This window comes from Flagellimonas alvinocaridis, assembly GCF_004916895.1.
GTDB classification, from domain to species: domain Bacteria; phylum Bacteroidota; class Bacteroidia; order Flavobacteriales; family Flavobacteriaceae; genus Flagellimonas; species Flagellimonas alvinocaridis.
In genome coordinates this window covers 1-57671 of the sequence record NZ_SNTZ01000012.1, presented here as the reverse complement: position 1 = coordinate 57671, position 57671 = coordinate 1, and the positions used below count along the sequence as shown (strand labels likewise).

General features: G+C 41.1%; 52 protein-coding genes (1 of these 52 running past the window's edge). 17 read left to right on the top strand and 35 right to left on the bottom strand.

The genetic code is table 11. The features are described 5' to 3' along the window. Together EZV76_RS14825 and EZV76_RS14820 are read left to right on the top strand one after the other, a co-directional pair. On the top strand, nucleotides 1-505 hold the 3' portion of the coding sequence (locus EZV76_RS14825) for an FMN-dependent NADH-azoreductase (protein WP_136567350.1). It extends 122 nt beyond the left edge of the window; only the last 505 of its 627 coding nucleotides appear in the window; the start codon falls outside the window, past its left edge; the stop codon is at nucleotides 503-505. A gap of 121 nt (nucleotides 506-626) precedes the next feature. Further along, the gene (locus tag EZV76_RS14820) at nucleotides 627-1010 is read left to right on the top strand and encodes a hypothetical protein (RefSeq protein WP_136567349.1); all 384 of its coding nucleotides are present in this window, start codon (nucleotides 627-629) and stop codon (nucleotides 1008-1010) included. Nucleotides 1011-1035: 25 nt separating this feature from the next. Here EZV76_RS14820 and EZV76_RS17215 read toward each other — a convergent pair whose 3' ends face one another. Beyond that, a complete protein-coding gene (locus EZV76_RS17215) occupies nucleotides 1036-1194 on the bottom strand; it encodes a hypothetical protein (RefSeq protein WP_201741875.1) in 159 nt (52 codons plus the stop codon). Between the two features lie 147 nt (nucleotides 1195-1341). Between EZV76_RS17215 and EZV76_RS14815 the strand changes: the two genes are divergently transcribed. Both EZV76_RS14815 and EZV76_RS14810 read left to right on the top strand, forming a co-directional pair. Beyond that, complete coding sequence (locus EZV76_RS14815; protein ID WP_129654367.1) at nucleotides 1342-1560, top strand: helix-turn-helix domain-containing protein; 219 nt, start codon at nucleotides 1342-1344, stop codon at nucleotides 1558-1560. Between the two features lie 35 nt (nucleotides 1561-1595). Continuing rightward, a complete protein-coding gene (locus tag EZV76_RS14810) occupies nucleotides 1596-2366 on the top strand; it encodes a hypothetical protein (RefSeq protein ID WP_136567348.1) in 771 nt (256 codons plus the stop codon). Nucleotides 2367-2369: 3 nt separating this feature from the next. Here the strand turns inward: EZV76_RS14810 and capB are convergent, their stop codons facing one another. The 3 genes from capB to EZV76_RS14795 all read right to left on the bottom strand — a co-directional run bounded on the left by capB (nucleotide 2370) and on the right by EZV76_RS14795 (nucleotide 7006). Next, nucleotides 2370-3629 (bottom strand): cysteate-C-fatty acyltransferase, encoded by a 1260-nt coding sequence (gene capB / locus EZV76_RS14805; RefSeq protein ID WP_116218891.1) that lies wholly within the window; start codon nucleotides 3627-3629, stop codon nucleotides 2370-2372. 125 nt (nucleotides 3630-3754) lie between these two features. Beyond that, nucleotides 3755-4795: a cysteate synthase gene (capA, locus tag EZV76_RS14800; RefSeq protein ID WP_136567347.1), complete on the bottom strand. Its 1041-nt coding sequence runs from the start codon at nucleotides 4793-4795 to the stop codon at nucleotides 3755-3757. A gap of 72 nt (nucleotides 4796-4867) precedes the next feature. Beyond that, nucleotides 4868-7006 carry a S9 family peptidase gene (locus EZV76_RS14795; protein WP_136567346.1) on the bottom strand — a complete coding sequence of 713 codons (2139 nt, stop codon included), beginning with the start codon at nucleotides 7004-7006 and terminating at the stop codon, nucleotides 4868-4870. A gap of 61 nt (nucleotides 7007-7067) precedes the next feature. Here EZV76_RS14795 and EZV76_RS14790 point away from each other — a divergent pair, with 61 nt between their 5' ends. Next, complete coding sequence (locus EZV76_RS14790) at nucleotides 7068-7394, top strand: YbaB/EbfC family nucleoid-associated protein (protein ID WP_136567345.1); 327 nt, start codon at nucleotides 7068-7070, stop codon at nucleotides 7392-7394. 1 nt (nucleotide 7395) lies between these two features. Here EZV76_RS14790 and EZV76_RS14785 read toward each other — a convergent pair whose 3' ends face one another. Further along, on the bottom strand, nucleotides 7396-8421 hold the full coding sequence (locus tag EZV76_RS14785) for a threonine aldolase family protein (RefSeq protein WP_136567344.1): 1026 nt from the start codon (nucleotides 8419-8421) through the stop codon (nucleotides 7396-7398). Nucleotides 8422-8433: 12 nt separating this feature from the next. Next, nucleotides 8434-10836: a zinc-dependent metalloprotease gene (locus EZV76_RS14780; RefSeq protein ID WP_136567343.1), complete on the bottom strand. Its 2403-nt coding sequence runs from the start codon at nucleotides 10834-10836 to the stop codon at nucleotides 8434-8436. A 179-nt stretch (nucleotides 10837-11015) separates the two neighbouring features. Between EZV76_RS14780 and prfB the strand changes: the two genes are divergently transcribed. The 4 genes from prfB to EZV76_RS14760 all read left to right on the top strand — a co-directional run bounded on the left by prfB (nucleotide 11016) and on the right by EZV76_RS14760 (nucleotide 15691). Beyond that, a protein-coding gene (prfB, locus tag EZV76_RS14775; protein ID WP_136567342.1) for a peptide chain release factor 2 occupies nucleotides 11016-12111 on the top strand; the annotation gives its coding sequence in 2 pieces (ribosomal slippage) (nucleotides 11016-11078 and nucleotides 11080-12111; 1095 coding nt in all). Nucleotides 12112-12201: 90 nt separating this feature from the next. Beyond that, nucleotides 12202-12543 (top strand): arsenate reductase (glutaredoxin), encoded by a 342-nt coding sequence (gene arsC / locus EZV76_RS14770; RefSeq protein WP_136567341.1) that lies wholly within the window; start codon nucleotides 12202-12204, stop codon nucleotides 12541-12543. 83 nt (nucleotides 12544-12626) lie between these two features. Continuing rightward, nucleotides 12627-13091, top strand: coding sequence for a hypothetical protein (locus EZV76_RS14765; RefSeq protein ID WP_136567340.1), 465 nt, complete (start codon nucleotides 12627-12629; stop codon nucleotides 13089-13091). A gap of 101 nt (nucleotides 13092-13192) precedes the next feature. Further along, nucleotides 13193-15691: a TonB-dependent receptor gene (locus EZV76_RS14760; RefSeq protein WP_136567339.1), complete on the top strand. Its 2499-nt coding sequence runs from the start codon at nucleotides 13193-13195 to the stop codon at nucleotides 15689-15691. A 54-nt stretch (nucleotides 15692-15745) separates the two neighbouring features. Here EZV76_RS14760 and EZV76_RS17210 read toward each other — a convergent pair whose 3' ends face one another. After that, on the bottom strand, nucleotides 15746-15919 hold the full coding sequence (locus EZV76_RS17210; RefSeq protein ID WP_201741874.1) for a hypothetical protein: 174 nt from the start codon (nucleotides 15917-15919) through the stop codon (nucleotides 15746-15748). Nucleotides 15920-16058: 139 nt separating this feature from the next. Here EZV76_RS17210 and fumC point away from each other — a divergent pair, with 139 nt between their 5' ends. Next, nucleotides 16059-17456 carry a class II fumarate hydratase gene (gene fumC / locus EZV76_RS14755; protein ID WP_136567338.1) on the top strand — a complete coding sequence of 466 codons (1398 nt, stop codon included), beginning with the start codon at nucleotides 16059-16061 and terminating at the stop codon, nucleotides 17454-17456. 78 nt (nucleotides 17457-17534) lie between these two features. Here fumC and EZV76_RS14750 read toward each other — a convergent pair whose 3' ends face one another. Beyond that, entirely contained in the window at nucleotides 17535-18422 is an 888-nt protein-coding gene (locus tag EZV76_RS14750; protein WP_136567337.1) for a DUF8428 domain-containing protein, read from the bottom strand. A gap of 164 nt (nucleotides 18423-18586) precedes the next feature. Between EZV76_RS14750 and EZV76_RS14745 the strand changes: the two genes are divergently transcribed. Next, complete coding sequence (locus EZV76_RS14745; RefSeq protein ID WP_439108201.1) at nucleotides 18587-19378, top strand: MBL fold metallo-hydrolase; 792 nt, start codon at nucleotides 18587-18589, stop codon at nucleotides 19376-19378. 69 nt (nucleotides 19379-19447) lie between these two features. Further along, nucleotides 19448-20128 (top strand): hypothetical protein, encoded by a 681-nt coding sequence (locus EZV76_RS14740; RefSeq protein WP_136567336.1) that lies wholly within the window; start codon nucleotides 19448-19450, stop codon nucleotides 20126-20128. Between the two features lie 9 nt (nucleotides 20129-20137). Here EZV76_RS14740 and ettA read toward each other — a convergent pair whose 3' ends face one another. The 3 genes from ettA to EZV76_RS14725 all read right to left on the bottom strand — a co-directional run bounded on the left by ettA (nucleotide 20138) and on the right by EZV76_RS14725 (nucleotide 23095). Beyond that, nucleotides 20138-21829, bottom strand: coding sequence for an energy-dependent translational throttle protein EttA (ettA, locus tag EZV76_RS14735; protein ID WP_136567335.1), 1692 nt, complete (start codon nucleotides 21827-21829; stop codon nucleotides 20138-20140). Nucleotides 21830-21862: 33 nt separating this feature from the next. Further along, complete coding sequence (locus EZV76_RS14730; protein WP_236640936.1) at nucleotides 21863-22039, bottom strand: CAL67264 family membrane protein; 177 nt, start codon at nucleotides 22037-22039, stop codon at nucleotides 21863-21865. A gap of 72 nt (nucleotides 22040-22111) precedes the next feature. Further along, the gene (locus EZV76_RS14725) at nucleotides 22112-23095 is read right to left on the bottom strand and encodes a Gfo/Idh/MocA family protein (protein WP_136567334.1); all 984 of its coding nucleotides are present in this window, start codon (nucleotides 23093-23095) and stop codon (nucleotides 22112-22114) included. 63 nt (nucleotides 23096-23158) lie between these two features. Here EZV76_RS14725 and EZV76_RS14720 point away from each other — a divergent pair, with 63 nt between their 5' ends. After that, complete coding sequence (locus EZV76_RS14720; RefSeq protein WP_136567333.1) at nucleotides 23159-24787, top strand: acyl-CoA carboxylase subunit beta; 1629 nt, start codon at nucleotides 23159-23161, stop codon at nucleotides 24785-24787. 283 nt (nucleotides 24788-25070) lie between these two features. Beyond that, nucleotides 25071-26312 (top strand): tetratricopeptide repeat protein, encoded by a 1242-nt coding sequence (locus EZV76_RS14715; RefSeq protein WP_161594428.1) that lies wholly within the window; start codon nucleotides 25071-25073, stop codon nucleotides 26310-26312. Between the two features lie 66 nt (nucleotides 26313-26378). Here the strand turns inward: EZV76_RS14715 and EZV76_RS14710 are convergent, their stop codons facing one another. From EZV76_RS14710 to EZV76_RS14680, 8 genes are all read right to left on the bottom strand, one after another. Continuing rightward, nucleotides 26379-28133, bottom strand: a complete 1755-nt coding sequence (locus EZV76_RS14710; protein WP_136567331.1) for a DUF2135 domain-containing protein — start codon at nucleotides 28131-28133, stop codon at nucleotides 26379-26381. Nucleotides 28134-28290: 157 nt separating this feature from the next. Beyond that, nucleotides 28291-28635 (bottom strand): hypothetical protein, encoded by a 345-nt coding sequence (locus EZV76_RS14705; protein ID WP_136567330.1) that lies wholly within the window; start codon nucleotides 28633-28635, stop codon nucleotides 28291-28293. Nucleotides 28636-28723: 88 nt separating this feature from the next. Beyond that, nucleotides 28724-29284: a DUF6705 family protein gene (locus tag EZV76_RS14700; RefSeq protein WP_136567329.1), complete on the bottom strand. Its 561-nt coding sequence runs from the start codon at nucleotides 29282-29284 to the stop codon at nucleotides 28724-28726. A gap of 14 nt (nucleotides 29285-29298) precedes the next feature. Then, entirely contained in the window at nucleotides 29299-30042 is a 744-nt protein-coding gene (locus tag EZV76_RS14695; protein WP_136567328.1) for a hypothetical protein, read from the bottom strand. A 122-nt stretch (nucleotides 30043-30164) separates the two neighbouring features. After that, nucleotides 30165-30674, bottom strand: coding sequence for a hypothetical protein (locus EZV76_RS14690; RefSeq protein ID WP_136567327.1), 510 nt, complete (start codon nucleotides 30672-30674; stop codon nucleotides 30165-30167). Nucleotides 30675-30689: 15 nt separating this feature from the next. After that, nucleotides 30690-31238, bottom strand: coding sequence for a hypothetical protein (locus EZV76_RS17330; protein WP_236640935.1), 549 nt, complete (start codon nucleotides 31236-31238; stop codon nucleotides 30690-30692). Nucleotides 31239-31779: 541 nt separating this feature from the next. Further along, on the bottom strand, nucleotides 31780-32472 hold the full coding sequence (locus EZV76_RS17325; protein ID WP_236640934.1) for a hypothetical protein: 693 nt from the start codon (nucleotides 32470-32472) through the stop codon (nucleotides 31780-31782). Between the two features lie 124 nt (nucleotides 32473-32596). After that, on the bottom strand, nucleotides 32597-33940 hold the full coding sequence (locus EZV76_RS14680; protein ID WP_136567325.1) for a M24 family metallopeptidase: 1344 nt from the start codon (nucleotides 33938-33940) through the stop codon (nucleotides 32597-32599). Between the two features lie 195 nt (nucleotides 33941-34135). Here EZV76_RS14680 and EZV76_RS14675 point away from each other — a divergent pair, with 195 nt between their 5' ends. Further along, nucleotides 34136-35866, top strand: coding sequence for a carboxypeptidase-like regulatory domain-containing protein (locus EZV76_RS14675; protein WP_161594427.1), 1731 nt, complete (start codon nucleotides 34136-34138; stop codon nucleotides 35864-35866). A gap of 47 nt (nucleotides 35867-35913) precedes the next feature. On the opposite strand, the gene EZV76_RS14670 is transcribed toward EZV76_RS14675, so the two are convergent. The 14 genes from EZV76_RS14670 to EZV76_RS14605 all read right to left on the bottom strand — a co-directional run bounded on the left by EZV76_RS14670 (nucleotide 35914) and on the right by EZV76_RS14605 (nucleotide 52628). Continuing rightward, complete coding sequence (locus EZV76_RS14670) at nucleotides 35914-37665, bottom strand: bacterial transcriptional activator domain-containing protein (RefSeq protein ID WP_136567323.1); 1752 nt, start codon at nucleotides 37663-37665, stop codon at nucleotides 35914-35916. 137 nt (nucleotides 37666-37802) lie between these two features. After that, nucleotides 37803-39920, bottom strand: coding sequence for a VWA domain-containing protein (locus tag EZV76_RS14665; protein ID WP_136567322.1), 2118 nt, complete (start codon nucleotides 39918-39920; stop codon nucleotides 37803-37805). Between the two features lie 111 nt (nucleotides 39921-40031). Continuing rightward, nucleotides 40032-41111 (bottom strand): AMP-binding protein, encoded by a 1080-nt coding sequence (locus tag EZV76_RS14660; RefSeq protein WP_136567321.1) that lies wholly within the window; start codon nucleotides 41109-41111, stop codon nucleotides 40032-40034. Beyond that, nucleotides 41089-42027 (bottom strand): CPBP family intramembrane glutamic endopeptidase, encoded by a 939-nt coding sequence (locus EZV76_RS14655; RefSeq protein WP_136567320.1) that lies wholly within the window; start codon nucleotides 42025-42027, stop codon nucleotides 41089-41091. The genes EZV76_RS14660 and EZV76_RS14655 overlap by 23 nt, the downstream gene beginning before the upstream one ends. Next, nucleotides 42018-43070: an o-succinylbenzoate synthase gene (gene menC, locus EZV76_RS14650; protein ID WP_136567319.1), complete on the bottom strand. Its 1053-nt coding sequence runs from the start codon at nucleotides 43068-43070 to the stop codon at nucleotides 42018-42020. Before menC ends, EZV76_RS14655 begins: the two co-directional genes overlap by 10 nt. 49 nt (nucleotides 43071-43119) lie before the next feature. Next, entirely contained in the window at nucleotides 43120-45081 is a 1962-nt protein-coding gene (locus EZV76_RS14645) for a sensor histidine kinase (protein ID WP_136567318.1), read from the bottom strand. Between the two features lie 548 nt (nucleotides 45082-45629). Beyond that, the gene (locus EZV76_RS14640) at nucleotides 45630-46385 is read right to left on the bottom strand and encodes a LytR/AlgR family response regulator transcription factor (RefSeq protein ID WP_136567317.1); all 756 of its coding nucleotides are present in this window, start codon (nucleotides 46383-46385) and stop codon (nucleotides 45630-45632) included. A 33-nt stretch (nucleotides 46386-46418) separates the two neighbouring features. After that, nucleotides 46419-47327 carry a 1,4-dihydroxy-2-naphthoate octaprenyltransferase gene (menA, locus tag EZV76_RS14635; RefSeq protein WP_136567316.1) on the bottom strand — a complete coding sequence of 303 codons (909 nt, stop codon included), beginning with the start codon at nucleotides 47325-47327 and terminating at the stop codon, nucleotides 46419-46421. A gap of 2 nt (nucleotides 47328-47329) precedes the next feature. After that, nucleotides 47330-47929 carry an SPOR domain-containing protein gene (locus tag EZV76_RS14630; protein ID WP_136567315.1) on the bottom strand — a complete coding sequence of 200 codons (600 nt, stop codon included), beginning with the start codon at nucleotides 47927-47929 and terminating at the stop codon, nucleotides 47330-47332. Nucleotides 47930-48091: 162 nt separating this feature from the next. Further along, complete coding sequence (locus EZV76_RS14625) at nucleotides 48092-48922, bottom strand: CvfB family protein (protein ID WP_136567314.1); 831 nt, start codon at nucleotides 48920-48922, stop codon at nucleotides 48092-48094. Nucleotides 48923-48997: 75 nt separating this feature from the next. Beyond that, complete coding sequence (locus tag EZV76_RS14620) at nucleotides 48998-49339, bottom strand: DUF2853 family protein (protein WP_136567313.1); 342 nt, start codon at nucleotides 49337-49339, stop codon at nucleotides 48998-49000. 36 nt (nucleotides 49340-49375) lie between these two features. Then, complete coding sequence (gene menD, locus EZV76_RS14615) at nucleotides 49376-51109, bottom strand: 2-succinyl-5-enolpyruvyl-6-hydroxy-3-cyclohexene-1-carboxylic-acid synthase (RefSeq protein ID WP_136567312.1); 1734 nt, start codon at nucleotides 51107-51109, stop codon at nucleotides 49376-49378. 54 nt (nucleotides 51110-51163) lie between these two features. Continuing rightward, the gene (locus EZV76_RS14610; protein ID WP_236640933.1) at nucleotides 51164-52225 is read right to left on the bottom strand and encodes a chorismate-binding protein; all 1062 of its coding nucleotides are present in this window, start codon (nucleotides 52223-52225) and stop codon (nucleotides 51164-51166) included. Continuing rightward, nucleotides 52206-52628, bottom strand: coding sequence for a PaaI family thioesterase (locus EZV76_RS14605; protein ID WP_136567311.1), 423 nt, complete (start codon nucleotides 52626-52628; stop codon nucleotides 52206-52208). Before EZV76_RS14605 ends, EZV76_RS14610 begins: the two co-directional genes overlap by 20 nt. 60 nt (nucleotides 52629-52688) lie before the next feature. Between EZV76_RS14605 and EZV76_RS14600 the strand changes: the two genes are divergently transcribed. Continuing rightward, nucleotides 52689-53333, top strand: a complete 645-nt coding sequence (locus tag EZV76_RS14600; RefSeq protein WP_136567310.1) for an alpha/beta hydrolase — start codon at nucleotides 52689-52691, stop codon at nucleotides 53331-53333. A 2-nt stretch (nucleotides 53334-53335) separates the two neighbouring features. Here EZV76_RS14600 and EZV76_RS14595 read toward each other — a convergent pair whose 3' ends face one another. Both EZV76_RS14595 and EZV76_RS14590 read right to left on the bottom strand, forming a co-directional pair. Next, a complete protein-coding gene (locus EZV76_RS14595; RefSeq protein ID WP_136567309.1) occupies nucleotides 53336-54271 on the bottom strand; it encodes a hypothetical protein in 936 nt (311 codons plus the stop codon). Nucleotides 54272-54353: 82 nt separating this feature from the next. Then, nucleotides 54354-55610 (bottom strand): NAD(P)/FAD-dependent oxidoreductase, encoded by a 1257-nt coding sequence (locus EZV76_RS14590; protein ID WP_136567308.1) that lies wholly within the window; start codon nucleotides 55608-55610, stop codon nucleotides 54354-54356. A gap of 169 nt (nucleotides 55611-55779) precedes the next feature. Here EZV76_RS14590 and EZV76_RS14585 point away from each other — a divergent pair, with 169 nt between their 5' ends. Next, nucleotides 55780-57339 (top strand): M28 family peptidase, encoded by a 1560-nt coding sequence (locus EZV76_RS14585; RefSeq protein ID WP_136567307.1) that lies wholly within the window; start codon nucleotides 55780-55782, stop codon nucleotides 57337-57339. Nucleotides 57340-57671: the final 332 nt, after the last annotated feature.

The window sequence follows — 57671 nt, the reverse complement described above, 5'->3', positions numbered from 1 at the left end:
GGAAGTGGGACTGGACGAAATCCCGCCCATTGACGAAAGTTGGATTGCCAGTGCCTTTGTAAGGCCCGAAAACAGGGAGGAACAAAACCAAACCGGAGTTGCTTTGAGCAACATCCTCGTCAAGGAACTTCAAGAACATGATGTTTATGTGCTGGGCACCCCCATGTACAATTGGTCCATTCCCAGTGGTCTCAAGGCGTATATAGACCAGATTATGCGGATCAACGAGACTTGGAAATTCCGTTCGGGAAAACCCGATGGGGATTATGTGGGACTATTGGAAAACAAAAAACTGTTCATCCTGTCCACCCGGGGCGATACCGGATATGGGGAAAACGAGAAGAACGGACACATGAACTTTCAGACCACGTATCTCAAATTTATTTTTGGGATGATGGGTGTTACCGATACCACCATCATTTCATTGGACAATGAGGAGTTTGGTGGGGAGATTTTTGAAAAATCAAAGCAAAGAATATATGATCAAATCAACGCCATTCCTTAAAGTCATTTCAAAAATTTTAAACATAAAGTGGGCCATGGGGTTCACTTTTTTTGTTTTTGAAGGATTTTTATGATCTTAGAATACCCCAAATCACATCAAAAACCATTAACCGAAATGCATTATGGACCATACTTCCGTAAAAATCATTGAATGTTATACGATTACCGGCAGAGGGTTGTTGACTGAAATTCAGCATAGCCTTGATGGGCTGCCACCCAATACGATACTAATGGACCCAAGTTCCAAACAGGCATGGGTAGTAAAGAAAAGGGTCTTTTCCGGACTGCTTATGATGGCCGATTCTGAAATTTTCTTTGATTGCGAAACTGAGTTTGAGCACTTAAGTTTTGCCTTTAAGACAGAGGCCGAGCGCGATAAAGCCTTCAATAATGAGCTGGAGAAAAGAAAACGCAACATTTATGGGTACCTTTTAATCCCGACCATGGGCCATTCAAACGCCAAACCAGAAACGGGAAGCACATTATTAGTCCAGATAGAACCCTAAGACCCTTGGAATCTTGTCGCATCCACTACTCCATCTTTGCAATCTGGTCCCGCAACCTTTGGTTGGCTTGGTGCAACAGCTCGTTCTGGTGTTTAATAATGCCCAAAAAGTCCTGTATCACGGTCAGGTTTTCTTGTTGGGTGCCAATAATAACCTCTAGGTCAGATTTGGTGTATTTTTTCATTTGTCAAAAAGTTTAGAAATTCTATATTATAGTTCGAAAATCAAAACCAAGGTAATTACTTTCGGGAATAAATCAAAATTTTAGTACAGATTTTCTAAACTCTAATATCAATCTGTTAAATTAGAGTATCGAAAATCAAAAATTATCATGACAGAATTAGGATTGTTTTTATCCAAAAAGTCAGCTAGCAAGGCAGAAATCTCCAGAAAAACTGGCATCAGTAAATCAAGGATAAGTGAATTGACCCTTAACCCTTCTACCCAACTTCGGGCTTGGGAACTTTATTTGATTGCATTGGCCTTGGATGTAGACCCGGGAGAAATGTTTAAAGAAATGTATAAGGATCTCTCCTTAAAAAATGATTGAAAATTTAGTTCGCATACAGTTTTGAATTTGAATTAATGCACAAAATCATTCTTCTAATAAGCCTATTCATTCTCCAAAATTTGTTTGGGCAAGATGATTTTGAAAAAATCAAACTACACCTTCAATCGTTTGATTATGTACAAGAATTAAAATCTTTGCGAGGTAAAAAGTTTGGTTCCTTTGAAACTTTAGTCATTACTGATTTACTGAAAAGAAAGCTGGATTTCGGATATGAACACCATAGATATATTTTGTTGCCCGTCAGTGGAAATGAATTAAGATTAAATATTTTGGTCAAAAATGATTCAATCATTCATGGGTGGCTATCTTATTTTAATAGTGTAAAAAAACGGCATTCCCATATTAGCGAATTTAAAAGTGACCCAATTGTTGTTGAGGATTATGTTCATCGGCACAATAAATTTTATAAATCAAAGCTAGGTGTTATTGATTTCCAAGAACAACTTATAGAAGAGTACCTAGTAGGTTTTGGGTGTGGTTATACCGGAAGAGACACCTCTCCAAAAACCAAAGAATCAATGGGGTGGGTCAAACAAAGGAAAAAGCACAAATTGAATGGGAATTTGATTTCATTTTCCCCCGAACTGCAAACTCTTGGAGCAATGGGGCTTATGTCACTGAACAAACTCAATGACGAACAAAATCGAATAATTCAACATTTGCTACAACGAAATTCAGTAATCAATAGCTGTTTGGCCGATATTTACGGGATGGGCGAAACGTTTTCGGAAAGAATAAACCGAAACAATAATAAAACCCTCAAAACTTTATTTAATATTAAATAAAGCTTACTCCCCCATCGCAGCCGCTACGGCAGCAGAAAGTCTTTTGTAGGTACCGTTTTCCAATCGTTCCCTAATGGATGAAAAGGCATCCAAGGTCTCTGCAATATCCTGTAGGGTATGGGTGGCCGTTGGGATCAATCGCAACAATATCAATCCTTTTGGGATAACCGGATATACCACAATGGAACAGAAGATACCGTGGTTTTCACGCAGATCCTTTACCAAGGCCATGGCCTCTGGGATACTTCCGTTCAAATAGACCGGGGTAACACAGCTACTGGTGGTTCCCAAATCAAAACCACGCTCGCGAAGTCCGTTTTGTAGGGCATTTACATTCTCCCACAGTTTGGCCTTGAGCTCTGGTCTGGAACGAAGCATGTCCAATCGCTTCAATGCCCCTTTCACGTAGACCATGGGCAGCGATTTGGCGAACATTTGCGATCTTAGATTGTATTTAAGGTATTCTATGATTTCTTTGTCGGCCGCCACAAAAGCCCCGATACCTGCCATGGATTTGGCAAAAGTGGCCAAATATACGTCTATCTGGTCCTGCACACCTTGCTCCTCTCCTGCTCCGGCCCCTGTTTTACCAAGGGTTCCAAAGCCGTGGGCATCGTCCACCAACAAACGGAACTGGAATTTTTTCTTCAGCTCCACGATTTCTTTAAGGATTCCCTGCTCTCCGCGCATTCCAAACACCCCTTCGGAAATTACAAGGATACCACCACCGGTCTCGTTGGCCAATTTGGTGGCACGTTCCAGGTTTTTCTCCAAACTCTCTGGGTCGTTGTGCTTAAATGTGAAGCGTTTGCCCATGTGCAAGCGCACCCCATCAATAATACAGGCGTGGCAATCCACATCATAGACAATAATATCGTCTTTGGCCACCAAGGCGTCTATCACTGACATAAATCCTTGGTACCCGAAGTTCAACAAATAAGAGGCTTCCTTATGAACGAATTCGGCAAGCTCCTTTTCCAATTGCTCATGGTAATCGGTATGGCCACTCATCATACGGGCGCCCATGGGATAGGCGGCACCGTGCTCGTAGGCGGCGTCCCCATCAACTTTTTTGATCTCTGGTAGATTGGCAAGCCCCAAGTAGTCATTGATACTCCACGTTATCACATCCTTTCCTTGGAATTTCATTCGATTTGAGATGGGTCCTTCCAGCTTCGGGAATACAAAATACCCTTCTGCCTGCGATGCCCATTTCCCTAGAGGTCCTTTGTTTTCAATGATCCTATCAAATAAATCTTTCATCTACCTTAAAATTGATTGAACTGCAAAAGTATAGATTTTTACGAAGTACGCACAACGAAATTTTTATACAAAAAAACGACAATGAAATCATTGCCGTCTTTATTTAGGTTATGCGGTACATCTTACTACTTAATGTATTCTATTTTTTCTGGTACCTCGGCATTTTGGATATCAAAAAAGCCTTGGTTTTCCATCCATTCATTACTGTAAACCTTGCTCATATAACGTGAGCCGTGGTCTGGGAAGATAACCACCACATTGCTGTCCTCGGTAAATTCACCTTCGGTGTTCAACTGGAACAGTGCCTGCATGGCGGCCCCACTGGTATAGCCTACGAACATCCCTTCGGTATGGGCTATTTTTCGGGCCATATGGGCACTTTCACCATCGGTAACCTTTACATAACGGTCTATACTGTTAAAATCCGTGGCTGTAGGAATAAGGTTTTTTCCCAAACCTTCAATACGATAGGGATATACCTCATTATGATCGAACTCTCCGGTTTCGTGGTATTTTTTAAGTACGGAACCATAGGCATCCACACCCAAAATCCTCACATTGGGGTTCTGTTCCTTCAAATACCGTGCAATCCCGGAAATGGTTCCCCCTGTACCGCTACAAGCCACCAAATGGGTGATGTTCCCGTTGGTCTGCTCCCAAATCTCCGGCCCAGTGGTCTGATAATGGGCCTCGATATTGAGTTCGTTGAAATACTGGTTGATATAAATGGAGTTCTCGGTTTCTTGGTGAAGACGTTTGGCCACTTCGTAATATGAACGTGGATCGTCTGCGCTAACGTGGGCAGGGCATACATATACCTTGGCACCCATGGAACGCAACATATCTATCTTATCGGGCGATGATTTTGAACTCACGGCCAAAATACAATCATACCCTTTTACTATACTGACCATGGCCAAGCTAAAGCCTGTGTTGCCCGATGTGGTTTCAATAATAGTACTTCCTGGCTTAAGGATTCCCTTGCGTTCAGCCTCCTCAATGATATGGACGGCTATACGGTCCTTGGAGGAATGTCCTGGATTAAAGGACTCCAACTTGGCATAAAAGTTTCCGGTTAGGGGAGCTGCAATGGTGTTAAGCTTAACTAAGGGGGTATTTCCAATTAGGTCAAGGATACTGCTGTGCGCATTTATCTGTTTCTTCATAACTGGTATTAGGTAAGGGACAAATTAGCGATATTTCACCAAAAGTCCGGCACAAAAGTAACATTTTTATTTTTAAAAGGCTTTTCCTTCAAGATCTAAAATAAACACATAATCCTTCACCGTCTCACGTAAAGCCTCGAACCTACCGGATGCCCCACCGTGCCCGGCATCCATGTTGGTATCCAAAAACAATAGGTTATCATCTGTTTTATAGTCCCTTAGCTTGGCCACCCATTTAGCTGGTTCCCAATACTGTACTTGTGAGTCGTGCAGTCCTGTGGTAACATAAAGATTGGGATAATCTTTGGCCTCCACATTGTCGTAAGGTGAATAGGATTTTATGTAATCGTAGTATTCTTTGTCATTTGGATTTCCCCATTCGTCATATTCTCCTGTGGTCAAAGGAATGGTATCGTCCAACATGGTAGTGACCACATCCACAAAAGGCACTGAGGCAATGACTCCGTTGTAAAGTTCCGGGGCCATATTTACGATAGCGCCCATCAACAAACCTCCTGCGGAGCCACCACTGGCATACAAATGTTCTGGACTGGTATATTTTTTCTCAATCAGAAATTGGGAACAGGCTATAAAATCGGTGAAAGTGTTCTTTTTGTGAAGCATTTTACCATCATCGTACCAAGGTCTTCCCAAATACTCCCCTCCCCTTACATGGGCAATGGCAAAAATGAAACCCCTATCCAACAAACTCAACCGTACGGATGAAAAATAAGGGTCAATGGTACTCCCATAAGAACCGTAAGCGTATTGCAACAACGGACTGGTGCCATCCAGGGGAGTATCTTTTCTATACACCAAGGAAATGGGTACTTTTTTTCCATCCGATGCTGTAGCCCATAAGCGTTCCGTGGTGTAATTGGCCTTATCGAACTTACCGCCAAGGACTTCTTGTTCTTTCAAAACCTTTTTGGTCCTGGTCTGCATGTTGAAATCGATGACAGCATAGGGTGCCCCCATCTCATTGTAGTAATATCGGAGTTCGTTGGTATCAAAATCCAAGTTTACCGAAGGTCCAGCTACATAGGTTTCGCTGTCAAAAGGCAAATAATAGCTGTCCGTACCGTCCCAACGGGAGATTTTGAGCTGGTTGAGTCCATTCTCCCGCTCGGAAAGCACATAATAATCCCTAAAAATTTCAGCATCTTCCAACAACACATCCTCACGATGTGGGATAAACTCTTCCCAATGTTCCGATGAAGTCTGGCCTTCACTGACTTTCATCAGTTTAAAATTGGTGGCCTTGTCCTTATTGGTAAGGACATAAAAATTGCCTTCGTAGTGCGAAATGGAATACTCCACACCCAAATTACGGGGCGAAAATATCTTGAAATCCCCATTGGGGTCATCGGCATTCAAAATTTGATATTCCGAAGTGAGCGTACTCACCGAACCGATTACAATGAATTTTCTGGACTTGGTCTTATAAACAAAGGTATTGTAGGTGTCATCCTCTTCATGGAACACCAACACATCATCCGCTGAAGAAGTACCCAATACATGCTTGAAAATTTTGTCCGAACGCAAGGTTACAGGGTCCTTTTTGGTATAGAACAAGGTTTTTCCATCATTGGCCCAAACCGAGCTCCCCGTGGTGTTTTCTATTTTGTCAGGAAAAATTTCACCGGTATTGAGGTTCTTTATATGGATATTGTACTGCCTTCTGGATACCGTATCCGTGGCAAAAGCGGCCAATGTGTTGTCCGGGCTAATGGTAACCCCTTTTAAGTTGAAGTATTCGTGGCCTTCGGCCATCTGGTTGCCATCGAACATGAGTTCCTCCTCGGCCTCCAAACTTTCTTTTCTGCGTGAGAAAATAGGATACTCCTTTCCTTCTTCGTAGCGGGTAATGTACCAGTAGCCGTTCAATTTGTAAGGTACGGAGGAGTCGTCCTCCTTGATTCGGGATTTGATTTCCTGAAAAAGCGTCTCTTGGAACTCCTTCGTATGGGCCGTCATCTGTTGGTAATACTCATTTTCGGCATTCAGGTAATCGATCACGTCCTGATCTTCCCTATTGTTCATCCAGTAATAATCATCGGTCCGCACATCACCGTGTTTCTCCAGTTTTGTCGGTTTCTTTTGGGCCACCGGGGGTTGTATACTCATGGATTCTTGTTTGTTATTTTGGCAAGAGCCTGCAAAAATAAGGCATAAAATCAGAATAATAACTTGTGTTTTGATGGGTGCCATAAGTTTTGATTTCTTACAATGTATTACTTTTGAAGTCATTTACAACTAAAAAATTGCGACTATGTTTGGAGATTTAATGGGTATGATGGGCAAACTCAAAGAAGCCCAGAAAAAGGTTGCCGCCACCAAAGAGCGTTTGAATACCGTACTTATTGATGAAGCATCCGCCGATGGCCTGTTGAAAGTGACCCTTACCGCCAATAGGGAAATTAAATCCATTAGTGTGGACGATTCTTTGTTGGAAGACAAGGAGCAACTGGAAGATTATTTGGTACTCACACTAAATAAGGCCATTGCCAAAGCCACTGAAGTCAATGAAACCGAGTTGGCTGCCGTGGCCAAAGAAGGGATGCCCAACATCCCAGGAATGGATTCTTTTATGAAATAAGCTATCCTATTTTTTTCAAAATAGTAAGGAAGTGGTCGTGCATGGCATCCGTATAGTCCAAATGGGTGACAATACGCAGCTTTCCCTGCCCCATTCCTATGATGGTTATCTGGTTTTCTTCCAGCTTTTTCAAGAAATCCGGGGATGACATTTGGGATTCATCCAACTCAAAGATGATGATGTTGGTCTCTATGGGCTCCACTTTTTTGATAAAGTCCAGCTTAGAGAGAACTTTTCCGATTTCGGCTGCTTTTTTGTGGTCGTCCGCCAATCGGTCAATATGGTGGTCCATGGCATAGATTCCTGCTGCGGCCAAAAAGCCGGCTTGACGCATCCCCCCACCCAGGACTTTACGGACACGAAGAGCCTTTGCAATAGTCTCGGAATCGCCTACCAATACAGAACCCACAGGGCAACCCATTCCCTTGCTGAAACACACACTTATGGTATCAAAAAGAGCTCCGTAGCTTTTTGGGTCCTCTTTCTTGGCCACCAAGGCATTCCACAATCGGGCCCCATCCAAATGGTATTTGAGATGATATTCATCACAAATTTTCCTAATTTTTTGAAGTTCGGTAAAATCCCAACAGGCTCCTCCTCCCTTGTTGGTGGTATTCTCGATACAAACCAAAGAAGTCAAGGGACTGTGGTAGAAATCTGGAGGATTTATGGAGGCTTCCACCTGTTCGGCTGTCATCATCCCTCGATGCCCATCCACCAATCTACAACTTACCCCACTGTTAAAGCTGACTCCTCCTCCTTCATAATTAAAGACATGGGCGTATTTGTCGCAAATCAATTGCTCACCGGGTTGGGTATGGAGTTTTATGGCGGTTTGATTGGCCATGGTACCACTAGGGAAGAACAAAGCCGCTTCCATCCCAAAGTATTTGGCCACTTTTTCCTCCAAAGCATTTACCGTGGGGTCGTTTTTAAATACATCATCGCCTACTTTGGCAGCCATCATGGTCGCCAACATTCCCGCTGTAGGCCGGGTAACCGTATCACTGATCAGATTGATTTCCATTAAAATCGAGGTCTAGTTCATACAATCCATTCCAATGGGAGATCCATCTGGAATTTTCGGAGTAGGTATCAATTTAAAATTTTCGGGCTTGTCCAAAAAGGCATCAATTCGTCGAACCATTTCTATCGCAATGGCTGTTTTTTCACCTCCAAGCAAGGACGCCTTGAGGTTTTTAAGGGATTCATGGGCAAGAGCATTCACCTGAGGATGCACCGCATCATGGGCCGCCAAATTCATAATATGGTACAACACCCGAAAATTAATGGTCTGCTGTACTTCATCCAAATAGGCATCTCGGTTAGACGCTCCCATGGTATTCTTTATGGTTTCTTCCAAAACTTCCGAAAGCCCCAATTGGTTTTTATCCAAACTCTTTTGCTGAATCAATCTAGAGGCACGTTCCGGGTGCAACAAAAGTCCCAAGGTCATATCCGCAGCCGTTTCCGCAGCGGAAAGGGCATCAAAGCTCACTCCTGTTCTACCATTGAACGATTCCCGGGTTCTCGAGTATCCAATGGCCCTGGGTGGAAAGAGATCCAATTTATCCTGTGGAATGGCAATTACTTTGGCATCCAAGGTTTCCAGTATGGATTCCAAAGCCTGTTCCTGTACCGCTTCGTTTATCATATGTACTGTACGTTGTCCATCACCTTTGGTGGCGTAATTGTAATCCAATCCGCCTACAAGCTTGGAAACTGCTTCCGTTTGATAACGGTGGAAGAAATACAAGGGAGCAAACACATCTTCCAAAACTGAATTGGGTTCGCCGGTCCGGATGTTATCCATGGAAAAATTGTTGATGGCAGTTTTCCTGACCTGCAACACATTTTCCAACTCTTGACTGGCACTCTTGCCATTGTCCCACAAATGGGCCAAGGCATGGGCTCCTCCGGTTGGTCTGGCATCCTGATCGGAAATATACCGTAACCCTTCATCTTGGGCTTTCTTTAGGATGGCATTCAAGGCTGTTTTTTCATTAGTACCTTTTGGAAAATCGGAATAGGAATAGGCTACGGTCACTTTGTCCCACTCCCCTATCCCCGTGTCATAGGCGTTGGAGAAATCTATGTTGCTTCCTTTCAGTTCAAATTGGGGATGGGGATAGTCCATCACCGATGCCCGATCGTTGGTACTTGCCGCAAAATTATGGGCAAAGCCAAGGGTATGGCCTATTTCATGGGCAGAAAGCTGTCTAATTCGAGCCAAGGCCATATTCAACATGGGCTGGTAATTGTCGTCCCGCTCGGCAAACGGTTGGTTCATCAAGGCTTGGGCGATTAAAAAGTCCTGACGAATGCGTAGACTTCCCAAACTGACGTGCCCTTTTATGATTTCCCCTGTACGTGGATCGGTAACACTGCTACCATAACTCCAACCCCTTGTTGAACGGTGTACCCATTGGATCACATTATAACGAACATCCAAAGGATCGGCATCATCTGGCAATACTTTTAACTGAAATGCGTCTTTGTAGCCAATCGCCTCAAAGGCTTGGTTCCACCACTTTCCGCCTTCCAAAAGAGCGGAACGAACGGGTTCCGGGGTACCATTGTCCAAATAATACACAATGGGCTCCACAGCTTCACTCACCGGGGCACTTGGGTTTTTCTTTTCCAATCGGTGGCGGGTCACAAATCGTTTTAAAATGGACTCTTGGACCGGGGTGGCATAATCATAATATGAAAAGGGGTATGAACCGCTACGTGGGTCGAACTCCCGTTTTTGGTATTTATCATCTGGCAATTCAATCAGTGAGTGGTGTTGTGCTACAGTGACCAAACTTGGGTTGGGGGTCACGGCTTGAATCCAGCTCCCCGAAGGGGTTCCTTCAAAGGTGAGAATGGCATCAAACTCCACATTTTTTGGAAAAGCCTTGGTGCGTTCAAAATCCAATGCGCTTTTGGATTTGTCCAAGCCATAGGAACCCTGCTTTGTATTCTTAAGCCTGTTGGCTACACCATGAGCATCTCGCATCAAAAATTCAGTGAAATCTATTAAATAACTTCCTTTGGACTCTTCTTCTATCTTAAATCCATGCAATACGGATTTGGCAAAAGCCTGCTCCACAGATTTCCGTTCCAGATTGTTTTGCGTAATGGCCCTGTATTCCAAATTGGGCTGTACCAATAACAATTTATTACCTGCTTTTTTAAAAAAGACCACCTGTTCGTTCCCGAGCTGTCCGCGATCCAGACCAATATCGTTGCTTCCTATCCCACTGCTCAGGGCATACACATAAAGGAATTCCTTGTCCAAATCATTGACTTCCAAATATATTTTATCCGATTTATCATCATAATAGAAGTTGAAATATCCATTGAATTTTTGAAAGTCTTTTGTCTTATCAAATGTTTGTGCGTGCAACATTGTACAGAAAGAGTACAATATTGCGAATAGGGTAATGCTTTTCTTCATAATGGCATGGAATTGGACCTAAAAGTATGTATTTCATTTTTAAAAAACATATGAAAAGTCTTTTTAAAATATTGGATGTGAGATGGGTTCGTTGGTTGAAAAATGGGTGCCGGCTTACCAATCAAGTTTGATTCAATTATATTCCAAAAGAAGTTTATTTTTGTGCGAAAGTTAAGTATATGACCACTACAGATCAGCAAAAAGATCTTATTGAGCGCCTTGGTGCGTTAAGGAGGTATCTTTGACATTGATGCCAAACTTATAGAAATAGAGAACGAGGAAGAAAAAACCTTGGCTCCTAGTTTTTGGGACAATCCACAAGAAGCCCAAAAACAAATGCAAGTCCTAAAATCCAAAAAGAAATGGGTAGAAGATTTTGATTCTGCCAAGACTTTGATTGGTGATTTGGAGGTTTTGATGGAGTTTCAACAAGCTGGTGAGGTTTCCGAGGATGAAGTGGCGCAACAATACAGTAAAGCAGTATTGGCCATCGAAAATTTAGAGTTCAAGAACATGCTTTCCGATGAAGGCGATGAGCTTACTGCTGTGCTCCAGATAACCGCAGGAGCGGGTGGTACAGAGAGTTGTGACTGGGCCTCCATGCTTATGCGGATGTATCTCATGTGGGCCGAAAAGAACGGCTACAAAGTCAAGGAACTCAACTATCAAGAGGGTGATGTTGCCGGGATAAAGACCGTGACTTTGGAGATTGATGGCGAATATGCCTTTGGTTGGCTCAAAGGTGAAAATGGGGTGCATCGTTTGGTGCGCATCTCCCCTTTTGACAGTAATGCCAAACGCCACACCTCGTTTGCTTCGGTATACGTGTATCCTTTGGTAGATGATACCATTGAAATTGAGATCAACCCTTCGGATATTGAAATCACAACCGCTCGTTCAAGCGGCGCAGGTGGACAGAATGTAAACAAGGTAGAGACCAAGGTCCAATTGGTACACAAACCCACGGGGATACAGATTTCCTGTTCCGATTCACGCTCGCAACACGATAACAGGGCCACGGCATTAAAAATGTTGAAATCGCAGTTGTATGAAATAGAGCTTCGGAAGAAACAAGAGGCCCGGGCCGAGATAGAATCCTCCAAAATGAAAATTGAGTGGGGGTCGCAAATCCGAAATTATGTGATGCACCCCTATAAACTGGTAAAAGACGTACGTACTGGAGAGGAAACCGGAAACGTGGATGCCGTTATGGATGGGGACATTAGTGCTTTCTTGAAAGCCTATCTAATGATGATGGGGCAAAAAGAGGAATAGTTTTTGAAGCTGTTTTTTAAATACATTATATAATTTTCAGACATCAGTCATCAGAAATCCGAGAACCAAGAACCGAGAACCAATAATACGATGATCAAAATATATCACAATCCAAGATGTAGAAAATCCAGAGAAGGATTGGAACTTTTGGAGAACGCAGGAAAAGATTTTGAAATAGTAAAGTATTTGGAAGACATCCCTTCCGAAGATGAGCTAAGGGAAATTTTAGGATTTCTTGGGATGTCCCCATTGGAGCTTGTCCGTAAAAGTGAAGCCATTTGGAAGGAAAATTATAAAGGGAAAGAACTTTCCGATGATGAAATTATTGCTGCCATGGTGGAGCATCCAAAGCTTATTGAGCGACCTATTATAATCAATGGAAAGAAAGCCGTTGTTGGTAGACCAGCTGAAAAAATCAATACCTTGCTATAGAATTGATGCTCAGAGGTATTTATATCAACATTAGCATAGAAAAGGCATAACATTTGCTATTTTTGAAAATTGAATCGACTGTCATGAAAAAAGTGCATACTCTAAGTATTCTCACCCTATTGATAGGATTACTTTTTACAAGTGAGACTTTTGCCCAATATGGATATGGGTCGCCCTATGGAAACCGATATGGTAGAAGGCAAAGTACACTTCCCCAAGTACATGATACCCCAAAAAAGGAGGATCCTCCAACTGCAGAGGAAATCGTAGACGGACAAATGCCTTCCATTACCGAAGCTTTAGGTCTCAACCCTTTTGAAGAAGCCGTTGTAAGAACCACTTTGCTGCAATCTGTTCAGCAAAGGATTGAGCTACAAATCTTGGGATTGGAGCCGCTAAAAGCCAAAGAAGAATACGAGAAGATCGAAAAAAGACAGAACGAGGAACTAAAGTCGGGCCTTCCCGAAGACAAGTACAACGCTTTTATGGAACTACAGGAAAACAGCTTCAAGTCCAAAAAGAAAAAGAAGAAAAAGAAAAAGGATTAACAAAATCTTAAGGTCATTGACGGGCCCATTTCTGCTGTTGGCAGATATTAATTTTAGTTCTTCTGAATTTCCTACCAAATTTGATGATCTAAAACCAAGCTATGCACAGGATCATTGTCCCGTTGTTATTATTGACCATTTTTACCACTAGTGCCCAAACAAGGCCAAACGAAAATTCCATTACCATTTCTGGGAAAGTAGTTGATCAAGACTCAGGCCAACCATTGGAATATGCAACTTTTGTATTACAAGATGCGAACAGTCCAGATAAGGTAACTGGAGGAATCACCGATTTGGATGGAAAATTTGAGGTGCAGACCTCACCAGGTCAATATAATATTCGGGTGGAGTATATCTCCTATAAAACTTTTTCGCGCACCAACCAAAGTTACAACAGCTCCATTAATTTGGGGTCCATTGTATTGGCACCCGATGTTGCACAACTCCAAGAAGTTGAAGTAGTGGGTGAAAAAACCACTGTGGAGGTAAGACTGGATAAAAAGGTCTATAACATTGGAAAGGATATCACCACAAGCGGAGGTAACGTAAGTGATGCATTGGGCAATATTCCTTCTGTTTCTGTGGATGTTGAAGGAGCTATCAGTTTACGGGGTAACGAAAATGTACGGATATTAATCAATGGAAAACCTTCTGCACTGGCAGGATTTGGTTCAACTGACGCCCTACGCCAACTACCGGCAGATGCCATTGAAAAAGTAGAGGTAATTACCAGTCCGTCTGCCCGTTATGATGCAGAAGGAACAGCGGGAATCCTAAATATTATACTCAAAAAGGAAAAGACATTGGGTATCAATGGGTCCGTTAATACCACCGTGGGCATCCCTTTCAATGCAAGGGCAACGACCAATTTTAATCTTCGTACTGAAAAGTTCAACATTTTCAACACATTGGGATATTTCCATAGGGAATCTCCAGGGGAAGGAAGAAATGACAACACTTACCTTTCCGATGCAAGTCAGTTTGATAGAATCATCGAAGAAAGAGACATCAGCCGCAATGATGATGGGTTTAACATAAATCTTGGGATGGAATATTTCCTAACGGATAAATCTTCCATTACCGGTAGCGTTTTTTATAGATGGTCCGATGAAAATGATTTAACGGAAAACGACAACCAGCGTTTTATAGAAAACAATTTGGACAGTCGAACCTTTAGAACGGAGGATCAAGGTGAGGATGACCGTAGCAGCCAGTATTCCTTAAACTATACCAATAACATAAATGATAGCGGCCACAAGCTTACAGCAGATTTTCAGTATTCAACGGATGATGAAGATCTTTTGACGGTGATACAGGAAAACAACACTTTTCCAAATGACAATTTGTTGGCCCTTGAGAACATTTATGAAAAGCAAACCCAAGATGATATTTTGGCCCAGATAGATTATGTTCTACCCATGGGAGATGCGCAATTTGAAGCAGGTTACCGAGGTAATTTTGAAAAGGAAGTCAATGATTATCAATTGGATACCTTGAATCAAGGTACGGGTAATTTTGAAACCAACACCGACTTGACCAATATCTTCACATACCACGAAAACGTAAACGCAATCTACACCCAATATGGTAACAAATATGGCAAGTTCTCTGTTTTGCTAGGCTTGCGTTTGGAAAATACCCAAATGAAAGGGAGTGTGGATTCTGACATTGATGGCGCTGTGTTGGATGAGCTCATTGGGGAAGATGTTGATCTTAATTTTGATAAAAATTATTTGGGCCTATTCCCTACGGTAAACCTAGTTTTTGAAATTTCAGAGACCCAGAACATCTCTCTTGGATACAATAGAAGGATTAACAGACCAAGAGGTTGGTTCATCAATCCATTTCCATCAAGATCCAGTAGGACCAATGTTTTTCAAGGGAACCCGGACCTTGACCCTGCATTTGCCAATGCGTTTGACTTGGGATATATGAAAAGATGGAAAACTTTGACCTTCACTTCTTCCATTTACTATCAAAAAGAAACAAGGTCTTTTGAGTTCATTACAGAAGAAACAGGCCAGGTAACTTCAGACGGCATCCAAATCATCCGATCTCTGCCCATAAACCTATCCACCAATGAACGTGTTGGTGCAGAAGCTGGCGTAATGTACAGTCCTACAAAATGGTGGAGATTGAATGGAAGCGTCAATTTCTTTATGTTCAGTACAGATGGAGAGTTCAACAATGTGGATTACGGTGCCTCCAACTCAAGCTTTTTTACTAGGTTGAGTTCCAAGTTCACACTGCCAGCGAAAATTGAGCTTCAGGCAAATTCATTTTATATGGGTCCACGGCAAAATGCCCAAACCGAGACCGAAGGAATGTTTTCTTTGGACATGGCTCTGAGCAAGGACTTGTTCAAGGACAAGGCTACACTTTCATTAAATGTAAGTGATATGTTCAACTCAAGAAAGCGCCAATCCTATACACAAACTACTTCATTTATCAGGGATAGTGAATTTCAATGGAGAAAAAGACAGTTAAACCTATCATTTATATACAGATTTAACCAGCCCAAGGAGAAAAGACAGGGCAACCGACCCAATGGTGATGGTGGTGAAGAGGAAGGGGAGTTTAAAGCGGGAGGAAATTCCTAAGCTGGGACAAAAAAAAGAAGCCAAATTGGCTTCTTTTTTTATAAATCGTATTTTTTATTCTTCGAGCTGGGCACGTTTGGCCTCGCGTTTTTCTTTCATCATTTCCCTAAGATTACCAATCAACCAGTAAGGAACCACAAAGGTCAATAAGAAGATCATCAACCAAAAACCGATGGTCAAAATTGTCAAAAAAGCTAAAAAACCTAAATATTGGTCAAATTCGAACATTATTCTTTCCTTTTGTTCAACAAAGATAGTTTGTTCTTTTCATAAAAAACAAATCTACCTTCAAAAAAAGTATATATAACCCTTAGCACTACCATATAATTCTACTAACAACTACCTTTGTGTATCAAAATTTTGTAAAATGAGTTTTAGAGTCGAAAAAGATACCATGGGGGAGGTAAAAGTACCTTCTGATAAATATTGGGGTGCACAAACTGAGCGCTCCCGAAACAATTTTAAAATTGGTCCTTCAGCTTCCATGCCTTTGGATGTGGTGTATGGTTTTGCCTATCTTAAAAAAGCGGCGGCATATGCCAACCATGAGCTTGGTGTTCTTTCTGTGGAAAAAAGGGATTTAATTGCGCAGGTGTGTGATGAAATTCTGGCCGGAAAGCATGATGACCAATTTCCATTGGTAGTTTGGCAAACGGGCTCAGGAACCCAGAGTAATATGAACGTAAATGAAGTGGTGGCCAACAGGGCCCATGAAATTGCGGGCAAAAAAATTGGGGAAGGTGAAAAAACCATACAACCCAATGACGATGTGAACAAAAGCCAGTCTTCCAATGATACTTTTCCTACGGGAATGCACATTGCGGCTTATAAGAAGATTGTTGAAGTAACCATTCCTGGTGTTGAGCAACTTAAAAATACACTGGAGAAGAAATCCAAAGAGTTCAAGGAAGTCGTGAAAATTGGACGTACCCATTTAATGGATGCCACTCCCCTAACCCTTGGACAGGAATTCTCTGGATATGTCTCTCAACTTGATCATGGACTAAAAGCATTAAAAAATACATTGCCCCACTTGAGCGAATTGGCATTAGGTGGGACAGCCGTGGGTACTGGTCTTAATACGCCAAAAGGATATGATGTTCTTGTGGCAAAGTATATTGCCGACTTTACAGGACTTCCCTTTATAACGGCAAAAAACAAGTTTGAAGCGTTGGCTTCGCATGATGCCATTGTAGAAAGTCATGGAGCACTTAAACAATTGGCGGTGTCATTGAACAAAATTGCCAATGATATCAGGATGATGGCTTCTGGACCCCGTTCTGGTATTGGCGAGATTATTATCCCTGCCAATGAGCCAGGCAGCTCCATTATGCCCGGTAAGGTAAACCCAACCCAATGTGAAGCTTTGACCATGGTCTGTGCCCAAGTATTGGGTAACGATGTGGCCATAAGTGTTGGTGGCACCCAAGGGCACTATGAACTTAACGTGTTTAAACCCATGATGGCCGCAAATATTCTACAATCTGCCCAATTATTGGGTGATGCTTGTGTAAGCTTTGACGAAAACTGTGCGATAGGCATAGAACCTAACCATGAAGTAATCAAGACACTCTTGAACAATTCATTAATGTTGGTTACGGCACTAAATACTAAAATCGGGTATTATAAGGCTGCCGAAATTGCCAATACAGCCCATAAAAATGGAACTACCTTAAAAGAAGAGGCTATAAATCTTGGCTATGTAACCCCTGAAGAATACGATGCTTGGGTACGACCCGAGGATATGGTGGGCAGTTTAAAGTAACTATCTAGGCCATAAAGTATAAAATAAAAAAGCCTGCTCATCATGAGCAGGCTTTTTGGTTTATGGATAGTGTGTGTATTATTTCAACTCAAACTTGGAAGTTCCCAACAGTTTCAAATTGCTGTCGTAAACATTTACCATGTAGTTTCCTTTTTGGAAATCACTGGCAGGCTTGTTTATGTAGTCACAAACATCCAAAGAGCTGTTCTCATAATAGAAGTTGGTTCCTTTACTGTAAGAGATGGAAGCACCTTCTTCGTTGGATTTTGAGAAACTGTCACCCAAAACATTTCCTTGTGGATCAAGAACTTCAATGAAGAACTCTCTGTCACCAGCTTCGGCTATTACGTTATCGGCAACTGTAAAACAAACCTTGAATTTATCAGTAGCTTTGGCTCTGGAAGTAGATACCAATTTACCGCTGCTTCTTTCCTTAACAGCATCTACAGAGAATTTAGAAAGGCTAAGGGCAGAACCTCTTTCTACTGCATCAGCCAATTGGGTGTTCTGAACGATCAATGAATCGTTGAAAACTGTCTGCTTCTCCAATTCAGTAAATGTGCTGTCACGTTGCATGGCCAACAAGCTGTTGGATTGTGTCAAGGAATCTACTTGCTTCAATAGTTTTTCTCTTTCTGCTTTAAGTACACTTACTTGTCTTCTGTATCTAGAAAGAGAAGCGATATCGGCTTTCATGCCCTGCACTGAATCGATGTATTTTGCAATATTGTCCCTAGCGGCAACCAACTCTTCGTTTGTAGCATTGCTTTCAAGGATAGCTTTGTCGTACTCAGATTTCAAGTTGTTCAAATCTTCAACAACCAACTCTTTTTCTTGTGTAAGTGCCTGAGTGGTTTTCTTTTTATCTTGGTAAAGGCTTACGGTGTAGATAATGGTTCCCAAAAGAACTACACCCAACAAACCTGCGATTACCTTCAATCCGTTGTTATTTTTTGCTTCTGTCATAACTTTTTGTGTTAATTGATTCTCGTTTAAGGTTTTTAATCAATCGTGTTTGGTTTATATACGCTTTAGATCGTTGTTTGGATCATTTGCAATAAAATAATCTTAAAAAAATCGCCATAAAAGTCTAGATACCTTAATTTTAAAGGAACTTCAAAAAAGTAGCCATGATGAAAAAAATAATTCCACTAGTACTCGGCATCGTTTTGATTGCCAGTTGTAAATCAAAAAATAAGTCATCGGAAGAAACCCCTGAAGCGATTGTCGAAGCTGAGATTGATAGTCTTACGGAAGTTTCCATAATACCTATTGAACATGCCACTGCCGTTTTGGAATGGAACGATGTTACCTTATATATAGACCCCGTGGGAGGAAAGTCAGCTTTTGAAGGGCAAAATGGCCCAGATATTATTTTGGTGACCGATATCCATGGTGATCATTTTAATTTGGAAACCCTTCAGGAAATTTCATTGGAAAGCACAATAATAATTGCTCCCCAAGCTGTTGTTGATGAAATTCCAGATGAATCCACATTAACCGTGGATGTTCTGAACAATGGTGACACCAAAACCTATTCGGGAATAGCGGTTGAAGCCATTCCCATGTATAATTTGCGAGAAGAAGCGTTGGATTTTCATACCAAAGGACGTGGAAACGGTTATGTCTTGACCATAGGTGGGCAGCGTCTCTATTTTTCTGGGGACACGGAGGACATCCCTGAAATGAGGGCACTGAAAAATATTGACAAGGCCTTTGTATGCATGAACCTCCCCTACACCATGACTGTGGAAAGTGCTGCAGATGCCGTTTTGGAATTTCAGCCTAAAGAAGTCTACCCATATCACTATAGAGGTCGCCCTGATGTAAGCGATGTTGAAAAGTTCAAAAAACTCCTTAACGAAGGAAACTCCAAGATAAAAGTGGTGCAACTGGATTGGTATCCGAATGACGATTTTTGATGGAATAAAATATTCCTCATATATTGTCGTTTAGATTACAGACTTAACCAAATCAAAAAATACTTGACCATGGCTCCCAAATCCCATGTTTTAGTAGCTATTGCATTTTTCTGTGCACTTCAAGCTGCTTTCTCCCAATGTGACAATTTTTATTCCAAGGTTACTTACGCGCTCAATCATTGCAAAAAAGGAATGACCGCTACTAACTTTGAACACCAAATGTATTATGCCGAAAGAGCATTAACGGCTCTTGAAAAATCCAAAACCTTTAGGGACGATTGTGATTGTGCCAAGGCCGAGAACAAGACTTTGGACGCTTTGGAGACCTTGGACAAAGCAATTGAGCCCATTGATTGGGAAGCTGGAAGGTTTTTTACCAAAAAAGCCCTTGGACAAATCAATGAACTGATTACCATCTTGGATGAATGTACTTTGGGTGTTTCTGCCCCAATGACCGTTGCCGATAATGCAACCACCACTATGGAACATCAGGCCCATGCTGATGCTGAAGCTCCCGAAAATGCTATGGAACTGGAAATGATTAAGGTATTTGAGAAACACTCCCGCGAAAAACTTAATACGGCCAAACAGGCCATCGACCAGCTTGTGGAACTTTCAAAAACCATTGGAAGCTCTCCTGATGAAAACAACAATGACCCCAATAGTTTGGAATATCACCAAAAAATGTATCTGGAAAACGCCAGAAAACTTCTTGAGGAAGGATTGAAAAATATCGGCGGAGAAGAGTAAAATTCCCGTCTACCTAATAAGTTTCTTGTATTTGATACGCTTGGGCATGATATCCGTTCCCAAGCGTTTCTTTTTATTCTCCTCATAATCTGAGAAAGATCCTTCAAAGAAATATACCTGTGAATCCCCTTCAAACGCCAAAATATGGGTGCAAATCCTATCCAAGAACCACCTGTCGTGGGAAATGATCACCGCACAGCCAGCAAAATTTTCCAGACCTTCCTCCAAGGCTCTCAACGTATTCACGTCCAAATCGTTGGTAGGCTCATCCAATAGTAGAACGTTGCCCTCCTCTTTTAAGGTCATGGCCAAATGAAGTCGGTTACGCTCTCCACCGGAAAGCATGTTTACCTTTTTGTTCTGCTCACTACCAGAGAAGTTAAATCGGCTTAAATAAGCTCGGGAATTCACTTGCTTCCCTCCCATCATGATCAATTCTTGTCCATCACTGAAATTTTCCCAAATGCTTTTTTCTGGGTCGATATTGGAATGGCTTTGGTCCACGTAGGCCAACTTGGCGGTATCCCCGACAATAAATTCACCTTTGTCCGGGGTTTCCTCGCCCATGATCATTCTAAAGATGGTGGTCTTACCAGCACCGTTGGGACCAATAATTCCCACAATCCCTGCTTGGGGCAGATTGAAGTTTAAATCTTCATACAACAATTTATCCCCATAAGCTTTGCTCACCCCTTTGGATTCAATAACGTTGGTACCCAATCGTGGTCCGTTGGGAATGTAGATTTCCAGTTTCTCTTCCAGCTGTTTTTGGTCCTGGCTAAGGAGTTTGTCATAATTCTTCAGACGAGCCTTTTGCTTGGTCTGTCTTCCTTTGGCCCCTTGACGAACCCAATCCAATTCACGTTCCAAAGTCTTCTGTCTTTTGGAGGCCTGCTTGCTTTCTTGTGCCAAACGCTTGGCCTTTTGGTCCAACCATCCGGAATAATTCCCTTTCCAAGGAATGCCTTCACCTCTATCCAGTTCCAAAATCCAACCTGCTACATTGTCCAGGAAATAACGATCGTGTGTTACTGCAATCACCGTTCCTTTATATTGTGCCAAATGGTGTTCCAACCAGTGTACGGACTCCGCATCCAAGTGGTTGGTAGGTTCATCCAACAAAAGTACATCGGGTTCTTGTAGCAATAACCTGCATAGGGCCACACGTCTTCGTTCCCCGCCGGAAAGCACGCCTATTTTTTTGTCCGATTCCGGTGTACGCAGTGCATCCATGGCAATCTCCAACTTGGTGTCCAATTCCCATGCATTAGAAGCATCAATCTGGTCTTGAAGCACTGCTTGTCTATCCATCAACTTTTGCATCTTATCGGCATCCTCGTATACTTCGGGTAGACCGAACATATCGTTGATCTTATTGTATTCATCCAAAATAGCAACGGTCTCGGCAGCACCTTCCTTGACGATTTCAAGTACGGTCTTTTCTTCATCCAATTGGGGCTCCTGTTCCAGATATCCTACGGTATATCCCGGAGAAAATACCACATCACCCTGATAGTTCTTATCCACTCCGGCAATAATCTTGAGCAAGGTTGATTTCCCGGAACCATTGAGACCCAGAATCCCAATCTTGGCCCCATAGAAGAAACTGAGATAAATATTTTTGAGTACAGGGGTGTTGGCCGTTTTAAAGGTCTTGGTAACCCCGGACATTGAAAAAATGACCTTTTTATCGTCTGACATTTGGCTGTGTTTAAAAATTAAGAAAAGAGAACTTTATACCCGTCCCTTGAGTGCATTGAAAACCCAAGCTACGGCAAAAAAACCAATGCCCACTGCTCCAAAACCGTATCCGGCCACTTCATCGTACTTGAAAGCGCCAAGCGCTATCATTCCGACTCCCACAAAAATCATAATCCAAGTGGCCCAAGCGAGCACAGTATTTTTGTTCATTCCCATATATATCGTTCTGTAGAAGGTCAAATATCGTAAAAAATGGACTATTCCAAAATGGTTATATGTCGATTATCCCTCAAAAGGGAACCGAATCCCGCATTTTTTACGCACAGTGTCCAGTAATTCAGCCACATCCAAACTATTTTGATGTGACCAAAGGTCACTTTCCATTTTCTTCGCCCTTAAACATTGATGAACTTCCAAAATCTCGTAGTAAAATCCTATTCCTTTTAACGGATGTTCAAAAGTCTCCGAAACACCATTTTTCAGTAAGGTATACCCATCTGCCTCATGCCATCGGGAAGGAAGGAAAATTTCCCCTTGGCTTCCTGATAGTTCCGCTTCAGTTCGTGTTCTACTGGTAAATCCGCTGTAAAGTACGGCTTGCGCCTTTGAATATTGGAAAATCATTGAGGTCTGTAATTCCGTTCCATTAGGGTGAAAATTTGATACCGCATATATTTCCTTGGGCTTCCCTAAAAATAGGTAGGCCAAAAAAATGGGATAAATACCAATATCCAATAAAGAACCGGAAGCTAAATCCAGGTTAAGCACCCGGGAATCCTCATCCCTATCCAAGGCATAAAATCCAAAATCTGCGTTGATATGGGTCAAATCCCCTATCTCCCCATCATCTACTAACTGCTTTACTTTTTGAATGGCCGGATTAAAACGGGACCACAGTGCTTCCATAAGAAAAACCTTGTTCTGTTTGGCCGTATCCACCATTTTCTGTACTTCAGATTTGCTGACCCCCAAAGGCTTTTCGCAAAGTACATGCTTTCCAGAGTCCAGGGCCTGCAAGGTCAATGTTTTGTGGAACCGATGCGGTGTGGCGATATAAACCACATCCACAGTATCCGAGGCAAACAGCTCTTCATAACTTCCAAACACATTTTCAATGGCGTATTCGTCGGCAAAATCCTGTGCCTTTTTCAATGAACGGGAAGCTACTGCCGAAACTTTGGCATCTTCCACCAATTGTAAATCCGATATAAACTTCCGCGCAATTTTTCCTGGGCCCACGATGCCCCATCGTATCTTAGTTTCCATATGGGATCAAAAGTAATGATTATAACTCCTTATCTTTAGCCAATAAGAAGAAATTGACAGTACATGGATATCAACTTCAATAAGAACGAAGACCATAATAAATTGATGCTTTCCCAACTAAGGAAACGACTAGCCGAGGTTAAACTGGGCGGAGGGAAAAAACGCATTGAAAAGCATCATGAAAAAGGTAAAATGACCGCCCGTGAGCGGATTGATTATTTGTTGGACCCTAATTCCGATGCAGTTGAAATTGGTGCGTTTGCCGGAGATGGCATGTACGAGGAACATGGTGGATGTCCGTCTGCCGGGGTTGTTGTGAAGATAGGATATATCCAAGGAAAGCAATGTGTGGTAGTGGCCAATGATGCCACGGTAAAAGCCGGGGCTTGGTTCCCCATTACAGGAAAGAAGAACCTCAGGGCCCAAGAAATTTCCATAGAAAATAAATTGCCCATTATCTATCTGGTGGATAGTGCCGGGGTATACCTCCCTATGCAGGATGAGATATTTCCGGACAAGGAACATTTTGGCCGCATTTTCAGAAACAATGCCATTATGAGCAGTATGGGAATTACCCAGATTGCTGCTGTAATGGGTAGTTGTGTGGCCGGCGGGGCCTATTTACCCATTATGAGCGATGAAGCCCTTATTGTTGATAAAACCGGAAGTATTTTCTTGGCGGGCAGTTATTTGGTGAAAGCGGCCATTGGTGAAAGTATTGATAACGAAACCCTTGGTGGAGCTACAACCCATTCCGAAATCAGTGGAGTCACGGATTACAAGGCCAAGGATGACAAGGATGCGCTCGATAAAATAAAAAGTATCGTGGGCAAGATCGGTGATTTTGACAAAGCTGGTTTTAATCGGATTGAAGTAAAAGACCCAACGGAAAACCAAGAAGATATTTACGGTATCCTCCCAAGTTCACGGAGCGATCAATACGATATGCTTGAAATCATAAAACGATTGGTAGACAACTCTGAGTTTGAACAATACAAAGAGGGTTATGGCAAAACGATTTTGACCGGCTATGCCCGGATAGATGGTTGGGCCGTGGGGATTGTAGCCAACCAACGGAAAGTGGTCAAGACCAAAAAAGGTGAAATGCGGTTTGGTGGGGTCATTTATTCTGAATCGGCAGATAAGGCCACCCGTTTTATTGCCAACTGCAACCAAAAGAAGATTCCCTTGGTGTTCCTGCAGGATGTAACCGGTTTCATGGTAGGCAGCAAGAGCGAGCATGGAGGCATCATTAAGGATGGTGCCAAAATGGTAAATGCCGTGAGCAATTCCGTGGTACCCAAATTCACCATAATCATAGGAAACAGCTACGGGGCAGGAAACTACGCCATGTGTGGCAAGGCCTATGACCCTAGATTGATCGTGGCATGGCCCAGTGCCGAACTCGCCGTGATGAGTGGTAATTCGGCGGCAAAAGTGCTGTTACAGATTGAAAAAGCCTCCCTTGAAAAAAGTGGACAACCTTTGGATGCTGAAAAGGAAAAAGAATTGTTTGATAAAATCAAACAGCGATATGACAACCAAATATCGCCCTATTATGCTGCGGCTCGGTTATGGACGGACGCCATTATAGATCCCTTGGATACTAGAAAATGGATATCTATGGGCATTGAGGCCGCAAACCATGCCCCAATAGAGAAATCATTCAATATGGGAGTTCTGCAGGTATAGCTCCTATATTAGTCAATAACCATAATTGCAATATCCAATGCAATACGCTGCTCGATTCTTTTTTTTCTTCGTATTGGTCTTTTTTTCAAGCAATGCGCAGATTCGAAAAATGTGCACCTACGAATCGTATTTACCAGTATCAGAATATATTGACCAATGTGGTTTCCAAAAACCACAAAGACTTCTTGGACTAGAGAAAAAAGTTGACTCCCTTTTTAATTTAATTGGAGAACAAAGAAACTTTCAAATTAAATCATGTGCTCAAATCAGAGGTATTTCGGCCATGAACTTTGATTCTTTCCACAGCCCCTTGGAACGTTTTGTCGTTATCCAAGAAAATACATTGGACTTAGATTCTCTGATCGCAAACCATGATTGGAACATCTTGGGTCGGTTTTTACATGCAATGGGCCATCATATGCGGCAACACTTGTTGATTGATTCCATTGATTTTTTTGAAGAAGAGGTAGAGGCCGATGAAGCAGTGGGTTTTATGTTATCAAAAATGGGGGTTTCAAAGGAGAACAGCTTAAAGACCATTGATTTTGTCCCTGATTCAACGGTAAATGAGACCCATGCCCCTACCATAAAACGTAAAAATGCCGTGATTAGGGGGTGGAACTGGGGTCAGGATGGAACCTCTACACTGCCCAAGAAAGATTATGTTGAACTTTTACCGGTTTCCGAGACCCAAGAGTTGGATTATATGCAGCAGCACAATACGGCCCACAAAGAAGGAAAGTATGAATTGGCTTCATGGCATGCCTTAAAAGCATTTCAATACAGTGGAGGTAAAAATAGGAAGATGCTGGCAGAAGCTGCCTACCATTTTCACCAAAACGGACAATTTGCGATGTCCTTAAAATGTTATCTGACCCTACTAGATCGGGGCATTGGCTTTTTGGCCCGAAATGGGAAATTAAATGTTTTTGTAATCGTTGGCATAAACTATTATTTTTTGGAAGAATGGGATATGGCCATTCAGTATTTAACCGCAGCACATTTAATGTTGCCAAAAGATTTGCAAACTTTAAATTATTTGGCTGCAACATATCAAAAAAAACGAGACTGGGAAATGTGCGGCTCCTATGTTAAAAAGATGATCAAACTAGATAGCAAGAATCCTGATCATACTTTTAATCTTGGCATAACATATGAGAGACAGCAAGAAGTCCATAAAGCTATTTCTTTGTACAGACGAGCAATTTACATTACCCCTACACATACTAAGTCCAGGGTGGCCCTGGCAACCTTATACGTTAATGAGGCTAATGGATTGATTCTTTTATTACGTTCCAAAGGGTACTATCAGGGAATGGGGCAGAAGAAATATAAAAAAACTAGGGCAACGGTTAATGATCTTTTGGCCAAAGCGGAGCAAGTACTGACCAAGGGTTTGGACCTCAATCCCGATGATATACGGATTTTGGAAACCCTATTGATGATATATAAACAGACGGGGAAAAAAGAAAAGCAGGAACAAGTAGAAAAAAGACTTGAGGTTCTTGGCCAGCAAAGCGAATAATCCCGGAAAACTTTGAGAAGTTATTTATAGTTTATCATTATTGATTGTTGTTCTCCACTTGATGGGTTATTTAGCCTCTTTTTCGGGATTATTGACAATGGAAAACAATTTTTGGTTTACCTCTTTATCTACCAATTTAAAATAATAAGATTTTCTTGTTTCATTTTCCTGACCAAAGTTGTGAAAAACCGTGGCCTTTATATACGTTGGCAGATATGACTTGTTTCCAAAGTATTTCAAATTTACCTGCCAAACCCCTCTGAACATTTCATCTATCATAAATTGCTTGGATGAAAACCCCTTGATTTTTTCCAGATTGATTTGTTCGCTATTTTTTTCATACGTATGGCTCCATGTATAGAACCTGTTGTCAGGATTAACAAACTGTAGGTCAAATTCAGCTTCACCATTATTCCACTCCAATAGCACCCTTGACCCCGAAAAATTGTCATACATGCCAGTTTGTATGGTTGTATTGGACATTTCCGCAGAATTCGATTTCAATACATTCTGAAACTCTGTTTTTATGATGGCATCTATGCCTTCCTCTTCTTTTACCGAAGTGTCCAGGTTTCTGGATACAATATATCTGGAATAGATTTCCAAACTTTTCTTAAAATCGCCATTAGTATAGTGGGCATTGGCCAAATCCCGAAACGATTGCCCATGTCGCGGTCTTTTTTTGAGCACCTCTTCATAGATGTCAATGGCGCTCCCATAATCGTTATTTTTCTCATACCAATAGGCAATGGCCTTTAAGGTATTCGGGTTGCTTGAAAATTTTCCTTTGGCCATGGAAATTATTTCCTCCGATTTAGACGCTGCTCCTCGCGACATGAAAAAATCAGCGGCATCCAAGAAAAAATCAAACCGGTCTCCCCTGATCAACCGTTCTTTTTCAAAAATCGCATAAGCTTCTTTAACGGAACTTGAATTTTGAAAATCCAGCAAGTATTGGGGTTTGGTGGTATTTTCAAATCCGTGGACATCGGATGGTTCAAAAATATTGTTTCTCACTTTTGCAAAATCGAACGGATTGCTTGTTCCTGTTTCATAAAGCGCATTTCCAGATTTTGTGTTGATTATGATAAGTCCACCGCTGGCCTGTCTACCATACCTTGCCCCAGCACCTACGGAAGGGATCACAGCAATACGATCAATGTTCTGTACAGGAATGAAGGTGGGCACACCTTGAAAAATTGTTCCATCCACTTCAAAAGCAGCGGGGGGCGAAGTGGAGATGCCCCTACCTCCCCTAAGGTAGACCTGTGGATTGGTGGGGTCGTTCGGGGAGCGCACCACGCGCATTCCGGGCACCCTTGCTTGTAGGGCAGTTAAGAAGTCTATTCCTATGGCAGCCAAACTGTTGCCATCAATGACCCGCATGGAATAACCAATCTTGTCTTTGTCCATAATCCCGAAGGCCGTTCGGATCAGGTTTTTATTGTTCTGGTATTCTTTCTGAAGTTCTGCTTCTCTTTTGATCTTTGTTTTTTCCACAATCACCTCATCCAATTCCTGAATTTGGGGATACATTTCGATGTTCATTATGGAGGAAACATCTTCCAAGATCAATCTAACGGTTTTTAATCCCATTCTTGTAAAAAGCAGGGTCTGGTAGGGTTTGGCCATTATTTTATATTTTCCTTCCCTATCTGAAACTGTTTTAACGGAGCTGTTTTCCACCGTAATGTTTACATTGGGTAGAGGTCTGTCCCCATCGGTTACTCTCCCCGAAATGGTAATTGAAGACTCTTGCGCCGTTACTTGAAAACAGGCCAGCACAAACATCATTTTTAAGATGATGCGGGCTAAATCCATATTGTATTTTTTTGTGGCATACGCTTATAATTTAACCATTATTTCAATACGTTCTTCAGCGTTCCAACAAATTCCGCATTAAGTACGACAAAGACATAACCAACCTATTCTTTAGTGAGGATTTTACACGATATCCATACGACCCTGTTCAAAAAGATTAAAGACCATATTCAATTTCCAGTTTTCCTTTGGTTGCCCTATAGGGATCAAAAGTCCAAATAACATTTTCAGTCCCGTAATAATCCCCATTTATTAACGTATCTATTGTTCCATATAGATTCATGTCATAATACCCTTCTCTTTGGATTTTGATAGTATCGTTGACATTGCCTTTAACTTTTATAAAGTAAGCAACATAGCTTTTGTTTTCATACGGGATAAGGGTATCTACTCTTTTTTTAGAGAAATCTGTAATAACAAACTCCCTGTGATCTCCGCAATTTTTACAATCACAGGACAAGAATAAGATGGATAAAACAAAACTTATTAATACCTTTTTCATTTTGCTGATGTTAACCTTGGGAAACTATCCCTATACATATGGGAATCACTCGCTGCAATAGCCAAAGGTTCCGTAACCAATCTATCTATTATTCCAATCGTTTTAAGGTAATTGTCCGAGGAATGACAATTTTATATTCCCCATCCTTTTCAAAGAAAACGCCTTCTTCCTCGTTCCACTTGTTGACCAAGACTAAATCATTGCCTGCAAACATCAATACGGGTTGGTCAAAGACTCCTAAACGGCACTTGTTATACACATAAAACATAGTGGTAATAATCTCTAAATGACCTGCATAAAGACAATTTTCTGTGCGTATTTTATCAAGGGTATTTAATATCTCCGTCCCATTACTAAGATATTTTAAGGTAATTAGACAGGTATCATAATAAGCATTTTTGTAACCGAAAATATTCTCTTCATATTTTTTTTTAAAAATTGGTGTGAATTTCAACACAAGTGTATCCTTCCCACTTCCCCAAACCCAATTACCTTCAAGTCTTTTATAACTGTTACTAAAATCCTTAATATAGAAATCATCTTTTACTCTTTTAATAGGTTTGAGTAAAGCATGTTGATCATATAGTTTTAAGTTGGAATTACACCCCAAAAAAAGTACAATTGTACCCAATATAAAAAAACGTTTCATTTCGCATCTAATTTCTATGGTCTAACCCATTTGTTTTTTGATTCATCAAATTCGAATATAACCAACCCATAATCTTTTAATATGGCATGAAGACGTTTGGCGGCCAATCCACTATCTATATTTGAATTTATCGGATCATTTTGATTACCATATTTAAAATTCAACAACAATTCAAAAACTTCCAGATTGTCCTGAAAGTTGCCCTGCTGCATGGTGGCTAAATGGGATGCGAATATACTCTGATCCGCAATCATTATAGCATGCAAATCATTGTCCGGAGTCATCAAGATAAGGTTAAAGGTATCAAGATCCTGGATAAGGTTGGCGTTTGCCAAAACAAAAAAGTTAAGCACGTCTGCAGGCGAAAAGGTTTTTAGAAGCCGACCATCTGTGGGGTTACCGGTATTGGCTTTAAGGTAATGGTTGTGAAAAAGAGAGGTAACAGGTGAATTGATGGGATTCTGCAAGATAATCTCGCCTTGGTTGATACCAGATTCTCCCAAAAAAGTATAATTTATGGGTGCATTGTTGGTTATGGTGCCAGCATAGAGTTTTTCCTTACTATTTGATGAAGCTGCCGTGGCTGCTTCCAAAATAGTTTTGGTGGTCTGAAATGAAGGGCTTTCGACGATATCCTTCAAAAACTGCCTATTTCCAAACTCTTCAAAAATATCCGTAATTTCAATGCCTTCCATCATATCAAGGGCAATATCATCCGAAATCTCCTTCGCCTCATTACTCTGTCCTTCCCCCTCCACAAACTGGTTGATGGGGATACAGACCGGGATTACCCGGTGCGAAAGCCAAAGGTAGCGCGACCAATCTACAGGTACCGCCAGGTTAAGGCCTATATTTAGTGATTAACCTAAAAATTAACTAATCAGTACATTTCCAAAATATCGGTTGACTTGATGTACCATTGCTCATCTTTTTTGCAAAAAATTTGTAGAATTGAACCACCACCTGCAACCCCTCTTCCTGTTATCATTATCAAATGATCGAAAAATAGATAGGCTTCTGACTCATTGGTGAAGATTGGCTCTGCCAAATTAATGAGCACATACTCTTCTAAAGTACTTGCATTATTATAAACTTTTTGGTCAATAAACAACGACCTTACTTTATCACATGCTTTTTTGGTAAATGTAAAACGATTCTGTTGACTTTTAAGTTGACCCAGTATCTCAGAATCTATTAAATTTGAGCTTTCCAAACCTGAAAGCAAAGACTCAGACATTCTAAATTCAAACTTTATCACAACAGGATAGTTCTTTTTTTCTATTCGCTTTGCTAAGGACAATAAGTATATGTCACAAGAATCCGTATTTGTATCCTGTCCATACGCAACTAGCTGAAATAAAAAAAAATATGCAGCAATCATTAATTTCATTAAGTCAAAAATAATTTAAAAACCTCCTGTTCGTTTAAAAATAATTTCATAATTATCCCACCAAATCTCCTCATCAAAAAGCTCTCCCTCAAACAATTTCCCAACCTCATTTTCATCGCAAAATCCACAGTCCAACCAACCATTACCCCAGAAAGAATCCCCATAAACCGTATCTCCCAAATGGCTATACTCATGTAAAATTGTTATTGCTATAAAAAAACTCAAGGCACTTGAAGCTTCAATACTAGGGGCATTCTCCAGTGCTAGCACCAAACCAGTATCCAAATATAATTTATTAAGCTCAGAAGAATCAAAAAAGCCTCTGTAGGAACCGACCTTATCGCCATCTAAATCTGTGATAACAATTTCGGGGCCTTTTCCCCATTGAAGGGCTTCTTTTATAGTTTCTTTTGGGGTATCTGTATAATCATGAATCAGATTGACTACAATTTGATTATCTGCTATATTAGGCAATTCATTCTTTAAATATTCCGTGAGTCTTGGATAATCTGTTTCATAAGTGCTATTTTCAGGATACTTGACCAGAGGGTTATAATTGATCATATTTTCCTGCATCATTTTTAATTGTGCATTTGCCACCAAAGTCTTCGCCTCATTACTCTGCCCATGTCCCTCCACAAACTGGTTAATGGGGATACAGACCGGGATTACCCGGTGCGAGAGCCAAAGGTAGCGCGACCAATCTACCGGATTGGCAAGGTTTAGGCCAATATAACCACTAGTCTTGTTTAAAATCATCAAGGTAAAGGTGGTCAAGGTGGCCATGGAGCCTTCGGGGATCTCGCAATCCCCCGCCTTTGCAGTAAGGGTGCCCTTGTTGCTCTGCCCCGAATTTGATTGGTCACAATTATTCACATTCCAACCTGCACCATCCAAATAAGAAACACTGGTACAAGGCATCCCTAGGTAGTTATTCTGTTGCCTAGTATCTTGGTTTATTGTAGCCGTTGTAGGCGGAAAGGTTTTTACCTGAACATCTCCCTGCCCATAGGTCGTCGCAAAGGTCCCGTCCAGATTTTGGCTAGTGGCATATCCTGTACTCACTTCGGTATTGCCGTTTTCATCTGTGACCGAGATATTGAAGTTATAGGGTACCGTGGTCACATGCCCAGTTTGGAAGTTGGTGGTCACCGTGACCCCAAAGCCACTGGTCTGTATAGATCCCCCTGGTGGCACGGTGGGACCTCCCCCGCTGGCCCCCTCCAATATAGCCACTGCCGCAGTCCCCTGTACCGGAGGCCGTCATTTTGAGGTTTTCATCAAAGAACCGTTCAAAATTGTAGTAGCTGTACTTGGCATTGAGTCTTTTAAGGTCGGTGCCACCGTTCATAAAATAGTCCATATCTTCCTGCTCCAAGGCATACCGCACCACAATGGGATCTTTGATTTCGCCATCCGGCGTCTTCCCCACCACAAGGTTATAGAACTCGTTTGGCCCAGCGCCCTTTACATCCAATGCAAAGGTATAGTTGGTATTGGAGCCTTCATTCGCCACTTGGGCAATGCTGTCCAGAAATACCTCGTAATCCTTGGCGGTGATCTTATTACCCAGACCTAGACCCGATTTGGATACCTTGCTGCCCATACGCTTCTCCAGACTGCCAATGACCTCTGGGATATCGTCCATGTTCACATACGACCTGCTGTTGAAGCTAGAACGGGGCACTTCTGTGATTGTTTCAGGAGAATCCAACTCTAAATGGGGTTCTTCTTCACAGCTTAAGAATGTCACTACCAGCAACAATGAAAAGGCGAGATAAGGAAGTAGTTTTTTCATTTTCTTGATGTTTTGTTTTTTACTCCATAAATGTAGTTTTTTACATCAAAAAATGTAGTCCAATTTGACAGATGGCCTGTATGGTTTTATGGATGCCCTATTTTGTCTTATGAATGGTAATTGCCTAATCTGTATTAGATTGTATTCGAGGTATTACATACAGTTGGGTCTGCCTACCGTTTACATATCTAAATCCTTCTTCCCCAAAAAAACCAGCTTCTTCCAGCATAATACGGATATCCCGCTTCCATTCCGGGATGTTTACCGTGGCATTGAGCTCTATCGCATAGACTGTATTTGGATTTAAGGGATAATTTTCGCCATCATCCTTCATGACCCCTCCTTGGGCATCCCACATACCAATGGTAGTTCCTGCCGAGTGACCGTAGGTGCCCAGCGGATGGGTGTAAATGGCAGGTTGTAGGCCTGCATCCTTGGCATCTTGCAAGGCTTTGGCCAGTATTTGATTGCCGGTCCTGCCTTTTACCATGTTGCTCGTTAAAAAATCCTGTACGCGGTTTCCATCATAAAGGGCATTCACCAAATAGGAAGGGGCTTCTTTTTCACCGGGTTTCAATACATAGGCCAACTCCTGGCAATCTGTATTCAATCTTAGATAAGTAATACCAAAATCACAGTGCAACAAATCCCCGGGCAGTATCACCATATCGTCTGGGCGTCCAGAAAAGGAATACAAATGCCCCACCAATTCCTCACTGCTACGTTGGACATCCACCGTTGGATGAAACCAAGTCTCCAACCCTAAATCTGTCACCTTTTGCCGCATCCACCACTCAACTTCAGTGGTTGTGGTAACTCCGGGAGTAATCACTTTTTCGGAAAAAGCCTCGGCAATAATGGCATGGGTTATACTTACCAATTGGTTATAAATGATCATTTCACGTTCGGTTCGTGTTTCTATCCAACGCACTGCCAATTGTTCCGCAGAGCTTACACGGGAATGGAACTTTTTGGGAAGATGGGCCATGAACTCATCATAATCTGTTTTGTCCAGACCGTCTGCAATATTGTGGTCTTTGGAAAAGTTCAACCCTATTTTACTGGGGTTTCGTTCCGAAATCAACTCCATCAATCGCTTCCACTGGTTAGGTTCCTTTTCCTTATCCCATGCCGAAACAATGCTTTTTCCCACATTGTATCGTGCCACGGCCAATTTATCAATAGTGTTCTTTTCCTTATTCCGATAAAACAACAGAATAGTCCTTCGCCTAGCATTCAGCCATGTAGCTGGTAGCATGGTGCGAAGCACAGGGTCTTCATTGTATTCCCGTGAAATCACAATCCACATATCCATACCCACGTCATCCATAAGTTTTGGAAGCAGATTGTTAAAACGGTCTTCAAGTAGTTCGTCCACCACCCTTGCCCGTTCCACCTCTGGTAGAATTTGTTGGGAATGCAGTAAACAAAGTGGGAATAAAACGAATGCAATAAGTAGTCTGTTCATTGAGCTGATTTTGGTTGAAGTTACAAAATCCCAAAATAAATTTTCCAAATCTATTTCTGAAGGGATTCAACCACTGGAATATTTCTTTCTGACTAAAAATCAAATGCTTACCTTAGAAGTCAAAGAACCCCACCGCTTAATGGAACAAGGATGAAAAAGATTGGCTTATTACTTTTTTTTATTTGCACCTCAAGTTTGGCACAAACTAAAATCGAGGGGGTCATCCTTGATAAAACGAGCCAACAACCGTTACCCTATTCCACCATTACCATTTTTGGGGAGAAAACCCATCACACCATTACCAATGAAGATGGCAAGTTTGCCGTGGAGGGTTTTATCCAGAAAGATTCCATGGAAGTGAGACATTTGGGTTATAAAACAAAGAAAGTGGCCTTGGTGCACTTTAAGAATGAGGCCAACCTTTATCTAGACCCCGATTTTTCCAATTTGGACGAAGTGGTACTCACGGCTGGGGAAGATAAAGAATACCCATACATCTTATTGGACAAAATTGTGCAGAAATATCGACAGCAAAAGGAAGCCACCTCAAGCAAGGCTTTTTTAACATTGACTTCTTCCGTAAGAGGAATTCCCTTGGAACAGATAGAAGGCTTTTATAATAGTGAACAAAGTCTGTCAGGTGGTATCACGGGTCTTACTATAAAAAGTGGGCGATTTGGTTTGAACAAATCATTTGCATTCTATAGTCTGGACAACACCCAAATTTTAAGTGATTTTACTTTTTTTGAAGAGACCGGCCAAATATTGCCTGACCATCCTGGTAATTTGAACTACAACTCCCTTAAAAGGAAATATACGGTAAGAATTGACGACTGTAGCTCCTGTACCCAAGAAGAAGCATCTCTATCGTTTACCCCAAAAAATCCAAATGGGAGGCTGTTTTATGGGAAAATGATAGTGGATTATGAAAATTTAATTGTCAAAAAAATTGAGCTTGGCATCAAAGACCCCGTAACCAACGCATTGACCTCCATTAATGAAACCGTTTCCCTTACCCCAATGGAAATTGAGTTTAATATTGTTTTTAATCCCTTGGATTTTGGGAAAATACAGTATTTGGATTTCTCATTTCAGATGGATTATAAGTCGGGAGATGTTTCAGAAATAATCAATTCCCGAACATTCATTTATTTCTATGATTACAATAGGTCTTTTGAGGAGCCGTATTTCACCAAAGACATTTCCTTTAGCAATGATTACGATAAAATAATCGCCCTGCAGGCATCCGATGATTTTTGGGAGACCAATTACCAATACCCAAAAAGTTTTAGTGAACAAAGATCTTTGGACTACATGAAAGAAAACGGGTTCTTGATCAATTATGACAGCTATATCCCCATTGATGATTTAAGTTATGCACGGCCATCGGTTCTTTCATGGCATGAGGACAAACGTTTTGCCTGGGACCATTTGCGGGATGCCGCAGATAATGATCCCAAAGGGATACAAGGCGATAAGCAATATAGAACAGGAAAAAACTATGACTCTCCTTTTGATGTTCTGAGAAAAACCACAGGACCTAAAGGGAAAAACCAAATCAACATTGGTTATATGCTGGATCTATATTGGGACTTGGCAGGAAACAGAAAAATTATAGGGAGGACCTTATTGGATATTGGCTCTTCCGAGTTTACTCATGAGCACACCAAGAACAAGCTTATTTACATTAATTTACTCTTTGATATCTATGAGATTTATAGACGGTTGGCGAATTCCAGAATAAAGGATGGAATGACCTTTACTGAAATGAAATCCATTTACGACGAGATTTATGAAGGAGCCAATGTAGAGGCCAAAAACATGAGCAAGGAAACTGATTATGGTGATAACCTTGAAGCCTTGGCAAAATGGAATGGCAGAATAAAGTCAAGATTGGATATTGATAACTTTTCTCTCCTTCGATAAATCTTCTACACTATTTTCTTCTATCCCTTGCTTTCAAATAAAAAACCTTATTTACCTAATCCGCCTGTAAAGGTGTTTATTTTCACCAAACCGTTACCATCATATTCTTGGGTTAATTTTAGCACCCGTGTTTCCACTCGCTGCGTTGGAAGGCCGTAATCAAAAAAACTGGTTATCCGCAAATATGTAGGAGCTTTATCTCCACTCTCATAATAGAGCAGGTTTAGCAACCACTCCCCTTCCAAGGCATCGTTCAGAAAAAATTGGGTGCTGGCATATCCTCTATCCATTTCGTCTTTATGGGATTTTATTTCCCATGTTTTGAAAGATGAGTCTGGGGATTCCAACTGAAATCCTATCGTAACATCGGGATTGTTCCAAGACAAAGCAATTCGGGTAGCTGAAGTCTCCCCACCCATGGCTTGGCTTATTTTTTCCAAATTAGGTCCAGTTTTATTGGATGGTACATATCCATAAGAGTCCGTGGTCATGAAGAGATCTGTACGGTATGCATCAAAAGGAATACCTTCTTTGGTTCTCAAAACTTGATAATCTTCATAAACTTTAGTAGTCTTTTTAGGATTCATCCTTTCGGCATAGGCTCTGGCCACATCACAATAGGATTGTGCAGACAATGGGTCTTTCTCCAATACTTCCAAGAAAACCTCCAAAGCCTTATCATGCTTGCCCAACATAGCATACCTATATGCAAGGCCTCTTAAAGCTGGCATGTTTTGGGAAAATCTTTCATGTACTTCCTTAAGTATGGTATTTGCCACCTTTTCATCCTTCCAACGCTCTCTAAAATAGTAGGCCATATCCATTGAAAAATAGGAATCCTCCATATGATCTCCTTTGATTTTCTGGAACAATTCCATTGCTTTTTCTTCAGAGGAAACCGCTCCAAATACTTCCATATACTCTGGGATCGCAGGAACATAATTTGCCTCATCAAACAGTTTGTTCATATTATTGCGGACATCGGAGCTGGAATACTTTTTGCCATATCCCAGTTCATCCATTTCGTTTTTGCCCTTGGTGTTGATCACTATGACTCCGCCAACACCCCTTGGCCCATATCTATTTACAGCAGCATTACGCTCAAGAATGGCCACGCGATCAATATCTGCTCCTGACAAATAGGTCGGCGCAGTTTCCTGTACAAAACCATCCACATCAAAAATAGCCTTGGGCTTTCCAAATCCTAAAGAATCATGTGAAATGGAACCATACGCGAAATCCCGCAAATAGACTGTCACATCATCGGCAAACGGAGGCCTTACCACTCTCATGTTAAAATGATAATTCTTCAAAGAGGTCAAGAAATCCGGACCAGCAGCCAATAAATTATCACCATCAATAATTTCCAAAGCCGTAGAAGAACGCTCCTTGTCCAACATTCCAAAGCTGGTCTTTATCAAATTTTTGTTGGTGGGATACTCTTCCATTAAATCCTTTTGGGTTTTACGCTTGTTCTGTTCAATGACCACTTCTTTTAGCTTCGTTGTTTTTGGGGAAAGGATTATTTTAAACACTTCGTCAATGTTCAATATCTCAATTTCAACATTGCCATACCCTACTGCAGAAAACACCAAAACCTCCCCTGTATCGGCATTCACCGAGAACTTTCCTTCTTCATTGGTCTGCACTCCACGCTCTGTACCCTTCACTACGATGTTCACGTCTGCTATGGGTGTTTCCCAGACATCGGTAACCCGTCCGGTAATCATCCTATCTGTAGCTTGGGGGTAAAGTGGCCAAACAACCCACAAAACCAAAAACAATACTATATTTTTCATTTTTCCGAGGTTTCGGTTATAACTGATTAAAAATCAGTTATGAAGATATAAAAAATGTTGGTTTTCTTGTGATTAACAAACAAGTATGTTTTTGATTGGGTTCAATTATAAGTAGGAAAGTGCCCGAAGGCGCTTTACTACATACTGTTCATATAGGATTTTACAAGTCGTATAAATTCTGCCCTATACCCTTCCTTGTCATTCGAAATACCCTTCTCAGCTAAAATAACTACATCATTAAGGGAACTATTATTGGTAAACTGCGATTTACGCAAGTGAAGCCCGAACAGTGCTACTGATGCAACAAAATTAAACTCCGCGGAAGCTTCTGTCAATTTGTTTTCAACCACATGGCTTATTTCCTGACTTTGATGTCCATCTGGATTTTTATAGCGCAGTTTAACCGTAAACAATTCATTCTGAACTCCATTGGACTCAGTTCGCGTGTATTTCAAATCATGTACGGGTTTAAGGTACGGGTTATCATTTCCCACAGGGATTACTTCATATAATGCAGTTACCGTATGCCCACTTCCCAATTCCCCAGCATCTTTGGTATCATCTATGAAATCCTCATCGGCCAACATTCTGTTCTCATAACCAATCAGTCGATAGCCTTTTACCGCAATTGGGTTAAACTCCACTTGGATTTTCACATCCTTGGCAATGGCATACAAAGTTCCCCCAAACTCTTGACCAAATACCTTTTGTGCTTCTTGCATGGTGTCAATATAGGCATGGTTTCCGTTTCCCTTGTCGGCCAACTTTTCCATTTTTGAGTCCTTATAATTTCCCATTCCAAAACCCAAAACAGAAAGAAAAACTCCTGACTTGCGTTTTTCTTCAATCAACCTAACCATGTCCCCGTCACTTGAAGGACCAACATTGAAATCACCATCCGTAGCCAAGATTACACGGTTGTTTCCATTTTTAATGAAGTTTTGCTCCGCAAGTTTATAGGCCAATTCAATACCTGCCCCACCTGCGGTTGAACCACCTGCTTCCAGATTCTCAATGGCTTTCATGATTTCTTCTTTTTTGTTTCCCCGTGTGGGTTTGAGCACTTCTCCTGCGGCCCCTGCATAGACCACTATGGCTACTTTGTCCTTCTCACGTAATTGATTTACCAATAGTTTAAATGCGGATTTAAGCAATGGCAGTTTATTTGCATAGGACATGGATCCAGAAACATCAATCAAAAATGTGAGGTTAGATGGCGGTAATTGTTCATTGCGATATGTTTTACCCTGGAGACCTATCTTTACCAATTTGGTATCTGGATTCCAAGGCGTTTGCACCACTTCGGTATGGATTGAAAAGGGATGTTCCGTGGGTTCAGGATAATCATAGCTGAAATAATTTACCATTTCCTCAATCTTTACAGCATCTACTGGAATCTTCTGTCCGTTGTTTATCATGCGCCTTATATTGCTATATGATGCTTTATCCACATCAATGGAAAACGTAGATAATGGACTTAAGGCAACCTGCTGAAACTTGTTCTCCGTTATCTTGGCATAATTCTCGTCGTTCTCAATTTGGTAGTTTCCTTGCTTGGTCGTAATAACAATACACCCACCACTTGCCGAAGAACCGAACATCTTACGTGCTTTGGCACCTTTATAGACATTCATTTTATCAATAGTTGCGGGTTCCAATTTTTCAATGACACCATTATTCATTTTTTGAATGGGCACCCCATCCACAATATAAAGGGGCATTTCATCCTCATTAGTTGGAATAGCATTCACATTGAACACTTTTTCTGGGGCCGAGACTGATTCATTGTTATTTGCAATTTGGACCCCAGAAGTACTCCCTTGAAGAGCTTGGGTAATGGACTTATGATAGGCTTTTTGCTTTTCCTTTTTCAACTGCGCCTTGGATTTTACGCTTGAAACTGAATGTGTCAAGCTCCTTGTTCTTTGCACACCATAGCCCATAATAACCACTTCTTCCAATGCTTGCACATCCTCTTCAAGCTGTACGTTAATGGTACTGTTGAAACCAATTTTTACAGTTTTGGACTTAAACCCGATATAATTGAAAACCAAGGTCTGGCCTTGGTATGCAGAAATACTATACTTTCCATCAAAATCTGTTTGTGTTCCCTTTTTGGTTTCCTTTACAATGATGTTTACACCGGGCAGGGCTTGTCCCTCACTGTCGGTTACCACTCCACTAATCATTCTTCCTTGAGCAGAAACAGTGAAGCCAACCAAAAATAAAATCAGTAAGAATATTCGATTTTTCATAATTGACATGGTTTTTAGATTCACTACCAACCTATAATCAATTAAGCCAATACAAAACCACCAATTAGTATTTGGGAAAAAACGAAACGTAAAACCGTACTTTGAATGAGTTTAGGAAAAAACTTTTTTTAAGGTTTTGGTGCGATCTACCTTATTGCTTTTGGTTTCAACAAAGGATTTTATATTGAAGACTTCCTTTGGGACTTCGTATTTATTCAAACTTTTCAAGCTACTTATCGTTTCAAACAGATTTTCTTTATCGAATTGGGTTCCTTCTATGATTAAAACCAACCGATGACCCAGTACTTTATCCGGCAAACCCGCAACAAAGAAACGAAATGGTATAATCGGGGCCAGTTTTCTTTCAATCTGTTCGGGAACCAATTTTATCCCTCCAGAATTTATTATGGAATCATATCTTCCCAACCATTCAAACTTGTTTTTGGATACCATGCTCACCAAATCGTTGGTCACCACCTTTTCATCAGAAATGTCAGGAGCCTCAATGGTTAGGCACCCTCTTTTATCTGTTGAAATTTGAACCCCGGGAAGGGTTTGAAAAAAATCGGAACATTGGGGGCCATTGATGGCTTTTACGGCGATATGGGTTATGGTCTCCGTCATCCCGTATGTTTCAAAGCAGTTGGTGTGAAGGGTTTGTAAATCCTTTTTAAGAGTTGAATTCACTGGAGCGCCACCAATGATCAATAGGTCCACCCGATACAATTGCTTCAAGGAACTTTGTACTTGAAGTGGGACCATGGCAGCAAAATCATACTTTTTTTCTGAATCCAACAAGGGAGTTGAAGACGGTTCCACATAATCCAACTGCCAGCCTAAGACCATAGCACGCACTAGCATCATTTTACCGGCAATCCCTGAAAAAGGAAGGCAAAGTAAGGCTATTGTTCCTTCCCTTAGCTTAAAATATTGACCGGTTGCCAAAGCAGAATTGACCATGTGCTCCTTCTTGAGCTTAATGCTCTTGGGTGTTCCGGTTGAACCAGAGGTTAGAACGGTCAAAGTAGGTTTGTCTGATAACCAGTCCAATAAAAATTCCCCCATGGCCGTTTCAAAAGAATTTCCCTCATTGACCAGAGTGTTGCCCAGTTTGGAAATCCCTAAAGGCGAATAGGAAACCCCATTGAGCTTGAAATCTGAGTGAATTTTATGCCAAACTGGATTCTTCATGGGTAAGTGTCGCGAATTCTTCCTTGGTCATAACTTTTCCGAACAATCGTTGTTTCCAATTTTTCCACCCATATTTTTTTGAGAAGAACCATAACAGTAATGGGAAAATCACAAAAACGGGGATCAGCACGTCCCATCCCAAGGCTGGTTCTGAAATATCCTTATAAACAGAATTGGTCTGAAAAGCAGTCCAATCTGCCGTGACCAGCAAAGCTGTGATTAAATTGTTTGCCGCATGGAATCCCAATGCCAACTCCAATCCTTCATCCATTAGAGTCAATATGCCTAGAAAAAAACCTGTTCCAATATAGTAGACCAAAACACCATGACCCAGTTTTTCCACTTCGGGATTGGCAATGTGCATCAATCCGAATAAAGTAGACGTAACCACCAAGGGCACCCATCTGTTCTTGGCCAAAATACCTATTCCCTGCATCATATGTCCTCTAAACAAATATTCTTCAAAACTGGTCTGCATGGGAATAAGAACAATGGCAATGATGGCCAAAGGAATAAACTTTGCCAAATCAAAATTGAGCACATACTTATCTGGAGATGCATAAATATCGATTCCTGTGAGGATGAGGGTAAGAACCGACCATAATCCAAAAGAGAAAAAAACCCGTTTCCAGTCCACCTTCTTTCTGGAAGTGGTCAACGAAGTGATGGATTGTCTATGTACAAGATAGGTCCATCCCAAGACCACCAACAATCCGGCGGCTAAAGGCAATAGCAGAAATATCAGTACAATATTTGAGCCCATTTGTGCAATGAGTTGTTGCATGGTATCCTCTACACTCACCGGCGAATTTACCGTAATCACATAGTTAAATACCATAAAACCCATGAATGCCAAGGGTATCACAAAAAATTTCCATAATCCGATTTCCCCTCTATAGCCTTGTTCTATATACATAAACTTTTGATTAGATTATTTTCCCATTTCTTCCGAGCCCTATAGCTCAATGTCCCTTGATCTACCACCAAAGGACTTTCAAAATTGTTGGTATACAGGCTTCCTGTACCCAAACCCTGCGGCATGGTGTTTCCCAAAGTGTATGTCCATTGTGCAATGGCATTCAGACCAATGTTGCTTTCCAAAGCACTGGTAATCCACCAACCCACTCCATGCTTCTCAGCAAGGGTAATCCATTCTTGACTTCCAGAAAATCCGCCCACCAAACTTGGTTTCAAGATAATATATTGTGGCCGTATGGTCTGCAGCAATTTTTCCTTTTCTGAGGTATCAAAAACGCCGATTAGCTCCTCATCCAAGGCAATGGGCAGCGGTGTGTTTTTACAGAGTTCTGCCATGGCTTTTGGTTGCTGTTGTTTGATGGGCTGTTCTATGGAGTGAAGCTGATATTCTGACAGTTGTTTGAGTTTTTCCAAAGCTTCTTTGGGTCCAAAAGCACCGTTGGCATCTACACGGAGTTCAATTTCATCTGGAGTGAAATGTTCACGAATTGAGGCAAGGATGGAAAGCTCCTTGCTGAAATCAATGGCACCAATTTTCATTTTGATGCATTGGAAACCCTCTTTTAATTTTTGCTCCAGTTGGGAAAGCATAAAAGCTTCATTTCCCATCCAGATTAGCCCATTTATGGGTATAGGCGCTTCATTTTGGGTAAATTCAGAAGGAAACAATTCAAAAGGATCACTGGATTTTAGGGACAAAAATGCTTGTTCCAATCCAAACTGAATCGAGGGAAACTCCCTCAAATTTTGCAGAAGCTCCTCTTTTTTCAAATGAATATGGGCACAGGTCCATTGCAACTTATCTTCATAGCCTGGAACGTCATCCACGCTCAACCCCCTTAAAATACCACATTCACCAATACCCTGACGCTCTCCGTCCCGAAGTATCAAAAACCAGGTCTCTTTTTGTGTGAGTACACCACGTGAGGTACCACTGGGCCTTTTAAAGTTTAGCGTGTACTTTTTATAATATGCCTTCATCCTATGGTTTCAAATGTAACCATATTTGGGAAGCTACGCTGCAAAGTGTTTAGCTGAAGTTGAACCAAAAGCGCACCCCTTCGCTATCTCTGTCAATGTTCAGTTTGGACTGAAGTTGGTTTACCAACCTGTTCATCAAACGGATACCCATGGAAGAATGGGCCCTTTCCTCGGCATCTTCTGGAAGTCCCACACCATTGTCGGTATATTCGAAATAGCCTTGGTCGCCATTTTTTCTTAAATGGATGTAGATTTTCCCATTCTCATCGTTCTCTGGGAAAGCATATTTAAACGAATTGGATACCAATTCATTCAATATCAACCCAAAGGGAATAGCGCGATCAATGTCCAGCTCGGTACCTTCTGCATCTATGGTAATGCTGATGTTATGCCCGCCTTTTTTGTATACAGATTGCACACTGTTGATGAGACTTTCAATATACCCTTGCATTTCAATAACGGAGAGGTCATCGTTCTGATACAGTTTCTGGTGTATCAACGCCATGGCCTTTACCCTGCTCTTACCTTCTTCCAGTGCTTCAATGGCCGATTTGCTACGGGTGTTCTTGGTTTGCAAACTCAGCAAACTGGAAACCATCTGCAAATTATTTTTTACCCTGTGGTGAATTTCTTTCAACAGGGAATCTTTTTCAATAAGGGCATTCTCAATGATATGCTTTTGTTCTGCGATCAGACGTTGATTCTTTATACTTTTTAAATACGCATATACCAAGCCTGCAAAGCCCAATAGGGTGAATATCAATGAAATGAAAACAAGATTGATGCGCTCATCCTTGGCCTTCATTTCACTACGGGCCAACTCGTTGATTCTCTTTTGCTCATCAATCAGGCGCTGTGAATTTTCCAAGTCCTCATTGGCCACAATCGTTACCAATTGCTGTTTAATGATGGATGATTGCTTTTGCGCCAAGGAATCTTTTATACGTTCATTGCGCTTATAATACATGGCGGCATTCTTGTAGTTTTCCACCTTGTCATAATATGAGGCCAGTAAACTATTGCGCTTTATACTTTGTAAGATTCCTATGTTTTCAAAGTCGACATCAAGGCTTTTTTTGGCATCCACAAAGCGTTCCAATTGAAGATTTGCATCGGCAAGGTATAGTGTGTTCTCAATGACTTCATTTCTATGTCCATTTTTAGGCGAAGATTCCAGAACCTCTATACTGCTTTTGAGCAAGGGTATAGCCTGTTCAAACTCTGCCAACATAACATGGCATTTGGCAATATTCCCTTCAATCTCTGCCTTGAGCAAATCGCTCTCAAAGATTTCGGCTTCGCTCTTTTGTACTGAAATGTCGTTAAGATAAACATCCAAATATGCCTTGGCCTTTTTTAGCTCACTTAAGGCTGTTGGGGCAGAATTGTCCAATCGTAAATAGTTGCCCACTTTGCTGTGGTACTTGGCCAAACCGTAAGAATCGTTATCGGCAATGGTAGGCTTTACCTCCATTATGTATTGGTTTCTTGCCTTTCTGTACAGTCCTAGATTGCTATATATATCGTAGAAGGCCACATTCTCTGTGATGCCCATTTCCCTTTTCTCTTTACGGATTTCAATCTGCTTGTCAAACAGCTGTAGATTGGCATAATTGTCATCCAGTACTTCAAGGACTATTTTTTGCGACTCAGAATCCAAAGAATCTTTGGTTCCATAAAGTTCTTTTGCTAGCGCGGTACTTTTATCATATTCACCAAGATCATTGTAAATCTGTGCCTGCATGACCTTGTATAGTCTTGTGGCGGTGGAGTCTTTGGTCTTTTGCGCGTTGGAAAGGTAAATTTTTACGGTATCGAGCCAGTCGTAGGCAGAATGTTCGTGATACCTATCCACCGAATTGAAAAAGATATTGAACCTTCCTGATGGTGTGTTGATATCCTGAAATTCCTTTAGGGAATTTTGTTCCTCTCCAGTGATGGACTGTGCAGCCCCACCAAAAAGAAAAACAAAGTATATAAAAGTAAATAAGAATCTTACGTAACGTCCCATTAATCTATTAAATACATTGACCCTGGGAGTATATCGCCAAGGTCCATACTATTGTTTGTGCCCTTTTTCCGTGCCCCCATCAAACAAAATGATTAATAGCCGTACCATTTGCCAGTATTATAGCTTGTAATCAAAGTATGGGGTATATAAAGAACGCTAGTTTAGCTTCAAAATTAAACCCAAACCCATAGAGTTGCTCACTATTGTTGTGAAACGGTCCATTTCTGTTGTGAAACCTCTTTAGGTATATGCAAAACTCCCATTTGTCGATGTTTTGTGCATTTCGTGGAGCTTTACAGGAGGACAGGGATTATGTAAACTAAAAAAGGCCTTGCCATTTTGGACAAGACCCTTTTACGAGAACACTATATGAAAATGAAAAAATTACTTTCTAATTATTTACACTGCTAAAGTACAGTGATCATTCTATGGTGGGTAATTATTGTTGTGAACACCACAAAAGCTGTTGTCATTGCATAGAAAAAAGATTTTGGCATAAAAAAAGTGCCCGGTTGGGCACTCTTCTATATTATACTTCTTTGTCCTTATTAGCTATTCATGGATGACAATATGAACTCTTTAAAATCCTTGGAAATAGGAATTAAGTTGTTGTTGATCATAATGTCCTTTGAGTTAATGGCATCTATGTGGTCCACATTAACAATGTACGATTTATGGGCTCTATAAAATTTGTTCTTGGGCAATTTCTCCAAATAATCCTTAAGCGGAGAACGCACCAAAAATTTCTTGTCCACTGTATTCACCTCCAAATACACATTGTCTGCCTTGATAAATTGGATATCGCTAAACTGAATTCTGTAATATAGATGTTGCTTTTTTACAAAAATGGAATCTTTTAGAACTGAATTGGAGGTAAAGCTATCCCCATCGTCTCCTTCAATAGCTTTGGGATCATCCTTTTTTGAATAATTAAAATTGGAAAGCGCAATTTCAATGGACGTATACAAATCCTGTTGCTCAAAGGGTTTTACCAAATAGCCATCTGGTTTTACCGTCTTTGCATTTTCCACTGTGGCCCTATCTGAGTTGGATGTGACAAAAATGAAGGGAATATTGTAAACATCCCGGATATGCTTTCCTAAGTCAATGCCAGTTTTGTCAGAAGCGAGAATAATATCGATAAGAACCAAATCAACATGGTTGTTCTTTAACACCTCTACTGCCTGCTCATACACGATGACGTTGTCCACGATCTCATAACCAATCTCTTCCAACATGGACTGCATATCATCTGCTATGATGACATTGTCCTCTACAATCAAAATTTTAATCGGTTGCTCCACGTTCCATAAAGTTTATCTGGTTATATCTCAAAATTACAAAAAATAATTTACTGATGTATAGAAGAGTATGGCCAATAAAAAAGTGCTTAGGGATAACTTTTTAAGTTCCCCATCCAAGGCTCCGGGCACTTGTGTTGACATAACTTTTTTTAAATGAATAAAAATCGGCACAAAAGCAACCATGAAAACGGATTGCAATACCGTTAAGTCTTCCATCAAAATATATACTGTACAGCAAATAAAGGCCACCATCAACAACAGGAAATGATATCGCTTTCCGTTCTGGAATCCCATTTTTACCACTACGGTATTTTTTCCATGTTTTTTATCGGAAACCACATCCCTTAAATTGTTCAAATTTAAAACCCCAACACATAACAGTCCTACTGCTATAGCTAATAAAAGAGAGGTGAAACCTATGGTTTTTGTATACAGGAACATACTTCCCAACACACCTAAGAGTCCAAAAAACAAAAAGACAAACACATCTCCCAATCCCATATAGCCGTATGGATTTGAGCCCATGGTATATTTAATGGCCGCCCAGATGCTCAAAAAACCAAGGACTAAAAAAAGTAGTATGTAAGGCAGATTGTCCAAACCAAATGCCAAATAAACCAACCCAATGGCCAAAAGCAGGGAGATGGCAATGGAAATAATGATTCCCTTTTTCAATGCTGAACGGGTAAGCCATCCACTTTGAAGGGCCCTGGCGGGTCCAATACGGTCTTCATTGTCGGTGCCTTTTACCCCATCGCCATAGTCATTGGCAAAATTTGAGGTCACCTGAAAACCAACTGTTGTCATGAGTGCCAAGACAAAAATGCCCAAGTCAAAAAAACCCTGTTTTGTTGCCAAGGCGGTTCCTAAAATAATTCCAGATAATGATAATGGAAGCGTGCGAAGTCTGGCAGCCTGTACCCAAGCCTTAATATTTCCCAAGATTAATACGGGTCTTCTATTTTTATTCTTTTTCCATCTTGGTATGATGCTACAAAGGCATCCTTAAAGCCCATCTGCACCAATTGCTTTCTAAAAGTCTGTGCTTCATCCAAGGTTTCAAAATTACCAAGGGAATAGGCATAGAACGGATTGGTCTTAACAAAAAGAGTGTTGGTCAGCGCCTCAGATGCCAAGGTTACATTGTTGTCCACAAAGGATTTGACCTGTACGGAATAAATTTTTTCTTTGTTCAGGAATTCCTTGGCCAAGTAAAACTCTTTTACCAAGCTAAGTTCCTCGTTCTGACTCTTAAGATTATCTATTCTTGTTTTAATGGCATCCAGACTATCTATGGAAACCAAAAGATTGTTTTGGTTCTCGTACGATTGTTTGCTACTCAATCCCGCAGTAAACGAAGTAATGGCCAAAGTCCCTATTACAAAAAGACCTACAAACCCTAAAAGTATGTTGCGCTGTAGTCTAATTTTGCGCAAATCTTTGTTCTTATACTTTATCTGGTCTAAAAGTCTTTCATTAATAATCTGGGCCTTATCTATGTCCTTGTGAAGGTCCAATAAATCGCTTTCTTCAATAAAAGGCATATTTCTAGGGAGTTACGGATTCTAAGTTTGTGCTAAGCACATAACTGTCAATGAGTTAATCTACATACTTACAAATGTAAAGTTTTTGTTGAAAGAAAAAAACCCAGCGGTATCAAAATCCCTTTAATTCAAGCTGTTGTTTCTTGAAGGTGCTAACAAGAATCACAAGAGATATATTCCGTCATCCTGAAGGTTTATCTTTCTTTGGCGATACAGAATACCAACCCCTTTCTTAAAAGCTTTCTTGCTTAGGTGGAGGGTAAACTGTATTTCTTCAGGGGATGATTTGTCATGCAAAGGCAGAAAACCATCGTTTTGCACAAGCTTATCGTAGATTATTTTTGCAGTGGGCTCCAGCATCTTGGCTCCAATGGGCTTGAGGGACAAATCTATTTTCTTATCCGCCCTCACATTTTTCACATAGCCTTTTAGGCTATCACCATTGGTCATTGGCCTAAATACATCACTTTCAAAAATAAGTCCTTTGTACTTTCCATCTACAACCACCTCCCATCCCAAAGGCGTTCTTCTATATACCAACAAGTCTACTTCATCATTCACTTCATAGGCCACATCCTCATTGGATAAAAACTTGTCAACCCTACTGGACCCAGTCAGTCTGAACGTTTTTTCATCCATATAACAATACACAACATACTTTTTGCCCTCCTCCATTCTCTGGGCCTGTTCCTTGAAAGGAACCAACAGGTGCTTTTCCAAGCCCCAGTCCAAAAAGGCACCAAATTCACCTACTTCAACAACCTCAAGAAAAGCAAAGCCATTCCTTGTGATTTTTGGCTTAAGGGTTGTGGCTATGGGACGCTCGTTATTGTCCAAATAGCAAAATACCTCCAAGTCCATGTCTATCTTAAAATCCTCTGGAACATATTTGTTGGGTAGAAGTACTTCCGTCCCCTCATCATCTCCAAGGAAAAGACCAATGCTGGTGCTACGTAAAACTTTTAATGTGTTATGGCCGCCCAATTGTATCATGGTGTAAAGGTATATTGAAATTCTGGGTATAAAAAAAGCTGCCAGTTGGGCAGCTCTATTCCTTTTTGCGTTGCCTTAGTTGTAAACAGATTCCTTCTTGAAATGTTTGGCCAACATATAATAAATTACTGCACGGTACTTGTTCTTGTCCGACCTGCCATAGGCATCTATTACCTCGTTTATGGCGTCAGTAAGGGCCGGACCGTCAGAAAGTCCCAATTTTTTGATCAAGAAGTTGTTTTTTACCGTTTCCAATTCCTTTTCATTGGAACCAGAAACCTTTGAAGCGTCCAAATTGTAAACGGCGGGGCCAAGTCCTATGGTCACCTTGGTCAATAGGTCCATGTTTGGGGTCTCTCCAAATTTGGTCTTGATTTCCTCTGCGTACTTTTGGATAAGTTCGTCTCTTTTGCTCATTTTAAAATGGTTAATGTTGATGATTTATACCACCCCCTAAGATATGAAATCGAAGTAGCCAAGCAAAATTTTATCGTTCAGCTTTCTGGGAGTATGAATCTCAAGGATCTTGGGATTGGTGGATTCATCATAAAAATCATTCAAACATGTATGCAACTGTTCCTCGTTATGGGCAGTTTCATATGAGAAGCCGTACATCTTGGCCAAATGCTCGGCCGTATGCACATGATGGGTCTCAAAAAAGGTGGAAAACTCCACAGTATCCTCATTGCCTGGCAAAATCCTGAAAATTCCGCCTCCGGAATTATTGATCAGAATAATCCTAAAATCAGGGCGAATATTGGCGTTCCAAAGAGCGTTGCTATCGTAGAAAAAGCTAAGATCGCCTGTAATCATAACTGTGGGATTTTCTGCAAAAATAGAGGCTCCGATGGCAGTAGAGGTACTTCCATCGATACCACTTGTCCCTCGATTACAGAACACCTTCAACGTAGGCTGCATAGGAAACAATTGCGTATACCGCACTGTAGAACTGTTGGCCAAATGTACCTGATACCCTTTGGGTATTTGATGAAGAATCTCATTGAAAACCATAAAATCCGAAAACGGGATTTGCCCAAGATAGTCGTTCCGCTTTTCTTCATAGTTGTTTTTTACCCCTAGCCATTTTAGTTTGTAACCACTCGGTTCTTTATCCAAGTTGCAAACACGCTTTAAAAATGCATTGGGTTCCATCTTAATATGATGTGATAGACAATAGAAAGTGTCATATGCCTTTTTGGAATCTACATGCCAGTGGTTCTTGGGTTGGTATTTTCTTAAAAACGCCTTTATTTTTTTGGAAACAATCAGTCCGCCAAAAGTAACCAGTAAATCGGGTTGTAATTCTTGAAAAAGCTCATCTCGATTTTCAGATTTTTCAATAGGAGCCACAATACTGTCTATGCTCGGAAAAAAATCTTGGTGATGTACATTCGAGGTCGTTTCCGTAAATACCAAGGAGTTTCCATCCTTGGCTAAAACTTCGAGCACTTCTTTCTCTATGGCATTGGGTTGATTAACCCCTACCAAAACCATTTTTCTCCCACTAGCTTCCCATACTTTCTTGAAATCGTTCAAATCCAATATTGGGGCCTTATCAACCCCCTCATGAATTTCCTCAATAACCAGAGAAGTTTCAGCAACCGTTCCGTAGAGTGGCTCCTCAAACGGAATGTTGATGTGCACTGGAGATTTTTCCAAAAGTGCGACCTGCAGAGCCTTTCCAATTTCAGTTTCGTTGTACGTTTGGATACTCTCCTGGGATTCCTGTAAAAGATTCTTGCCATATTTAGCCACAAGTGCAGGTGCATGGGAAATGTCCTGTTTTAAATTGGCACTATACCCTATGTGTTTGGCCAACACATTTTCTTGACGGATGGTCTGTCCATCCCCAATATCAATCCGGTAGCTGGGTCTATCTGCCGAAACCACAATCAAGGGAATGTCGCTGTAAAATGCTTCGGCAACGGCGGGGTAATAATTCAACAATGCGCTGCCTGACGAACATATGGCTGCCACGGGCTCTTGCAATTGTTGGGCCATTCCCAAGGCAAAAAAGGCGGCACAGCGCTCATCAACAACACTGAAACACTTAAAAAATGGGTTCTTGGTAAATCCCAAAGTCAATGGGGCGTTTCTAGACCCCGGAGAAATGACAATATTTCTGACACCTCGGGACTTAAAATATAAAACCAACATTTGGGCCGAGGGAATATCTGAGTACATCATGGCTCACAAAAATACATCTGAAAACCAAATTCCCCTAAATAAAGAGGCGTCAAATTAAAGGATGTGGAGTATGGTCTTGCTTTTGTTCTGGGTTTCAACCCATTCCCGCTCAGGGTCAGATGCTTTTGTAATACCACCTCCCACATAAATCGAGGCTGTCTGCCCCTTGAGTTCCATGCACCTTAAATTTACATATAAGGAAGTTTCGGTTGCTTGATTCAGGTTGAGTTCTCCCAAAAAGCCAGTATAATAAGTTCGCCTATAATTCTCATGTTTAAGGATAAACTCCTTAGCTTTTTGGGTTGGAATACCACAAACAGCCGGGGTTGGATGCAACAACGAAACAATCTTGTTCACCGAAGTTTTGGGCAACATTTTTCCGTTGATTCTTGACTTTAAATGCCATAGGTTTCCAGCCCTGACCGATTTAGCTTCCTCTATATCCAAAGATTCCATCAGTCCTGTCAAACGCTCACGAATATAATCCGAAACCATTTGCTGCTCCTCAAGTTCCTTTTCTTTCCATTGGGGTACTTCACCTTCCACAAAAGGCAATGTAGCTGCCAAGGACATGGTTTTTATTTCCCGGTTTTGAATGGTCATTAAAGTCTCGGGGGTAGCCCCGCACCAAGTGCCAATTTTAGGGTGGTGAAAAAGATAACAGAATGCATTGGGGTAATGCTGCAAAAGTTGGGTGAAAATTTCAGGCGGGGAAAGTTTTGTTTCCGCTTCCAGTTTTCTTGAAAGTACCACTTTGGACAATCGGCCTGTATTGATTTCCTCAATGCCTTTTTTAATCAACTCCAAATGATCATTTCTACCTATTTCCGAAAGTTGAATTTCGCCAAATGGAGAATGTTCGGAATTCTCCATTTGGGTTACAAAAATCTCATCTGGTTTAAGTAGCACTGCACCGTTTTCGAATTGGAACGGGGCAAAAACAAAGCCCTTTTCACTGAAATCCACTACGGAGTGTAGCGCATCCTCCAATTGAAAAACAGCTGTTATTTGACTCTGATTGGGCTTTCTATAAATACAGAAAGGCAATCCCTCCTTAAGGCAATCGCCAACTCTCCCAATAATAGTTTCAAAATCTTTATTCTCTTGGTAGGGCAATGGTTGTCAGTTTACAGTTGGAAATTAGTTTTCCTTCTTCATCGGTGACCTTAATTTCCCAAAGCTGGGTAGTTCGGCCTTTGTGCAATATAGAGGCCCTAGCAAATACGAAACCTTCTTTGATTGATCTAACGTGGTTGGCAGCAATCTCAATGCCTCTCACAAAAAACTTATTGCCATCTAAAAAAACATAGGATGCGGCACTGCCCACACTCTCTGCCAGTGCTACGGTTGCCCCACCATGGAGTACCCCATCTGGTTGGTGCACTTTAGAGCTAACAGGCATACGGGCCAACAAAAAATTTTCACCAACATCAACATACTCTATCTCCAAAGTTTCCATTAATGTCCCTTTGCAAATTGAATTGCAAACGGACAGAATCTTATCTTTATGGTCTTCCATCCTTCTATTTTTTGTAAAATTACACAAAGCTTTGTCAATAGTATTAAGCAAAACCACTTTATGTCCCCTAGCGAAAAATCCGTACAGTATACGACCCAAAACACCTATCTCACGCATAATTCCCTCAATGAAAAAACCAAAAATGTGTGGTTGGTCTTTCATGGTATTGGCTATTTAAGTAGATATTTTGCGAAGTATTTTGCAGGACTTGATCCAGAAGAGAATTATATCATAGTTCCCCAAGCTCCTTCAAAATATTACCTTAAAAACGAATATAAATACGTAGGGGCCAGTTGGTTGACCAAAGAGAATACTGCCATGGAAATGGAAAATGTACTCCGGTATATGGATGCCGTCCTGGAAGCAGAACAACTCCCCTCCCATACTAACCTTGTCCTCTTTGGTTTTTCCCAAGGGGTGTCTGTGGCCACTAGATTTTTATCCCGTAGAAAACTCCTATGCAAACTTTTAATCCTATATGCAGGTGGTATCCCCAATGAATTAAAAAAGGAAGATTTTTATTTCCTTGACTTTGAAAAAACCCAAATAAAAGTTGTTTATGGGGATAAGGATGAATACCTGACCGCAGAACGCCTTACATCAGAAAAAATAAAACTGGATGTGCTATTTCAGGGGAAAGCCGAAGTAGTCATGTTTGAAGGTGGTCATGAAGTAAAGCCCGAAATCATCCAAGGGTTGGTTTAGCCCTATTTCTTTGGGTTTTCTCCTTCTTTGGCCGCTTCCTTCTCGGGATAGTAGGCTATCATACGAGTAGTGTAGGTGTTGTTTGGAGTAACAATCTGTTTTACCCAGTTCTTCGGCTCATGATTATCAAATTGGAAAATGTACTCTTCCACAGCTTCGGTGGTCAGGGTCTTTGTTACCACTTTGCTTAATACACCATCCGAGTAATAATAAAAAAGCTTTTTCTGGGAAACGAATTCCTTCTCTCCGATGTCATAAAGGAAGTATTCGCTGGTCACCAGTTTTTCATTGGCGTTAAAAACCTCTTCAGTTGCCCTGTTGGGTTCGCCATCTATATATTCCTTGGTAAGAATCACCTTTTGTGTTCCCTTGGCGCTTTTGCGTTCCGATGTGCGAACCGATTTTTCCAGAATACCATTGGTGAAGGTGCTTATGGTAAGTTCATTTTTATATGGGGAATACTCAAAAGAGGTTTCATCCACGCCTTCCGCATTGGATGTTATTATTTTTGTCAGTTTGCCTTCTTCATCATACTCGTACACTTGTTGCTCCAAAAACTGTTTGTCGTACGAAATGATTTTCTCCAAAACCTTACGTTGGGGAACCGTATCTATGGAATAGAAATTGGCCATGGAAGTTGATGCATCCAACGTACTGTTTTTGTAGCTTTCCATACGTTTTTCAACCAACTCACCCCCTTCATATTTATAATAGGTAATGTCTTGGTCCGAATCATTGTATTGCGTCACTGTCTTTGTTAAAATTCCTTCAGGATTAAATTCAAAAGACTCCCTACCATAGTCTGTAATGACCAAACAAGACTTTACATTTCCGTTCAGATCAAAATCCCCTACTCGAAATATGCGAACCTCTTGTGGGTACAAATGAAGATTCAGGAAAAAAAGCAAAAAAGAAAATGTAGCGTAGTTTTTTATCATAGGGTAAAATTACTTCTTAAAAGAGCAACTAAAAAATTTATAGCACATACTATGCCTAAATTAACCCAAAGAAAATATGACTTCAGAACTTTCTATCCGGATCAAAAGGACCTAAATCCATGGAAGGCTTCTTTCCAGATACAAGTTCTGTCACAAATTTACCGGTTGCGGGGCCTAGACTCCACCCCATCATTGCATGACCTGTAGCTATTATAAGATTGCCGTACCTTTTGGGCCGTCCAATATAAGGTAGACCATCTGGGGTTACAGGCCGTAGCCCACATTGTGCATTTCTCTTGTCTTCTTCGGAAATTTTCAATCCTTCATAATACCTTTCGGCTCCTCGTGCAATGGCATTCACCCTTTCTTTACGAATAGTGTTGTTGATTCCTGAAAACTCCATAGTTCCCGCAAAACGGGTAAAGCCTTCCATTGGGGTAACCGCCATCTTTGCTTCCATTAAAATGGCCGGCATGGTTATTCCTGTATGGGACTCCATATTGATTCTATAGCCTTTTCCGCCCTGCAACGGCAATTGTAGTCTTAGCTTTTTGGAAAGTTCAGAGGTCCAAGAGCCAGCGGCAAAGACAACCTCGTCCGCAGTGTAGTTTCCAGCATTGGTCTCCACTTGGGATATGGTCCCTTCTGTAGCAATAAAATTTAGTACCTCCTCCCCTCTTTTTATGACCACTCCATTTGCTTCAAGATATTTGAGCATATTTTTCATGATCTGTGGAGGTGTGGTGTGTCTATCGCATTCATAAAGGATAGCTCCCTCTGCATTTATCTTCACATTGGGCTCTATTTTTTGTAGCTCATTTTTGTCCAAATGCCTACCCTCCAATCCCAAAGTAACAGCCTTCTCCATCACTTCGAGTTCATGGTCACGGGCTTTTTCCGTCTGGTAGACCATCAACAGTCCTTTGTTCTCCAAATGAAAATTTCCCAAATCACCGGAAGCCTTCATACCTTCATACAATTCCCTACTGATCAAGTTAATGTCCCTGATCACAGGCATGGCATCATCAACCTTGACCTGCGTAGAAGATTTTTTAAAATACCAAGCCCATTTAAGGAAATCAACATCCCATCGTGGTTTCATATAGAATGGACTCGATGAGTTGAACATGTATCTTATCCCCTTGGAAATCATTCCCGGAGATGCCAATGGAATAATATGGCTTGGGGTCAAGTAACCTGCATTGACAAAGGAAGCGCCAGAGGTAATATCCGACTTGTCCAAAACTGTGACCTCATGTCCTTCCTTGTGTAAAAAATATGCAGTTGAAAGGCCAACTATGCCACCTCCAACCACAATGATACTTTTGTTTTTGCCCATGATCTGAATCCTTTTCAACTATGGATATCCCACCGATTTATATTATGCGATGACGCTTCAAAAGAGGGTGCCAAGATACATAAAGGGCTTGAGAAAGTTAATCTGCGCACACCCAATTCTTTAGTAATCTTTTGACTATTTTTGGTAAATTTTGAAAACTATCCTGATAATGAAAAAAATCTCCTTGTTTGCTTTGGGCCTGATGTTTGCCTGCAACTCGTCTCAAAAAACGGTGTCGGACAACACCCCAACCCAAAAAGGACCAGATGTGTCGATTACTTATGCCAGCACCATCACCCAAGATGAATTAAAAGAACACTTATATATTTACGCTTCTGATGAATATGAGGGAAGGGAAACAGGAGAACCAGGTCAAAAGAAAGCTGTTGCATATTTAAAGGCCCAATATGAAAGCATGGGCATTCCGGCTGCCAAGGCAGATGGTGATTATTTTCAAAAAGTGCCCCTTGAAGTGGCTGGTGTTCCAGAAGGGAGTATCACCATCAACAATACTACTTTCCCCATCGGGGAAGATGTATTGACCTTCACTATGGCCCAAGGTAATTACAAGGATGTGGTCTATGTAGGTTATGGTGTTGAAGAATCTACCTACTCGGATTATACCGGCTTGGACGTAAACGGGAAGATTGTACTAATCAAGGCTGGTGAGCCCATAAACGCAGATGGCACTTATGTTGTTTCGGGCAATGATGAAAAATCGGTTTGGGGGAACATGTCCGAGGCCATGGAAAAAAAATCCAGTTTGGCCGTGGACAAAGGTGCCAAGGGAATTCTTTACTACGATGCACAAAACTTTCCCCGCTATAAAGGATATTTTGATTTTATGAAGACTAATGATAGTGGTAAAATGGACTTGGCCGGAAATGCAAGTGATGAGTTCCTGATCATGCTCAACGAGAAATCTGCCACTACTATAAAAAAAGATATCGAAGCCAATCCCACACCTGAAAATCTGGTCATATCCCTAAAACTGAATGTGGAAAGTGGAAATGAAAAAGTAGATTCAGAAAATGTGGCAGCCCTATTAAGAGGAACCGAAAAACCGAACGAATATATTGTTATTTCTTCTCATTTAGATCACATTGGAGTAAGTGCCAACGGGGAAATCAATAATGGCGCTGACGATGACGGTTCTGGAACAGTAGCTCTTTTGGAAATCGCGGAAGCCTTCAAAACTGCGGCAGATGCAGGTCAAGGTCCTAAGCGTTCCATTGTTTTCCTGCACGTAACCGGAGAGGAAAAAGGGCTTTTGGGTTCAAGATATTACACGGATATGGACCCCATACTTCCTTTGGATCAAACCGTGGCCAACCTTAATATAGATATGATCGGGCGGATAGACCCAAAATATGCGGGAGACAGAAACTATTTGTATTTAATAGGTTCAGACAAATTGAGTACGGAACTCCACAACCTATCTGAAGAGGTAAACAAGAAATACACCAACATTGAGTTTGATTACACTTATAATGATGAAAACGACCCCAATCGTTTTTACTATAGAAGTGACCATTACAACTTTGCAAAGAACAACATTCCTATTATATTTTATTTTAACGGTACGCATGCCGACTATCACCGACCTGGTGACACACCCGATAAAATAAACTATGATCTGTTGGAAAACCGTTCCCGACTTATTTTCCACACGGCATGGGAAATAGCCAATCGTCCCGATAGACTTGTGGTAGATAAAGCAGCCGATTAATCGTAACCCGTTTTAGAAAATTAAAAGCTCTTGGAAACAAGGGCTTTTTTTTCAAAAGCTATAGTTGTGTCCAAACATTATGGTCAGTTCATTGGAATTGCCGGTCGACAGTCTTTTAAATAATTGGATTAAGTTTAAATGGAAGTTGTGTTTCTCCTTTAGCACATAGTTTAAATTCAACCTAAGGTGGAAACGCCGGACATAGTATACCACCCTCGCCGGGTTAAAGTGACCATAGCTGGCCGGACGAAAGTGACCCACCCGCGCCGGGCCAAAGTGGACCACCTTTAGATTAGATCTATCTGTAAAAAGTCTAAGTGCTTTTTTTGTTA

What these genes read in the sequence shown, in the direction of transcription:
- EZV76_RS14720 (WP_136567333.1), top strand. Translation starts at nt 23,159, where the DNA reads ATGGATATCAACTTCAATAAGAACGAAGACCATAATAAATTGATGCTT.
- EZV76_RS17330 (WP_236640935.1), bottom strand. Translation starts at nt 31,238, where the DNA reads ATGATCAATTATAACCCTCTGGTCAAGTATCCTGAAAATAGCACTTAT.
- EZV76_RS14690 (WP_136567327.1), bottom strand. Translation starts at nt 30,674, where the DNA reads ATGAAATTAATGATTGCTGCATATTTTTTTTTATTTCAGCTAGTTGCG.
- EZV76_RS14790 (WP_136567345.1), top strand. Translation starts at nt 7,068, where the DNA reads ATGTTTGGAGATTTAATGGGTATGATGGGCAAACTCAAAGAAGCCCAG.
- EZV76_RS14810 (WP_136567348.1), top strand. Translation starts at nt 1,596, where the DNA reads ATGCACAAAATCATTCTTCTAATAAGCCTATTCATTCTCCAAAATTTG.
- EZV76_RS14705 (WP_136567330.1), bottom strand. Translation starts at nt 28,635, where the DNA reads ATGAAAAAGGTATTAATAAGTTTTGTTTTATCCATCTTATTCTTGTCC.
- menC (WP_136567319.1), bottom strand. Translation starts at nt 43,070, where the DNA reads ATGAAGGCATATTATAAAAAGTACACGCTAAACTTTAAAAGGCCCAGT.
- menD (WP_136567312.1), bottom strand. Translation starts at nt 51,109, where the DNA reads ATGATGTACTCAGATATTCCCTCGGCCCAAATGTTGGTTTTATATTTT.
- capA (WP_136567347.1), bottom strand. Translation starts at nt 4,795, where the DNA reads ATGAAGAAACAGATAAATGCGCACAGCAGTATCCTTGACCTAATTGGA.
- EZV76_RS14745 (WP_439108201.1), top strand. Translation starts at nt 18,587, where the DNA reads ATGATGAAAAAAATAATTCCACTAGTACTCGGCATCGTTTTGATTGCC.
- EZV76_RS17210 (WP_201741874.1), bottom strand. Translation starts at nt 15,919, where the DNA reads ATGTTCGAATTTGACCAATATTTAGGTTTTTTAGCTTTTTTGACAATT.
- EZV76_RS17325 (WP_236640934.1), bottom strand. Translation starts at nt 32,472, where the DNA reads ATGAAAAAACTACTTCCTTATCTCGCCTTTTCATTGTTGCTGGTAGTG.
- capB (WP_116218891.1), bottom strand. Translation starts at nt 3,629, where the DNA reads ATGAAAGATTTATTTGATAGGATCATTGAAAACAAAGGACCTCTAGGG.
- EZV76_RS14760 (WP_136567339.1), top strand. Translation starts at nt 13,193, where the DNA reads ATGCACAGGATCATTGTCCCGTTGTTATTATTGACCATTTTTACCACT.
- EZV76_RS14585 (WP_136567307.1), top strand. Translation starts at nt 55,780, where the DNA reads ATGAAAAAAATCTCCTTGTTTGCTTTGGGCCTGATGTTTGCCTGCAAC.
- EZV76_RS14730 (WP_236640936.1), bottom strand. Translation starts at nt 22,039, where the DNA reads ATGAACAAAAATACTGTGCTCGCTTGGGCCACTTGGATTATGATTTTT.
- EZV76_RS14665 (WP_136567322.1), bottom strand. Translation starts at nt 39,920, where the DNA reads ATGAAAAATCGAATATTCTTACTGATTTTATTTTTGGTTGGCTTCACT.
- EZV76_RS14715 (WP_161594428.1), top strand. Translation starts at nt 25,071, where the DNA reads ATGAACTTTGATTCTTTCCACAGCCCCTTGGAACGTTTTGTCGTTATC.
- EZV76_RS14710 (WP_136567331.1), bottom strand. Translation starts at nt 28,133, where the DNA reads ATGGATTTAGCCCGCATCATCTTAAAAATGATGTTTGTGCTGGCCTGT.
- EZV76_RS14750 (WP_136567337.1), bottom strand. Translation starts at nt 18,422, where the DNA reads ATGACAGAAGCAAAAAATAACAACGGATTGAAGGTAATCGCAGGTTTG.
- EZV76_RS14780 (WP_136567343.1), bottom strand. Translation starts at nt 10,836, where the DNA reads ATGAAGAAAAGCATTACCCTATTCGCAATATTGTACTCTTTCTGTACA.
- fumC (WP_136567338.1), top strand. Translation starts at nt 16,059, where the DNA reads ATGAGTTTTAGAGTCGAAAAAGATACCATGGGGGAGGTAAAAGTACCT.
- EZV76_RS14765 (WP_136567340.1), top strand. Translation starts at nt 12,627, where the DNA reads ATGAAAAAAGTGCATACTCTAAGTATTCTCACCCTATTGATAGGATTA.
- EZV76_RS17215 (WP_201741875.1), bottom strand. Translation starts at nt 1,194, where the DNA reads ATGAAAAAATACACCAAATCTGACCTAGAGGTTATTATTGGCACCCAA.
- EZV76_RS14620 (WP_136567313.1), bottom strand. Translation starts at nt 49,339, where the DNA reads ATGAGCAAAAGAGACGAACTTATCCAAAAGTACGCAGAGGAAATCAAG.
- EZV76_RS14820 (WP_136567349.1), top strand. Translation starts at nt 627, where the DNA reads ATGGACCATACTTCCGTAAAAATCATTGAATGTTATACGATTACCGGC.
- EZV76_RS14670 (WP_136567323.1), bottom strand. Translation starts at nt 37,665, where the DNA reads ATGAAAAATATAGTATTGTTTTTGGTTTTGTGGGTTGTTTGGCCACTT.
- EZV76_RS14660 (WP_136567321.1), bottom strand. Translation starts at nt 41,111, where the DNA reads ATGAAGAATCCAGTTTGGCATAAAATTCACTCAGATTTCAAGCTCAAT.
- EZV76_RS14725 (WP_136567334.1), bottom strand. Translation starts at nt 23,095, where the DNA reads ATGGAAACTAAGATACGATGGGGCATCGTGGGCCCAGGAAAAATTGCG.
- EZV76_RS14605 (WP_136567311.1), bottom strand. Translation starts at nt 52,628, where the DNA reads ATGGAAGACCATAAAGATAAGATTCTGTCCGTTTGCAATTCAATTTGC.
- EZV76_RS14700 (WP_136567329.1), bottom strand. Translation starts at nt 29,284, where the DNA reads ATGAAACGTTTTTTTATATTGGGTACAATTGTACTTTTTTTGGGGTGT.
- EZV76_RS14785 (WP_136567344.1), bottom strand. Translation starts at nt 8,421, where the DNA reads ATGGAAATCAATCTGATCAGTGATACGGTTACCCGGCCTACAGCGGGA.
- EZV76_RS14795 (WP_136567346.1), bottom strand. Translation starts at nt 7,006, where the DNA reads ATGGCACCCATCAAAACACAAGTTATTATTCTGATTTTATGCCTTATT.
- arsC (WP_136567341.1), top strand. Translation starts at nt 12,202, where the DNA reads ATGATCAAAATATATCACAATCCAAGATGTAGAAAATCCAGAGAAGGA.
- EZV76_RS14645 (WP_136567318.1), bottom strand. Translation starts at nt 45,081, where the DNA reads ATGGGACGTTACGTAAGATTCTTATTTACTTTTATATACTTTGTTTTT.
- EZV76_RS14625 (WP_136567314.1), bottom strand. Translation starts at nt 48,922, where the DNA reads ATGATACAATTGGGCGGCCATAACACATTAAAAGTTTTACGTAGCACC.
- EZV76_RS14630 (WP_136567315.1), bottom strand. Translation starts at nt 47,929, where the DNA reads ATGCCTTTTATTGAAGAAAGCGATTTATTGGACCTTCACAAGGACATA.
- EZV76_RS14740 (WP_136567336.1), top strand. Translation starts at nt 19,448, where the DNA reads ATGGCTCCCAAATCCCATGTTTTAGTAGCTATTGCATTTTTCTGTGCA.
- EZV76_RS14815 (WP_129654367.1), top strand. Translation starts at nt 1,342, where the DNA reads ATGACAGAATTAGGATTGTTTTTATCCAAAAAGTCAGCTAGCAAGGCA.
- EZV76_RS14655 (WP_136567320.1), bottom strand. Translation starts at nt 42,027, where the DNA reads ATGTATATAGAACAAGGCTATAGAGGGGAAATCGGATTATGGAAATTT.
- EZV76_RS14590 (WP_136567308.1), bottom strand. Translation starts at nt 55,610, where the DNA reads ATGGGCAAAAACAAAAGTATCATTGTGGTTGGAGGTGGCATAGTTGGC.
- EZV76_RS14680 (WP_136567325.1), bottom strand. Translation starts at nt 33,940, where the DNA reads ATGAACAGACTACTTATTGCATTCGTTTTATTCCCACTTTGTTTACTG.
- ettA (WP_136567335.1), bottom strand. Translation starts at nt 21,829, where the DNA reads ATGTCAGACGATAAAAAGGTCATTTTTTCAATGTCCGGGGTTACCAAG.
- EZV76_RS14600 (WP_136567310.1), top strand. Translation starts at nt 52,689, where the DNA reads ATGTCCCCTAGCGAAAAATCCGTACAGTATACGACCCAAAACACCTAT.
- EZV76_RS14595 (WP_136567309.1), bottom strand. Translation starts at nt 54,271, where the DNA reads ATGATAAAAAACTACGCTACATTTTCTTTTTTGCTTTTTTTCCTGAAT.